This window comes from Streptomyces sp. NPDC043908 (genome assembly GCF_056435525.1).
The window spans coordinates 36,753-92,806 of the sequence record NZ_JBWKEI010000013.1 but is presented as its reverse complement, the minus strand read 5'-3'; the positions used below and the strand labels follow the sequence as shown (position 1 = coordinate 92,806).

The 56,054-nt window shown below is 73.0% G+C and carries 52 protein-coding genes and 1 riboswitch (1 of these 53 only partly in view); of the genes, 33 read left to right on the top strand and 19 right to left on the bottom strand.

Annotation, left to right across the window (positions count from 1 at the left end; translation table 11 throughout):
* Positions 1 to 1,476, top strand: the 3' portion of a protein-coding gene (gene purH / locus AC069K_RS26620; RefSeq protein WP_358833043.1) for a bifunctional phosphoribosylaminoimidazolecarboxamide formyltransferase/IMP cyclohydrolase. It extends 81 nt beyond the left edge of the window; only the last 1,476 of its 1,557 coding nucleotides appear in the window; its start codon lies beyond the left edge, outside the window; its stop codon occupies positions 1,474 to 1,476.
* Between the two features lie 113 nt (positions 1,477 to 1,589).
* Here purH and AC069K_RS26615 read toward each other — a convergent pair whose 3' ends face one another.
* Complete coding sequence (locus tag AC069K_RS26615; protein ID WP_365103800.1) at positions 1,590 to 2,219, bottom strand: hypothetical protein; 630 nt, start codon at positions 2,217 to 2,219, stop codon at positions 1,590 to 1,592.
* 206 nt (positions 2,220 to 2,425) lie between these two features.
* Here AC069K_RS26615 and AC069K_RS26610 point away from each other — a divergent pair, with 206 nt between their 5' ends.
* The 7 genes from AC069K_RS26610 (at position 2,426) to AC069K_RS26580 (ending at position 9,738) form a co-directional block, all read left to right on the top strand.
* Entirely contained in the window at positions 2,426 to 3,286 is an 861-nt protein-coding gene (locus AC069K_RS26610; protein WP_365103803.1) for a bifunctional methylenetetrahydrofolate dehydrogenase/methenyltetrahydrofolate cyclohydrolase, read from the top strand.
* An 18-nt stretch (positions 3,287 to 3,304) separates the two neighbouring features.
* Positions 3,305 to 3,811 carry a DUF3017 domain-containing protein gene (locus tag AC069K_RS26605; protein WP_478620598.1) on the top strand — a complete coding sequence of 169 codons (507 nt, stop codon included), beginning with the start codon at positions 3,305 to 3,307 and terminating at the stop codon, positions 3,809 to 3,811.
* Between the two features lie 361 nt (positions 3,812 to 4,172).
* Entirely contained in the window at positions 4,173 to 5,186 is a 1,014-nt protein-coding gene (locus AC069K_RS26600) for a helix-turn-helix domain-containing protein (protein ID WP_478620594.1), read from the top strand.
* Between the two features lie 228 nt (positions 5,187 to 5,414).
* A complete protein-coding gene (locus AC069K_RS26595; protein ID WP_365103812.1) occupies positions 5,415 to 6,404 on the top strand; it encodes a malate dehydrogenase in 990 nt (329 codons plus the stop codon).
* A 279-nt stretch (positions 6,405 to 6,683) separates the two neighbouring features.
* Positions 6,684 to 8,396, top strand: a complete 1,713-nt coding sequence (locus AC069K_RS26590; protein WP_478620591.1) for a hypothetical protein — start codon at positions 6,684 to 6,686, stop codon at positions 8,394 to 8,396.
* The gene (locus AC069K_RS26585; protein WP_478620588.1) at positions 8,383 to 8,760 is read left to right on the top strand and encodes a hypothetical protein; all 378 of its coding nucleotides are present in this window, start codon (positions 8,383 to 8,385) and stop codon (positions 8,758 to 8,760) included. Before AC069K_RS26590 ends, AC069K_RS26585 begins: the two co-directional genes overlap by 14 nt.
* A 3-nt stretch (positions 8,761 to 8,763) precedes the next feature.
* Entirely contained in the window at positions 8,764 to 9,738 is a 975-nt protein-coding gene (locus AC069K_RS26580) for a hypothetical protein (RefSeq protein WP_478620585.1), read from the top strand.
* 26 nt (positions 9,739 to 9,764) lie between these two features.
* Here AC069K_RS26580 and AC069K_RS26575 read toward each other — a convergent pair whose 3' ends face one another.
* The 3 genes from AC069K_RS26575 to AC069K_RS26565 are packed head-to-tail and all read right to left on the bottom strand — an operon-like array spanning position 9,765 to position 11,433.
* Entirely contained in the window at positions 9,765 to 10,484 is a 720-nt protein-coding gene (locus AC069K_RS26575; RefSeq protein ID WP_365103964.1) for an isocitrate lyase/PEP mutase family protein, read from the bottom strand.
* On the bottom strand, positions 10,481 to 10,930 hold the full coding sequence (locus AC069K_RS26570) for a carboxymuconolactone decarboxylase family protein (RefSeq protein WP_358836117.1): 450 nt from the start codon (positions 10,928 to 10,930) through the stop codon (positions 10,481 to 10,483). The genes AC069K_RS26575 and AC069K_RS26570 overlap by 4 nt, the downstream gene beginning before the upstream one ends.
* A complete protein-coding gene (locus tag AC069K_RS26565) occupies positions 10,927 to 11,433 on the bottom strand; it encodes a carboxymuconolactone decarboxylase family protein (protein WP_358836123.1) in 507 nt (168 codons plus the stop codon). The genes AC069K_RS26570 and AC069K_RS26565 overlap by 4 nt, the downstream gene beginning before the upstream one ends.
* Positions 11,434 to 11,522: 89 nt before the next feature.
* Here AC069K_RS26565 and pdxR point away from each other — a divergent pair, with 89 nt between their 5' ends.
* Positions 11,523 to 12,944, top strand: coding sequence for a MocR-like pyridoxine biosynthesis transcription factor PdxR (gene pdxR / locus AC069K_RS26560; protein WP_478620582.1), 1,422 nt, complete (start codon positions 11,523 to 11,525; stop codon positions 12,942 to 12,944).
* Between the two features lie 502 nt (positions 12,945 to 13,446).
* On the opposite strand, the gene AC069K_RS26555 is transcribed toward pdxR, so the two are convergent.
* Entirely contained in the window at positions 13,447 to 14,277 is an 831-nt protein-coding gene (locus AC069K_RS26555) for a DMT family protein (protein WP_478620747.1), read from the bottom strand.
* 150 nt (positions 14,278 to 14,427) lie between these two features.
* On the opposite strand from AC069K_RS26555, the gene AC069K_RS26550 reads away from it, so the two are divergent.
* Together AC069K_RS26550 and AC069K_RS26545 are read left to right on the top strand one after the other, a co-directional pair.
* Positions 14,428 to 14,757, top strand: a complete 330-nt coding sequence (locus AC069K_RS26550; protein WP_365103827.1) for a hypothetical protein — start codon at positions 14,428 to 14,430, stop codon at positions 14,755 to 14,757.
* Between the two features lie 3 nt (positions 14,758 to 14,760).
* Positions 14,761 to 15,942 (top strand): glutathionylspermidine synthase family protein, encoded by a 1,182-nt coding sequence (locus AC069K_RS26545; RefSeq protein WP_365103830.1) that lies wholly within the window; start codon positions 14,761 to 14,763, stop codon positions 15,940 to 15,942.
* Positions 15,943 to 16,028: 86 nt separating this feature from the next.
* On the opposite strand, the gene rocD is transcribed toward AC069K_RS26545, so the two are convergent.
* On the bottom strand, positions 16,029 to 17,237 hold the full coding sequence (gene rocD / locus AC069K_RS26540) for an ornithine--oxo-acid transaminase (protein WP_478620577.1): 1,209 nt from the start codon (positions 17,235 to 17,237) through the stop codon (positions 16,029 to 16,031).
* Positions 17,238 to 17,347: 110 nt separating this feature from the next.
* A riboswitch (ZMP/ZTP riboswitch) is annotated at positions 17,348 to 17,437 on the top strand.
* Between the two features lie 26 nt (positions 17,438 to 17,463).
* Between rocD and AC069K_RS26535 the strand changes: the two genes are divergently transcribed.
* The 3 genes from AC069K_RS26535 (at position 17,464) to AC069K_RS26525 (ending at position 20,679) form a co-directional block, all read left to right on the top strand.
* Positions 17,464 to 18,735: a serine hydroxymethyltransferase gene (locus tag AC069K_RS26535; RefSeq protein WP_365103836.1), complete on the top strand. Its 1,272-nt coding sequence runs from the start codon at positions 17,464 to 17,466 to the stop codon at positions 18,733 to 18,735.
* A gap of 209 nt (positions 18,736 to 18,944) precedes the next feature.
* Complete coding sequence (gene trpS, locus AC069K_RS26530) at positions 18,945 to 19,955, top strand: tryptophan--tRNA ligase (RefSeq protein ID WP_365103839.1); 1,011 nt, start codon at positions 18,945 to 18,947, stop codon at positions 19,953 to 19,955.
* 148 nt (positions 19,956 to 20,103) lie between these two features.
* Positions 20,104 to 20,679 carry a 2'-5' RNA ligase family protein gene (locus tag AC069K_RS26525; RefSeq protein ID WP_365103842.1) on the top strand — a complete coding sequence of 192 codons (576 nt, stop codon included), beginning with the start codon at positions 20,104 to 20,106 and terminating at the stop codon, positions 20,677 to 20,679.
* Positions 20,680 to 20,782: 103 nt separating this feature from the next.
* On the opposite strand, the gene AC069K_RS26520 is transcribed toward AC069K_RS26525, so the two are convergent.
* Both AC069K_RS26520 and AC069K_RS26515 read right to left on the bottom strand, forming a co-directional pair.
* A complete protein-coding gene (locus AC069K_RS26520) occupies positions 20,783 to 21,538 on the bottom strand; it encodes an SDR family NAD(P)-dependent oxidoreductase (protein WP_365103844.1) in 756 nt (251 codons plus the stop codon).
* Positions 21,539 to 21,577: 39 nt separating this feature from the next.
* Positions 21,578 to 22,933: an FAD-binding oxidoreductase gene (locus AC069K_RS26515; RefSeq protein ID WP_478620571.1), complete on the bottom strand. Its 1,356-nt coding sequence runs from the start codon at positions 22,931 to 22,933 to the stop codon at positions 21,578 to 21,580.
* Positions 22,934 to 23,120: 187 nt separating this feature from the next.
* Between AC069K_RS26515 and AC069K_RS26510 the strand changes: the two genes are divergently transcribed.
* From AC069K_RS26510 to AC069K_RS26495, 4 genes are read left to right on the top strand one after another with little or no spacing between them, the layout of a single operon-like run.
* The gene (locus AC069K_RS26510; RefSeq protein ID WP_478620568.1) at positions 23,121 to 23,675 is read left to right on the top strand and encodes a phosphatase PAP2 family protein; all 555 of its coding nucleotides are present in this window, start codon (positions 23,121 to 23,123) and stop codon (positions 23,673 to 23,675) included.
* Complete coding sequence (locus tag AC069K_RS26505) at positions 23,672 to 24,616, top strand: decaprenyl-phosphate phosphoribosyltransferase (protein ID WP_478620565.1); 945 nt, start codon at positions 23,672 to 23,674, stop codon at positions 24,614 to 24,616. The genes AC069K_RS26510 and AC069K_RS26505 overlap by 4 nt, the downstream gene beginning before the upstream one ends.
* Positions 24,613 to 25,041, top strand: coding sequence for a GtrA family protein (locus AC069K_RS26500; RefSeq protein WP_478620562.1), 429 nt, complete (start codon positions 24,613 to 24,615; stop codon positions 25,039 to 25,041). Before AC069K_RS26505 ends, AC069K_RS26500 begins: the two co-directional genes overlap by 4 nt.
* On the top strand, positions 25,029 to 25,937 hold the full coding sequence (locus tag AC069K_RS26495) for a YihY/virulence factor BrkB family protein (protein ID WP_478620559.1): 909 nt from the start codon (positions 25,029 to 25,031) through the stop codon (positions 25,935 to 25,937). The genes AC069K_RS26500 and AC069K_RS26495 overlap by 13 nt, the downstream gene beginning before the upstream one ends.
* Here the strand turns inward: AC069K_RS26495 and AC069K_RS26490 are convergent.
* Positions 25,891 to 27,180 carry a D-alanyl-D-alanine carboxypeptidase family protein gene (locus AC069K_RS26490; RefSeq protein WP_365103856.1) on the bottom strand — a complete coding sequence of 430 codons (1,290 nt, stop codon included), beginning with the start codon at positions 27,178 to 27,180 and terminating at the stop codon, positions 25,891 to 25,893. The two genes, AC069K_RS26495 and AC069K_RS26490, sit on opposite strands and share 47 nt — an antisense overlap.
* 109 nt (positions 27,181 to 27,289) lie before the next feature.
* Here AC069K_RS26490 and AC069K_RS26485 point away from each other — a divergent pair, with 109 nt between their 5' ends.
* Positions 27,290 to 27,565, top strand: coding sequence for an SCO4848 family membrane protein (locus AC069K_RS26485; protein ID WP_358831750.1), 276 nt, complete (start codon positions 27,290 to 27,292; stop codon positions 27,563 to 27,565).
* A 158-nt stretch (positions 27,566 to 27,723) separates the two neighbouring features.
* Entirely contained in the window at positions 27,724 to 29,280 is a 1,557-nt protein-coding gene (locus AC069K_RS26480) for an ABC transporter substrate-binding protein (RefSeq protein ID WP_365103859.1), read from the top strand.
* Between the two features lie 32 nt (positions 29,281 to 29,312).
* Here the strand turns inward: AC069K_RS26480 and AC069K_RS26475 are convergent, their stop codons facing one another.
* Positions 29,313 to 30,041, bottom strand: a complete 729-nt coding sequence (locus tag AC069K_RS26475) for a TetR family transcriptional regulator (RefSeq protein WP_365103971.1) — start codon at positions 30,039 to 30,041, stop codon at positions 29,313 to 29,315.
* Positions 30,042 to 30,071: 30 nt separating this feature from the next.
* Entirely contained in the window at positions 30,072 to 31,337 is a 1,266-nt protein-coding gene (locus AC069K_RS26470; RefSeq protein WP_478620554.1) for an MFS transporter, read from the bottom strand.
* Between the two features lie 91 nt (positions 31,338 to 31,428).
* Between AC069K_RS26470 and AC069K_RS26465 the strand changes: the two genes are divergently transcribed.
* Positions 31,429 to 31,944: a MarR family winged helix-turn-helix transcriptional regulator gene (locus AC069K_RS26465; protein ID WP_365103863.1), complete on the top strand. Its 516-nt coding sequence runs from the start codon at positions 31,429 to 31,431 to the stop codon at positions 31,942 to 31,944.
* A 76-nt stretch (positions 31,945 to 32,020) separates the two neighbouring features.
* Here AC069K_RS26465 and AC069K_RS26460 read toward each other — a convergent pair whose 3' ends face one another.
* The 4 genes from AC069K_RS26460 to sdhC are packed head-to-tail and all read right to left on the bottom strand — an operon-like array spanning position 32,021 to position 35,450.
* Positions 32,021 to 32,800, bottom strand: a complete 780-nt coding sequence (locus AC069K_RS26460) for a succinate dehydrogenase iron-sulfur subunit (RefSeq protein WP_358831746.1) — start codon at positions 32,798 to 32,800, stop codon at positions 32,021 to 32,023.
* Entirely contained in the window at positions 32,800 to 34,554 is a 1,755-nt protein-coding gene (sdhA, locus tag AC069K_RS26455; RefSeq protein WP_365103867.1) for a succinate dehydrogenase flavoprotein subunit, read from the bottom strand. The genes AC069K_RS26460 and sdhA overlap by 1 nt, the downstream gene beginning before the upstream one ends.
* A gap of 30 nt (positions 34,555 to 34,584) precedes the next feature.
* Entirely contained in the window at positions 34,585 to 35,061 is a 477-nt protein-coding gene (locus AC069K_RS26450; RefSeq protein WP_365103869.1) for a succinate dehydrogenase hydrophobic membrane anchor subunit, read from the bottom strand.
* 8 nt (positions 35,062 to 35,069) lie between these two features.
* Entirely contained in the window at positions 35,070 to 35,450 is a 381-nt protein-coding gene (sdhC, locus tag AC069K_RS26445) for a succinate dehydrogenase, cytochrome b556 subunit (protein ID WP_365103871.1), read from the bottom strand.
* An 826-nt stretch (positions 35,451 to 36,276) separates the two neighbouring features.
* Here sdhC and AC069K_RS26440 point away from each other — a divergent pair.
* From AC069K_RS26440 to AC069K_RS26425, 4 genes are all read left to right on the top strand, one after another.
* The gene (locus tag AC069K_RS26440) at positions 36,277 to 37,842 is read left to right on the top strand and encodes a family 20 glycosylhydrolase (RefSeq protein ID WP_478620745.1); all 1,566 of its coding nucleotides are present in this window, start codon (positions 36,277 to 36,279) and stop codon (positions 37,840 to 37,842) included.
* A gap of 54 nt (positions 37,843 to 37,896) precedes the next feature.
* Positions 37,897 to 38,487, top strand: coding sequence for an RNA polymerase sigma factor (locus AC069K_RS26435; RefSeq protein ID WP_365103874.1), 591 nt, complete (start codon positions 37,897 to 37,899; stop codon positions 38,485 to 38,487).
* A 282-nt stretch (positions 38,488 to 38,769) separates the two neighbouring features.
* Positions 38,770 to 39,411 (top strand): RNA polymerase sigma factor, encoded by a 642-nt coding sequence (locus tag AC069K_RS26430; protein WP_365103877.1) that lies wholly within the window; start codon positions 38,770 to 38,772, stop codon positions 39,409 to 39,411.
* A complete protein-coding gene (locus AC069K_RS26425) occupies positions 39,411 to 40,583 on the top strand; it encodes a hypothetical protein (protein ID WP_478620546.1) in 1,173 nt (390 codons plus the stop codon). Before AC069K_RS26430 ends, AC069K_RS26425 begins: the two co-directional genes overlap by 1 nt.
* Positions 40,584 to 40,840: 257 nt before the next feature.
* Here the strand turns inward: AC069K_RS26425 and AC069K_RS26420 are convergent, their stop codons facing one another.
* Positions 40,841 to 41,731, bottom strand: coding sequence for a L,D-transpeptidase family protein (locus AC069K_RS26420; RefSeq protein WP_365103882.1), 891 nt, complete (start codon positions 41,729 to 41,731; stop codon positions 40,841 to 40,843).
* Positions 41,732 to 41,824: 93 nt separating this feature from the next.
* Between AC069K_RS26420 and AC069K_RS26415 the strand changes: the two genes are divergently transcribed.
* Positions 41,825 to 43,423: an acyl-CoA mutase large subunit family protein gene (locus AC069K_RS26415; protein WP_365103884.1), complete on the top strand. Its 1,599-nt coding sequence runs from the start codon at positions 41,825 to 41,827 to the stop codon at positions 43,421 to 43,423.
* A gap of 385 nt (positions 43,424 to 43,808) precedes the next feature.
* On the opposite strand, the gene AC069K_RS26410 is transcribed toward AC069K_RS26415, so the two are convergent.
* Positions 43,809 to 44,453, bottom strand: coding sequence for a TetR/AcrR family transcriptional regulator C-terminal domain-containing protein (locus AC069K_RS26410; protein ID WP_358831737.1), 645 nt, complete (start codon positions 44,451 to 44,453; stop codon positions 43,809 to 43,811).
* Positions 44,454 to 44,490: 37 nt separating this feature from the next.
* On the opposite strand from AC069K_RS26410, the gene AC069K_RS26405 reads away from it, so the two are divergent.
* Complete coding sequence (locus AC069K_RS26405; protein WP_478620541.1) at positions 44,491 to 46,110, top strand: FAD-dependent monooxygenase; 1,620 nt, start codon at positions 44,491 to 44,493, stop codon at positions 46,108 to 46,110.
* Here the strand turns inward: AC069K_RS26405 and AC069K_RS26400 are convergent.
* A complete protein-coding gene (locus AC069K_RS26400; protein WP_478620538.1) occupies positions 46,040 to 47,353 on the bottom strand; it encodes an alpha-2,8-polysialyltransferase family protein in 1,314 nt (437 codons plus the stop codon). The two genes, AC069K_RS26405 and AC069K_RS26400, sit on opposite strands and share 71 nt — an antisense overlap.
* A complete protein-coding gene (locus AC069K_RS26395) occupies positions 47,353 to 48,339 on the bottom strand; it encodes a glycosyltransferase family 2 protein (protein ID WP_478620535.1) in 987 nt (328 codons plus the stop codon). The genes AC069K_RS26400 and AC069K_RS26395 overlap by 1 nt, the downstream gene beginning before the upstream one ends.
* A gap of 188 nt (positions 48,340 to 48,527) precedes the next feature.
* Between AC069K_RS26395 and AC069K_RS26390 the strand changes: the two genes are divergently transcribed.
* From AC069K_RS26390 to AC069K_RS26365, 6 genes are all read left to right on the top strand, one after another.
* Positions 48,528 to 49,850 carry a DUF6716 putative glycosyltransferase gene (locus tag AC069K_RS26390; protein ID WP_478620532.1) on the top strand — a complete coding sequence of 441 codons (1,323 nt, stop codon included), beginning with the start codon at positions 48,528 to 48,530 and terminating at the stop codon, positions 49,848 to 49,850.
* Positions 49,850 to 51,103, top strand: coding sequence for a cytidylyltransferase domain-containing protein (locus tag AC069K_RS26385; protein ID WP_478620529.1), 1,254 nt, complete (start codon positions 49,850 to 49,852; stop codon positions 51,101 to 51,103). Before AC069K_RS26390 ends, AC069K_RS26385 begins: the two co-directional genes overlap by 1 nt.
* Before the next feature lie 11 nt (positions 51,104 to 51,114).
* On the top strand, positions 51,115 to 52,044 hold the full coding sequence (locus AC069K_RS26380) for an N-acetylneuraminate synthase family protein (RefSeq protein WP_365103899.1): 930 nt from the start codon (positions 51,115 to 51,117) through the stop codon (positions 52,042 to 52,044).
* Positions 52,045 to 52,093: 49 nt separating this feature from the next.
* Positions 52,094 to 53,161 carry a hypothetical protein gene (locus AC069K_RS26375; protein ID WP_478620526.1) on the top strand — a complete coding sequence of 356 codons (1,068 nt, stop codon included), beginning with the start codon at positions 52,094 to 52,096 and terminating at the stop codon, positions 53,159 to 53,161.
* A gap of 285 nt (positions 53,162 to 53,446) precedes the next feature.
* Positions 53,447 to 54,679 carry an amidohydrolase gene (locus tag AC069K_RS26370; RefSeq protein ID WP_365103975.1) on the top strand — a complete coding sequence of 411 codons (1,233 nt, stop codon included), beginning with the start codon at positions 53,447 to 53,449 and terminating at the stop codon, positions 54,677 to 54,679.
* A 140-nt stretch (positions 54,680 to 54,819) separates the two neighbouring features.
* Positions 54,820 to 55,884 (top strand): BMP family lipoprotein, encoded by a 1,065-nt coding sequence (locus tag AC069K_RS26365; protein ID WP_478620523.1) that lies wholly within the window; start codon positions 54,820 to 54,822, stop codon positions 55,882 to 55,884.
* Positions 55,885 to 56,054 lie beyond the last annotated feature (170 nt).

Genomic DNA, 56,054 nt, shown 5'->3' with positions numbered 1-56,054 from the left:
CACGCGGCCGGGGTCGAGCTCGTCTCCACCGGCTCGACGGCCGGGCGCATCGCGGCCGCCGGAGTGCCGGTCACCAAGGTGGAGGAGCTGACCGGCTTCCCCGAGTGCCTGGACGGCCGGGTCAAGACGCTGCACCCGCGCGTCCACGCCGGCATCCTCGCCGATCTGCGCCTGGACGCGCACCGCGAGCAGCTGGCGGAGCTCGGCGTCGAGCCGTTCCAGCTCGTCGTGGTCAACCTGTACCCGTTCAAGGAGACCGTCGCCTCGGGCGCCTCCGCCGACGAGTGCGTCGAGCAGATCGACATCGGCGGGCCCTCGATGGTCCGGGCCGCAGCCAAGAACCACCCGTCGGTGGCCGTCGTCACCAGCCCCGAGCGGTACGCGGACGTGCTCGCGGCCGTCCAGAGCGGCGGCTTCGACCTGGAGGCCCGCAAGCACCTGGCCGCCGAAGCGTTTCAGCACACCGCGGCGTACGACGTGGCCGTGGCCTCCTGGATGACCAACGTGTACGCCCCCGAGGAGGGCGCGGTACTGCCCGGCTTCCTCGGCGGCACCTGGGAGCGCAAGTCCACCCTGCGCTACGGCGAGAACCCGCACCAGGCCGCCGCGCTCTACACGGACGGCCGGCCGGGCGGCATCGCCAACGCCGAGCAGCTGCACGGCAAGGAGATGTCCTTCAACAACTACGTGGACACCGAGGCGGCCCGGCGCGCGGCCTACGACCACGACGAGCCCTGCGTCGCGATCATCAAGCACGCCAACCCGTGCGGCATCGCGGTCGACGCCGACCTCGCCGCCGCCCACCGCAAGGCCCACGAGTGCGACCCGCTGTCCGCCTTCGGCGGTGTCATCGCGGTCAACCGCCCGGTGACGGTCGCCATGGCCGAGCAGGTCGCGGAGATCTTCACCGAGGTCATCGCGGCACCGGGGTACGAGGACGGGGCGCTGGAGGTCCTGGCGCGCAAGAAGAACATCCGCGTCCTCAAGGTCGACGGCACCCCCCACCAGCCCGGCGACCTCAAGCCGGTCTCGGGCGGCGCCGTGCTCCAGCAGACGGACGTCTTCCAGGCCGAGGGCGACGACCCGGCGAACTGGACGCTGGCCACCGGTGAGGCGCTCTCCGCGGACGAGCTCAAGGAACTCGCGTTCGCCTGGAAGGCCTGTCGGGCCGTCAAGTCCAACGCGATCCTGCTCGCCAAGGACGGCGCCTCGGTCGGTGTCGGCATGGGCCAGGTCAACCGGGTCGACTCCGCCAAGCTCGCGGTGGAGCGGGCGGGCGAGGAGCGGGCGCGGGGGGCGTACGCCGCCTCCGACGCGTTCTTCCCGTTCCCGGACGGGCTGGAGATCCTCACCGCCGCGGGCGTGAAGGCGGTCGTGCAGCCGGGCGGATCGGTGCGGGACGAACTCGTCGTGGAGGCCGCGAAGAAGGCGGGCGTCACGATGTACTTCACCGGGACGCGGCACTTCTTCCACTGAGCGGCGCCGGCCCCGGGCGGCCTCGTCCGGTCGGCCTCGCCCCGGGCGGCCCGGGGGCGCATACGCCGAGGGCCGCACCCCGTGTGCGGAGTGCGGCCCTCGGAGCGGGTGCGTCAGTAGCGCGGGCGGTTGAACCAGGCCGCGCCGTCGCGGGTCATCATGGCCGCCGCCATGATGCCGCCGAAGGCCAGCCACAGCAGGGCGATGACCACCGCGCTGGAGCTGCCGGCGTCGGCCGCGGTGGCCAGGATGAGGATGCCGACCAGGGCGCCCAGGATGCCGTAGACCATGGTCGTGATGCGCACGCCCTGGCCGCCGCGCGAGAGCCGTGCGCCGAGCGTGATCGACAGGGCGGCCAGGCCGAGGGCGACCAGGGCGATGAGGACCATGACGCCGGCGGCGGCGTGGCCGAAGTCCGAGGCGAAGTTGTCGCCGAAGGTGTCGTCCGTCTTGTCCGACGCGTCGTCCGCGACCGCCGCGAAGAACAGCCACGCCAGGCCGCTCAGCACCTGGACCGCGCCCACGATGAACAGGAACACCCGGGCGGTCTGCATGAGGCCCGGCATCTGCGGGGGCATCATCATGCCGCCGGGGTACCCCGGGTACGCGGGCTGCTGCGGGTAGCCGTAGGGCTGCTGCTGCGGCGGGCCCTGGGGGGCCGCCGGGTAGCCGTAGCCCGGCGGGCTCTGCGGCGGCGGCGGGGGTGCCTGGCCGTAAGGGTTGTTCGGGTCGCCGAAGCTCATGGCGGACTTCCTCCGTTGTTCCGTGCGGGGACGACGCGGCCCGAGCGGAGGAAAGATGATGTGTGAGCGGTTCGCCCCCCGGCACTGCCCGCGGTACTGCACGCATCATCGTTCTCAACGGGACATAAGTTTGTCCAGCCGGACGCTGGATGTGTTGTGCAAGTGCAACTTGGGCGATCATCACTCGCCCTGGAAGAATGGGAAACATGACCGCCCAGATTCTCGATGGCAAGGCCACCGCCGCAGCGATCAAGTCCGATCTGGCCGTCCGCGTGGCGGCCCTGAAGGAGAAGGGGATCCACCCCGGTCTCGGCACCGTCCTGGTCGGCGAGGACCCCGCCAGCCAGAAGTACGTGGCGGGCAAGCACCGCGACTGCGCCCAGGTGGGCATCGCCTCCATCCAGCGCGAACTGCCCGCCACCGCCACGCAGGAGGAGATCGAGGCGGTCGTCAGGGAGCTGAACGAGGACCCGGAGTGCACCGGCTACATCGTCCAACTCCCGCTGCCCAAGGGCATCGACGAGAACCGCGTCCTGACGCTGATGGACCCGGCCAAGGATGCGGACGGGCTGCACCCGACCAACCTCGGCCGCCTGGTGCTCAACGAGCCGGGCCCGCTGCCCTGCACGCCGTACGGGATCATCCAGCTGCTCCGCGAGCACGGGGTGGAGATCAACGGCGCCGAGGTCGTGGTGGTCGGCCGCGGGGTCACCATCGGGCGCCCGATGCCGCTGCTGCTGACCCGCCGCTCGGAGAACGCGACGGTGACGCAGTGCCACACCGGCACCCGTGACCTCGCCGCCCATCTGCGCCGCGCCGACATCATCGTGGCCGCCGCCGGGGTGCCGCACCTGGTCAGGCCCGAGGACGTCAAGCCGGGCGCGGCCGTCCTCGACGTCGGCGTCAGCCGCGACGAGAACGGCAGGATCCTCGGGGACGTGCACCCCGGGGTCACCGAGGTGGCGGGCTGGGTCTCGCCCAACCCGGGCGGCGTCGGCCCGATGACCCGCGCCCAGCTGCTGGTCAACGTCGTCGAGGCGGCGGAGCGCGGCGCGTCCGCGAGCTGACCGGAAAGGGACCGAGGCATGGACGCCGACACGAGTACGGCAGACGCCGGCTCCGGCGGGGACGACCCCGCCGAGCCGTCGGTGAGCGGCGCTCGGCCGTCCTCCGACAAGGCCGTGGCCGCCGCTCCCGCCCCCCGCCGGGCCTCCCGGCGGTTCCCCTCGGTCACGCGGTACACCGCGCGGCCCGAGGGCGGCGGACGGGCGGCCTCCGGGACCGCGCCGGCGCCCGCGCGCCAGTGGCCGCTGCTGAGCGTGCTGGGGTCGACCGGGTTCGGGCTGCTGCTCGTCTCGCTCGACCTCTTCCGGGTCGGGCTGATCATCATCGGCCTTGCCCTGCTGGCGGGCGGGGTGCTGCGCTGGCTGCTGCCCTCGGTGGGGATGCTGGCGGTGCGTTCGCGCTTCACCGACATCACCACGTACGGGGCGCTCGGCGTCCTGATCGTGCTGCTCGCCCTGGTGGCGCAGCCCAGGCCCTGGCTGGACATCCCGTTCCTGGAGGACGCGGTCCGCTTCACGGTGCGCTGACCCGCCCGGAACGTCCCGTAAGTACACGGAACATCCCGTAGGCGGACGGGACACCCGGTCAACAGAACGGCGCCCGTCCTCTCCCCCGTGGGAAGACGGGCGCCGTCTGTCCCCCGTGGACGTAAGAGTCATGGACGCGCCAAGGCGGCTACAAGGGAAGCCGGAGGCCTGTGGCGCGGAGGTGACCGTTCCGCAACTGTGTGTGCGTCGCGCAACAGCCGCCCCCGGGCGGCGGGGGCCTTGATGACGACACCCTCCGCCGATGGGAGGATGGGGGCGGAACAGGGGCCAAGGGTGTGCCGGGGGCGGCATCGGCCTCGGGGGCACATCGGGCACAAATGGGGGGACAAGGGGGAAGCACATGCCTCGCTGGAAGGCGCTGCCGGAGGAACTCGACCCGCAGGTGCGGGAGTTCGCCAGCCAGCTGCGCAGACTGGTCGACCGCAGCGGACTGAGCCTGGCGGCGGTCGCCGACCGCACCGGCTACAGCAAGACCTCGTGGGAGCGCTATCTGGGCGGCAGGCTGCTGGCACCCAAGGCCGCCGTCGTCGCGCTCGCCGAGGCCACCGGCACCAATGCCATCCATCTGACCACCATGTGGGAGCTCGCGGAGCGGGCCTGGAGCCGCGCCGAGATGCGCCACGACATGACGATGGAACAGATCCGGATATCCCAGGCCCGCGCGGCGCTCGGCGAGTTCGGCCCGCCCCCCGGCGGCGGCGGACCGCAGACCCCGGCCCCCCGGCGCACCGCCGAGCCGCTGCCCACCGCTCCCCGCCCCTCCGGCCTCGGCGCCCCCGGGGCCGAGCCGGAGGCCGGCTGGGGCGTGCCGCCCCGGGGCCCCGAGCGCGCCCCGGGCGGCGGGGACGGGCCCGGACCGGGCCGGCGCCGGCCCGCCCTGATCGCGGCCGGTGTCGTGGGCGTCCTGCTCGTCATCGCCGCGGTCGTCCTGCTCACCGGAGTGGGGAGCGGCGGCGACGACAAGGCATCCCCGGCGGCCTCGGCCACCCCCACCACCGCGGCGCCCTCGCTGCCCGCGGGAGTGAAGTGCGTCCGCGACAGCTGCACCGGACAGGACCCGGAAACGATGGGGTGCGGCGGCGCGTTCGCGAAGACGGTGGCGTCCGCGAAGATCGGCGCCGCCCTGGTCCAGGTCCGCTACAGCCCGACCTGCCAGGCCGCCTGGGCCCGTATCCAGCAGGCCGCGCCCGGCGACGAGGTGCGGATCAGCTCGGGCGCCACGGCGGGCGGGACCGGGACGGTCGACGCCGACAAGGACGCGTACACCCGGATGCTCGCGGTCGACGGGCCCGGCTCGGCCCAGGCCTGCGCGACCCTCGCCTCGGGCCGCAAGGGCTGCACCACCGCGCGGTGAACGCGCCCCGGTGGTCCGGACGGGCCACCGGGTGAGGCGTCCCACAGGGGGGCGGGGGTTCGGGAGGGCCGGGGTCGGATAGCCTGACCGCTGGATGTCTCTTCACGTCAAGATTCAGTTCGGGACACCGCGGGACGAGCCGCTCCCCGAGCCGGGCCTTGACGTGAGGAGACAGCCGGAACTAGGGGGCACAACCCCCACCACCTGCTGTTCTAAACGGAGATCGCCATGACCCGCACTCCCGTGAATGTCACCGTCACCGGCGCGGCCGGACAGATCGGCTACGCGCTGCTCTTCCGTATCGCCTCCGGTCACCTGCTCGGCGCGGACGTGCCGGTCAACCTCCGTCTGCTGGAGATCCCGCAGGGCCTGAAGGCCGCCGAGGGCACCGCCATGGAGCTCGACGACTGCGCCTTCCCGCTGCTGCGCGGCATCGAGATCACCGACGACCCGAACGTCGCGTTCGACGGCGCCAACGTGGCGCTGCTCGTCGGCGCCCGCCCGCGCACCAAGGGCATGGAGCGCGGTGACCTGCTCTCCGCCAACGGCGGCATCTTCAAGCCGCAGGGCAAGGCCATCAACGACAACGCCGCGGACGACATCAAGGTCCTCGTCGTCGGCAACCCGGCCAACACCAACGCCCTGATCGCCCAGGCGGCGGCCCCGGACGTCCCGGCCGAGCGCTTCACCGCGATGACCCGGCTGGACCACAACCGGGCCATCTCGCAGCTCGCGAAGAAGACCGGCGCGGCCGTCTCGGACATCAAGCGCCTGACCATCTGGGGCAACCACTCGGCCACCCAGTACCCGGACGTCTTCCACGCCGAGGTCGCCGGCAAGAACGCCGCCGAGCTGGTGAACGACGAGGCGTGGCTGGCCGACACCTTCATCCCGACCGTCGCCAAGCGCGGCGCCGCGATCATCGAGGCCCGTGGCGCCTCCTCGGCCGCCTCCGCCGCCAACGCCGCCATCGACCACGTGTACACGTGGGTCAACGGCACCGCCGAGGGCGACTGGACCTCCATGGGCATCCCCTCGGACGGCTCCTACGGCGTCCCCGAGGGCCTCATCTCGTCCTTCCCGGTCACCGTGAAGAACGGCACGTACGAGATCGTCCAGGGCCTGGAGATCAACGACTTCTCGCGCGCCCGCATCGACGCCTCGGTGCAGGAGCTCAAGGAAGAGCGCGACGCGGTGCGCGAGCTCGGCCTCATCTGAGCCCCTGCCCCGCCGGTCGGAGGCCGGCCGGCTGCGCGAAGCCGGTGAGGCCCCCCGGGGCCGAGCCGTGCGAGCGGAGCCGTTCAGGATCGGTGCGCGACGCGGTGCGCGAGCTCGGCCTCATCTGAGCCCCTGCCCGATCCAGCGCCACCTGAGCCCCGGCTCACCCATCACCCCCGTCGGCCCCACCGGGCCGCCGGGGGTGGTCTTTTTGGCGTACGACACGGACGGCGCCCCTCCTCTACGCTGTGACCTCTGTCACAGGCAACTCGCCTGTGGATGTGGGGAGTTCGCTCATCGGGGGGACCGTTGACGCAGACCGACCCGGCGCGCCGTCCGGGCCGTCGGGGGCCGGGGGGTCCGTCCGGCGCGAGGGCGCCCGGCACCAGCGAGGCCACCCGGCTGCTGTGCGCGGGCGCGTATCTGGACGGCACCTTCCGTGACGCCGTCATCGACGAGCTGTACGTCCACGAGGAGCGCATCGCCGCGCCCTCGCTCGGCATCGACGCGGCGCGCGTGCTGGCGCACGCCCTGCGCGCCCGGCGCCTGGAGCTCGGCTGGTCCGCCGGGATCGTGCTGCTGTGGGTCGTGGCGGTACCGCTCACCCAATGGCTGATCCTCATCTACCTCCCGGCGTTCGCGCTGTTCACGCTGGCCGGCTGGATCCGGGGGCCGCTGGAGCGGCCGCCCCTGGCCCGCCGGTTCGTCGCCTGGTACGTGCGCTGGGGCGGCTGGGGGTTCTACGGGTGGGCGCTGGTGTTCCTGCTGGAGCCCGCGCTGCGGGGCGGGGCGGCCGAGCTGCCCGCCGACCTCGCGCGCACCTCCGGCGACGCGCGCATCCAGGCCTGGTGCGCGCTGGTGCTGCCGCTGCTGCTGGCCTGGGCGGTCGCCATGCAGCGCGGCCAGTTCGCCAAGTCGCTCACCGAGGAGCTGTCCCGGTCCCGCTTCCCGACGCTCACCGCCGACCCGGCCGAGGCCGCCGAGGGCGTCCGCTTCCAGCGCCTGTCCCGCCGCATCCGCGCCGAGCAGCACGCGCCGCTGATCCTCTACCGCGTCGCCAACCCCTTCTGCGGCGCGGGCCGGCCGTACGAGCCGTGGTCGCTCTCCGTGGAACTGCGCCCGCGCGAGGGCCGCGAGCCCGAGCCGCTCGACAACAGCGCCATCCTGCGCCGGATCGTGCCGCTCCTGGAAGCGCTGCGCGTCCCCTCCCCGCACGGCTCGCCCGAGCTCGCCGACGCGGTCCGCGACCGGCTGCGGGAGCTGGAGCTCGACGAGATCGTGTTCCTGCCGGTCGTCGGTCTGCCGGCGCGCGCCGACGCCCCGTACACACCGGGCGCCTTCGAGGAGCACCGCGCGCACGCGATCGAGGAGGGCGGCGAGACCCGGCGCCACTTCCTGCGGATCCGGGTCGGCGGCTGGGGCGAGGAGATCGTCACCACCGTCTTCGTCCGGGTCCACACCCAGGGCGGGATGCTGATGCTGGAGGTCGCCCCGCACGTGCTGCGCCCGGTCCGGCAGCTGTACCAGGACGCCGACCGGGCCGCCCACCGCTACCGGCACAACAACCGGTTCGGCAAGGCCGCCTGGGCGATGGGGCACACCCCGGCCGCCGCCGGGCGCGCGGTGCTCACGCTGTGGCGCGGCGCCGTCTCGCTGTGGCGGCTGGCCACCGGCGGGCACGGCCGGGCGCTGCCGGAGGGGCCGGTGCGGGCGGTGCGCGAACTGGGCTCCGACAACGACGCCTCGCTCTTCCAGGAGATGGACGTCAGCCGCTATCTGAAGTCCATCCAGGACCGGGTGGCGAACGGGGTGCGGCTCGCGCTCCAGGAGGCGGGCTGGGAGACGGACGAGTTCGTCCAGAAGATCGTCAACGTCGCCGAGGGGGCGACGTTCATCGAGACCGCCAGGGGTGCCATCGCGATCGGCAACCGCAACACGGTGGTCAGCCGAACGGGCAGAGGCAGAACGGGAGACGGCCGTGGCGACGGATGACGGGCAGGGAAAGGCGCGGGGCGGGATCAGCATCGGCAGTGTGGTGGGCGCGATGGCCATCGGCGACCACAACACCGTCACCCACCAGCAGGGCGGCGCGCCGGTGGACCCGGCGCAGGCGGAACTTCTGCAAGCGATACGGGAGTTGCGCGCGGACCTCGCGCGCGTGGTCGCGGGCGAACGCGTCCGGGCGCTCGACGGCGCGGCGGCCGACGCGGAGGCCGAGATCGCCGCGGCGGGCGCGGCGGGCCCGGGGCGCCTGGCCCGGCTGCGCGCGGCGCTCGCCGACGCGGAGGGCCTCACGGGTGTCCTCGCCTCGGCCGCCGCCGTCGGCCGGACGCTCGCCTCGCTCCTGGGCGGCTGAGCCATGAACGCACGCGGCGGCGGAGCCTGGTGGAACGACGAGACGCAGAGCTGGGAGCAGGGCGCGCCACCGCCCGGCCGGGACGTCCCGCCGTCCCCGGGGCCTCCGGACCCGCCCGTCTTCGGGCCGCCGTACGCTCCACCGCCCCCGCCGCCCGGCCCGCCGCCCTACGCGCCGGTCCCCTACCACGAGGCGGAGACCGCGCGGGCGTACGAGCTGCCGCGCGATCCGGCGCACCCGCCCGCGTACGCGCCGGTGGACCCGGGGCGGCGTCGGCAGCGGGCGGTCGTGGCCGCCGTCGCCGTCGCCGTCCTCGCGGGCGGGGCGGCCGGGGGCTGGCTGCTGTGGGGCAGGGACGACGGCTCCGGGAGCGGGGGAGTGGCGGGGGCCTCGGCCTCGGCGCCGGTGGAGCCGCCGACGGACAGCGCGACCGACGCCCCGACGCCCACGGACACCCCCACCACCACGCCCACCGACGACACGTCCGGCACGCCGGGAGCCACGCACACCGCCACCCCCGACACCGGAACCGCCCCCGTGCCCGAGGGCTACCGCCAGGTGGACGACCCGCTCGGCTGGAGCGTCGCCGTCCCCGCCGCCTGGACCCGTACCGAGGAGCGCGGCAGCGCCCTCTACCGCTCGCCCGACGAGCGGTATCTGCTCCAGATGTTCCGGCTGACGGAACCGGGCATCACCCCGTACGAGGCGATGCGCATCACCTCCGCCAACCTCGGCAACTACCGCGGCTACGAGCAGATCTCGCTGCGCCGCATGGCAGAGGTGACCACCACGGACGCCGCCGAGCTGGTCTACGCGTACAACCGCACCGTCCAGACCGACCGCATCCAGGGCATCGCCCGCGCCTTCGTCGCCGGGAACGGGGTGCCGTACACGGTGCTGGTGTACGGCCCCGACGAGGACTGGCCCCTCCAGCGCGGGATCCTGAACAGGGTGCTGGGCACGTTCGCGCCGGAGTGAGCCCGGGGCGCGCGCCCCGGCCCGTCTCAGCCCGCGCGCAGCTGGTCCGCCGCCTCCCGTACCGCCCTCATCGCGCGGCGCTGGAGGAGCGGGCCGAACGTGATGCGCGCGGCGCCCAGTTCGCCCAGGCGGCGCGGGGTCGGCCCGTCCGCGAGCGCCACCTGGTTGACCGGGGCCGGCACGGCGGCGGCGATCTTCGGCAGATGGCCGGCGGGCGCCCCGTACGGGTAGACGCAGTCGGCGCCCGCCGCCACGTAGGCCCGCGCCCGCGCGATCGTGGCGTCCAGGTCGTCCACGCCCTCGATGTACGTGTCCACGCGCGCGTTGATGAAGAGCCGGTCCCCGGCCGCCGCGCGCACCTCCGCCAGCCAGTCGGCGTGGCGGGCCGGGTCCTTGAGGGCGCCGTCGGCGGAGTCCTCCAGGTTGCAGCCGACCGCACCGGTCTCCAGGAGGCGGTCCACCAGCTCCTCGGGGGCGAGGCCGTAGCCGCCCTCGACGTCCGCCGAGACGGGTACGGAGACGGCCCGTACGATCCGGGCGACCGCCGCGAACATCTCGTCCCCGGGCGTCGCCCCGTCCGCGTAGCCGAGCGAGGCGGCGACCCCCGCGCTCGGCGTGGCGAGCGCGGGGAAGCCCGCCTCCTCGTAGACGCGGGCGCTGGCCGCGTCCCAGGGGCCGGGCAGGATCAGGGGGTCGCCCGCCGGGCGCCCGTGGTGCAGGGCGCGGAAGGCGGCGACGGGGGTCAGCTGTGCCATTCGGTCTCTCCGGGTGCGGTGCGCCGCGCCACCATCAGCCGGTTCCAGCTGTTGATGGCGGTGATCGCGGCGATCAGATGGGCCAGTTCGGTCCCGTCGAAGTGCTGGGAGGCGCGTTCGTAGAGCTCGTCGGGAACGAATCCGTCGGTCAGGACCGTTATGCCTTCGGTGAGAGCGAGCGCCGCGCGCTCGCGCTCGCTGAAGCGGTCGCCCGCTTCGTGCCAGGCCGCGACGAGATCGAGCCGTCCCTCGGTCTCGCCGTGCTCGCGCGCGAGGTCGAGATGCATGTCCAGGCAGAACGCGCAGTGGTTGAGCTGCGAGGCGCGGACCATGACCAGCTCCGTCAGGGTCGGGTCGAGCGCCTTCTTGGCGGCCGCGCTCACCCCCGCCAGGGCCCGGTAGACCTCCTGCGGGACCTGCCAGGCCCGGGCGGTCACTTGTACATCCCGGGGGTGTAGTGGCCGGGCACCATCCGGGTGGTGACGCCGAAGCGGTTCCAGGCGTTGATCACCGTGATCGCGGCGATCAGATGGCCCAGCTCCGTCGCGTCGAACTGCGCGGCCGCCCGCGCGTACACCTCGTCCGGCACGAACCCGTCGGTGAGGACCGTGATCGCCTCGGTCAGCTCGATCGCCGCGAGCTCCCTGGCGGTGTAGAAGTGCTGGGACTCCTCCCAGGCGTTGAGCTGCACGATCCGCTCGACCGACTCGCCCGCCGCGAGGGCGTCCTTGGTGTGCATGTCGAGGCAGAAGGCGCAGTGGTTGAGCTGCGAGGCCCGGATCTTCACCAGCTCGTGGATCACCGGGTCCACCCCGCGCCCGGCCGCCGCGTCCAGCTTCACCATGGCCTTGTAGACCTCGGGGGCGGCCTTCGCCCAGTGCAGCCGGGGCGTGTGCTCGGCGGCGTAGGAGCCGGTCCCGCCCACTTCGTTCCCGCTCATGCCGTCCCCCGTGGTCCCGGTGTTCTCGTTCGTCGCCGTCATACGGATGACGGTACGCGGCACATGTCACACGGGTATGGTCCATTTTCATGGCGGAATCCTGGGCCACTTCCTCCGGAACCCTGGCCGAAGTCTTCGGTGTCGACTTCCATGTGGAGGTGGGCGCGGGCGGGTTGCGCGCGGGCCTCATGGACGCGCTGCGCGAGGCGGTGCGCGGCGGCAGGCTCGCGCCCGGCGCGCGGCTGCCCTCCTCGCGCTCGCTCGCGGCGGACCTGGGGATCGCGCGCAACACGGTGGCCGACGCGTACGCCGAACTCGTCGCCGAGGGCTGGCTCACCGCACGCCAGGGCTCGGGGACCCGGGTCGCCCAGCGGACCGCGCCGCGCCGCCCGCAGCCGTCCGGGCCCCGGCACGCGGCGCGCCGCAGCCCCGCGTACAGCCTGATCGCGGGCAGCCCCGACCTGGCGTCCTTCCCGCGCGCCGAGTGGCTGAAGGCGTCCCGGCGGGCGCTGACGGCCGCGCCGCACGAGGCCTTCGGCTACGGCGACCCGCGCGGGCGCGTCGAACTGCGCACGGTGCTCGCCGAGTACCTGGCGCGGGCGCGCGGAGTCCACGCCGCCCCCGAGCGGATCGTCGTCTGCTCGGGCTTCGTGCACGGCCTGATGCTGCTCGGACGGGTGCTGCGGGCGCGCCGGGTCCGTGAGATCGGCGTCGAGTCGTACGGGCTCGACGTCCACCGGGACCTGCTGGCGCGGGCGGGACTGCGCACCCCGCCGCTGCCGTTCGACGAAGACGGCACGATGACGGGGGAGTTGGGGACGGCGAAGGGACTGGGGGCGGTGCTGCTGACGCCCGCGCACCAGTTCCCGGTCGGGGTCGCGCTCCCGCCGGACCGGCGCGCCGCGGTCGTCGACTGGGCGCGGGCGGTGGACGGGCTGATCCTGGAGGACGACTACGACGGCGAGTTCCGCTACGACCGCCAGCCCGTCGGGGCCCTGCAGGGCCTGGACCCCGACCACGTCGTCTACCTGGGCACGGCCAGCAAGTCCCTGGCGCCCGGGCTGCGGCTGGCCTGGATGGTGCTGCCGGAGCGGCTGGCGGGGGAGGTGGCGGAGGCGAAGGGGGACGTCGACTGGGCGTGCGGCGCGCTCGACCAGCTGACGCTGGCGGAGTTCATCGCGTCCGGGGCGTACGACCGGCATGTGCGGGGGATGCGGCTGCGCTACCGGCGCCGGCGCGACCAGTTGGTGGCGGCGCTGGCGGCGCGGGCGCCGGAGGTGCGGGTGAGCGGGATCGCGGCGGGGCTGCACGCGGTGCTGGAGCTGCCGCCCGGGACCGAGCGCTCGGTGATCCAGGCCGCGGCCTGGCAGGGCCTGGCCCTCCAGGGCCTCTCGGCCTTCCGCCACCCGCGGACACCCGCGGCGCGGGACGCGCTGGTGGTGGGGTACGCGGCGCCACCGGACTGGGGCTGGACGGGGGCGCTGGACGCGCTGTGCAGGGTGTTGCCTTGAGGGGACGGGGGGTGTTGCCCGGTGCTTGTCTGCGGCCCGGTGGTGGCCTGGTTGTGCCTGGGGTTGGTCTGCGGGCCGGTGGTGGGTCGCTCGCGCAGTTCCCCGCGCCCCTGGTGGTGCCTGGGGTTTGTCTGCGGGTGGGTGGGGGCTGGTCGCGCAGTTCCCCGCGCCCCTTGGGGGCCCGGTGTTTGTCTGCGGGCCGGTGGTCGGTTGCTCGCGCAGTTCCCCGCGCCCCTTGGGTACTTCGGGGCGCCGCAGCTTCACGCCCTCGGGCGGGCGGGCGGGCGGGCGGGGTCCGGGCCGCAGGCCCAGGACTCCAGGGGCGCGGGGAACTGCGCGACCAGCCCCCACTCACCCGCAGGTGGACGCGAAGCGGGTTGTGTGGGCCGTAGGCCCGGCGTTTGAGGGGCGCGGGGAACTGCGCGGGCAACCCCCACTCACCCGCACGTCGACGTGAACCCGGCCCGCAGCCGGGGGGCGGGGCGCAGCCCCGGGGAGCCATCTACACCTCGCCCGGAGGCGCCTCCCCGAAGCGCCCCAGCACCAGCGCCCCCGCAACCCCCACCACAAACCCCACCACCGCCAACCACCCCAACCCCACCCGCGTACGGTCCCCCAGCCACCCCACCCCCACGAGCGCCGGCCCGACCGTCTCGCCCAGCACCATCCCCGCCGTCGCCGTCGTCACCGAACCCCGCTGGAGCGCCGACGTCAGGAGCAGGAACGCCGCGCCCCCGCCCAGCAGCAGCGCGTACAGCGCCGGTTCGGCGAGGTCGAAGGAGTCGATGAGCCGGACCGCCACCTCCACCACCCCGAACCCGCAGCCCGCCCCGAGGCCGAGGACCAGTGCCCGGGCCCGTCCGGGCAGGCGTCCGGCGACCGCCCCGGCCAGCAGGATCGCCGCCGCGACCGCGAGCAGCGCCCAGGGCAGCGCGGCGGGCCCGTGCTCGTGGCCCTCCTCGCCGGACGCCAGCCCCAGCATCGCGAGCCCGGCGCAGACGACCCCGACGGCCCCCCACTCCGTACCGGACAGCCGTACCGCCAGCACCCGCGCCGAGACCACCGCCGTCACCGCCAGCGACGCGGCCAGCGCCGCCCCCACCGCGTAGATCGGGACGGCCCGCAGCGCCACGATCTGGAGGACGAAGCCGAGCCCGTCCAGGGCGAGCCCGGCGAGATAGCGCCACTGCCGCACGGCCCGCAGCAGCAGCGCGGGGTCGACCCCCGCCTCCCCGGACCCGGTGGTGTCCGGCCCGGACGCCGCCCGCGCCGCGACGGCCTGGAGAACGGTCGCGGTGCCGTAGCAGACCGCCGACCCCAGCGCACAGATCATCCCAAAGAGCACAGACGGACTGTAATGGAAGGGAGTTCAGGGGGCAGGAGCAGACGGATTCCTCGTCCCGGACGGCCGGGAACTAGGGTGTGGCCGGTTCACGTCCCAGACACCAGACATACGTACGGTTCGCGAGGGGGAGATCCGCAGATGCGCAGATTCCGGTCCACCACGGTGGTGCTCGGCGGCATGGGGGTGCTCGCCGCCACGCTGACGGCGTGCTCCCACGAGCCGGACCGCCGCTGCGTCGACCCGGTCACGCACAAGGAGCTCCCCAAGTACGAGTGCAAGAGCGGCGGCCACGGCTCGTACTACTACGGCGGAAACGTCCGCAACGGCACGGTCTACGGCGGCTCCTTCCGCTCCGGATCCGGCTCGTCCGGTTCCTCCGGCTCCTCGGGGTCCTCCGCCTCCTCGGGCTCCTCCGGCGGCGTCGACCGGGGCGGTCTCGGCGGCCACTCCGGCTCGGGCGGCGGCTGACGGATGCAGCGGCACCGCATCGAACCCCGCCCCGGCTGGCAGCAGACCGTCGAGGCCCAGGGGCTGATCTACCCCCTCACCCGCTACCCGGACGGCTCGCTCCGCCCGTACTGGGACGAGAGCGCGTACTACTCCTTCACCCTCCCCGAGGTCGAGGCGCTGGAGGAGGTCGTCGAGGAGCTCCACGCGATGTGTCTGGCGGCGGCCGCGCACATCGTCGAGAAGAATCGTTTCGCTGATCTCGGCATCACCCACCCGGCGCTCGTCGCCCGGGTCGCCGAGTCCTGGCACCGCCGCGCCGAACTCCCGTCCGTATACGGGCGTTTCGACCTGCGCTACGACGGCAGCGGCCCGGCCAGGATGCTGGAGTACAACGCCGACACCCCCACCTCCCTCGTCGAGGCCGCGAGCCCGCAGTGGTTCTGGATGGAGGAGCGCTTCCCCGGCGCCGACCAGTGGAACTCGCTCCACGAACGGCTGATCGCCGCCTGGAAGCGGCAGGCCCCGCTCCTCCCGCCCGGCCCGCTCCACTTCGCCCACTCGGACGACGACGAGCTCGGCGAGGACCTGATGACGGTGGCGTATCTGCGCGAGACCGCCGAGCAGGCGGGCATCGAGACGCAGGCGCTGTCGGTGGAGCGGATCGGCTGGGACGCTCTGACCGGCCGTTTCGTCGACGACCGACTCCGCTTCATCCGCAGCTGCTTCAAGCTCTACCCGTGGGAGTGGCTGACCACGGACCGGTTCGCGCCGCACGTCCTGGAGACCCTGGACAACGGCGGCGGCACCGGCAGCACCTGCTGGATCGAGCCGGCCTGGAAGATGCTGCTCTCCAACAAGGCGCTGCTCGCGATCCTGTGGGAGCTCTACCCCGGCCACCCGAACCTGCTCCCCGCCTACCTGGACGGGCCGCGCGAGCTGGCCGCCACCGGTGGTTACGTCTCCAAGCCGCTGCTCGGCCGGGAGGGCGCCGGGGTCGAGATCCACCACCCCGGCGCGCCGGCCGCCCCGCGCTCCGAACCCGCCTGCTACCAGGCCCTCGCCCCGCTCCCCGACTTCGACGGCAACCGGGTCGTCCTGGGCGCCTGGGTCGTCGAGGACGAGGCGGCGGGCCTGGGCATCCGCGAGTCGTCGGGCCCGATCACGGACGAGTACGCGCGGTTCGTCCCCCATGTGATCCGCTAGCGGATACGGCGGGGCCGGGCGCGTCCGGCCCGGCCCCGCCGCCACCGCCCCGCCCCGCCCCGGGACCGACCCGCGTGGGCCCGGCCCTACTCCTGTCCCAGCACCGCCCTGAGCTGGTCGAGGCCCCAGTCCAGGTCCTCCTTGCTGATCACCAGCGGCGGGGCGATCCGGATCGTCGAGCCGTGCGTGTCCTTGACCAGGACGCCCCGGTCCATCAGCCGCTCCGAGATCTGCCGGCCCGTACCGAACCCCGGGTCGATGTCGACCCCCGCCCACAGGCCGCGTCCGCGCACCGCCTCGACCGCGCCGGTGCCGGCCAGCAGCCCCAGCTCGTGGTGGAGGTGCTCACCGAGCTCGGTGGCCCGCTGCTGGTACTCCCCGGTGCGCAGCATCGCGATCACTTCGAGGCCGACCGCGCACGCCAGCGGGTTGCCGCCGAACGTCGACCCGTGCTCGCCGGGCCGGAACACCCCGAGCACCTCCGCCGAGCCCACCACCGCCGAGACCGGCACCACTCCGCCGCCGAGCGCCTTGCCCAGCACGTACAGGTCGGGCACCACGCCCTCGTGCTCGCACGCGAACGTCCTCCCGGTCCGCCCGAGGCCGGACTGGATCTCGTCCGCGATGAACAGCACGTTCCGCTCGCGGGTCAGCTCCCGAACGCCCGGCAGGTATCCGGCCGGCGGCACCAGCACCCCGGCCTCGCCCTGGATCGGCTCCAGGAGCACCGCCACGGTGTTCTCCGTGACGGCCGCCGACAGCGCGGTCAGGTCCCCGTACGGCACGATCTCGAAGCCCGGGGTGTAGGGCCCGTAGTCGGCGCGGGCCTCGTGGTCCGTGGAGAAGCTGACGATCGTCGTCGTACGCCCGTGGAAGTTGTTGGACGCGACGACGATCTTCGCCGTCCCGTCCGGCACCCCCTTGACCCGGTACCCCCACTTCCGGGCCGTCTTCACCGCCGTCTCCACCGCCTCCGCCCCGGTGTTCATGGGCAGGACCATCTCCTTGCCGCACAACTGCGCGAGCTGCCCGCAGAACTCGGCGAACCGGTCGTGGTGGAACGCCCTCGACGTGAGCGTCACTCTCTCCAGCTGCGCCTTGGCCGCGTCGATCAGCCTGCGGTTGCCGTGTCCGAAGTTCAGCGCCGAGTACCCGGCGAGCATGTCGAGGAAGCGGCGCCCCTCGACATCGGTCATCCACGCGCCCTCGGCCGAGGCGACGACGACGGGCAGCGGATGGTAGTTGTGCGCACTGTGGGCCTCGGCAGAGCGGATGGCGTCCGATGTAGTCGACACGGGGTCTCCGTTTCATCGTGCGGCGTGGGACGGGGTAGGGCCCAGTTTCTCTCGTCGCTCGGATGCTGGACGGGGAAACCTTGATTCCCGGTGTGCCCGTTAGGGTGGGTGCTACGTACGGCGACTGGCGCACGGGGAAGCGACCTCGGGGAAGCCGTGCGTGCCACGCGCACGAGGTGCCGCCCGCCTGGGCACCCCGGGACCACCACGGACCCCGGAGGACGCCATGAGCCTGCCCCTTTCCCACCCGGCCCTTTCCGCCACCGACCCCGAACTCGCCGCGCTGGTCGCCGCCGAGGAGCGGCTCCAGTCGGACACCCTGCGGCTGATCCCCAGCGAGAACTACGTCTCGCGGGCCGTCCTCGAAGCCTCCGGCACGGTGCTCCAGAACAAGTACAGCGAGGGCTACGCGGGGCGCCGCTACTACGAGGGCCAGCAGAACATCGACCGGGTCGAGACGCTCGCGGTGGAGCGTGCCAAGGCGCTGTTCGGCGTCGAGCACGCCAACGTCCAGCCCTACTCCGGCTCGCCCGCCAACCTCGCCGTCTACCTCGCCTTCGCCGAGCCGGGCGACACCGTGATGGGCATGGCCCTGCCGATGGGCGGCCACCTCACCCACGGCTGGGGCGTCTCCGCGACCGGCAGGTGGTTCCGGGGCGTGCAGTACGGCGTACGCCACGACACCGGCCTGATCGACTTCGACGAGGTGCGCGAACTCGCCCTCAAGGAACGGCCGAAGATCATTTTCTGCGGCGGCACCGCCCTGCCCCGCACCATCGACTTCGCGGCCTTCGCCCAGATCGCCCGGGAGGCGGGCTCCGTGCTGGTCGCGGACGTCGCCCACATCGCGGGCCTGATCGCCGGCGGCGCCCACCCGTCCCCGGCCCCGTACGCGGACGTGATCTCCACGACCACCCACAAGACGCTGCGCGGCCCGCGCGGCGCCATGCTCATGTCCCGCGAGCAGCACGCCAAGGCCGTCGACAAGGCCGTCTTCCCCGGCCTCCAGGGCGGCCCGCACAACCAGACCACGGCCGCGATCGCCGTCGCCCTGCACGAGGCGGCCCAGCCCTCCTTCCGCGACTACGCCCGGTCCGTCGTCGCCAACGCCCGGGCGCTCGCCGAGCAGCTCCTCGCGCGCGGCTTCGACCTGGTCTCCGGCGGCACCGACAACCATCTGATCCTGATGGACCTGACCCCCAAGGACGTCCCCGGAAAGGTCGCCGCCAAGGCCCTGGACCGGGCCGGGATCGTCGTCAACTACAACACCGTCCCCTACGACCCCAGGAAGCCGTTCGACCCCTCCGGCATCCGCATCGGCACCCCCTCCCTCACCTCGCGCGGCCTGGGCACCGAGCACATGGCGGCCGTGGCCGACTGGATCGACCGGGGCGTCGGCGCGGCCCGCAGCGGCGACGAGGACGCCCTCGCGGTGATCCGGGACGAGGTGGCCGAGCTGATGGCCGCGTTCCCGGCGCCGGGTCTGCCCACGGAGTAGGCGCCACCGCGCCGGGAGCGGGCCGCGGCGGGCCCGGGAGGAGGGACGCGCTGTGTTCCTCCTCACTCCCGGCGCCGCGCGAGGGCAGGGTGGGCCGTTTCCTGTCCACAGGAGTTTCCGAGCTGTCGGCGGCACCTGAGAGAATGATGAACATGGCCTCTGATCGCCCGCCCGTCGCCCACCACCACCCTCAGGGGAATGGCTCCGCCATGCCGCATCGCCCGCGCGTGCTCTCCGGAATCCAGCCCACCGCCGGCTCGTTCCACCTCGGCAACTACCTCGGCGCGGTCCGCCAGTGGGTGGCGCTGCAGGAGTCCCACGACGCGTTCTACATGGTCGTGGACCTGCACGCGATCACCGTTCCGCAGGACCCGAAGGAGCTGCGGGCCAACACCCGGCTCGCCGCCGCCCAGCTCCTCGCCGCCGGGCTGGACCCCGAGCGCTGCACGCTCTTCGTGCAGAGCCATGTGCCCGAGCACGCCCAGCTCGCCTGGGTCATGAACTGCCTGGCGGGCTTCGGCGAGGCGTCCCGTATGACGCAGTTCAAGGACAAGTCGGCGAAGCAGGGCGCCGACCGCGCCACCGTCGGCCTCTTCACGTACCCGATCCTCCAGGTCGCGGACATCCTGCTCTACCAGGCCAACGAGGTCCCCGTCGGTGAGGACCAGCGCCAGCACGTGGAGCTCACCCGCGACCTGGCCGAGCGCTTCAACGGCCGCTTCGGGGAGACGTTCAAGATCCCCAGCCCGTACATCCTCCGGGAGACCGCGAAGATCTACGACCTCCAGGACCCGTCGATCAAGATGAGCAAGTCGGCGTCCACGCCGAAGGGCCTGATCAACCTGCTCGACGAGCCGAAGACCACGGCCAAGAAGGTCAAGAGCGCGGTCACCGACACGGACACGGTGATCAAGTACGACGCCGAGAACAAGCCGGGCGTCTCCAACCTGCTCACCATCTACTCCACCCTCACCGGCCGGACGATCCCCGAGCTGGAGACGGCGTACGAGGGCAAGATGTACGGGGCGCTGAAGACGGACCTCGCCGAGGTGATGGTGGACTTCGTCACCCCGTTCCGGGACCGGACCCAGGAATATCTGGACGACCCCGAGACGCTGGACTCTGTCCTGGCCAAGGGTGCGGAGAAGGCGCGGGCGGTCGCCGCCGAGACGCTGGCCACGGCATACGAGCGGGTGGGGTTCCTGCCCGCCAAGCACTGAGCCGCGCCCGGGCGCGGGGTGTGGGGGGCGCGCTCCGGGCCACGGGAGCGACGGCCCGGCCGAAGGCTCTGGCCAGAAGGGCCGGGCGCCCGCCACACTGCACACTGACGGACACAGACGTACCCGGACAACGACGGAGGAGAACGACGTGGGGACCGTAACGCTCGGCGTTTCGATCGCGGTCCCGGAGCCGTACGGCAGCCTGCTCCAGGAGCGGCGCGCGGGCTTCGGTGATCCCGCCGCGTACGGGATTCCCACGCATGTCACCCTCGTGCCGCCGACCGAGGTCGACGCGGCACGCCTGCCGGCGATCCGGGCGCATCTGGCCGAGGTCGCCTCGGCCGGGCGGGCCTTTCCGATGCGCCTGTCCGGGACGGGGACGTTCCGGCCGCTGTCGCCGGTGGTGTTCGTGCAGGTCGTCGAGGGCGGCGCGGACTGCGCCTGGCTCCAGCAGCGGGTGCGGGACGAGGCCGGGCCACTCGTGCGCGACCTGCACTTTCCGTACCACCCGCATGTGACGGTGGCGCACGGCATCTCCGAGGAGGGGATGGACCGGGCGTTCGAGGAGCTGGCCGGGTTCGAGGCGGAGTGGACGTGCGGCGGCTTCGCCCTGTACGAGCAGGGTGCGGACGGGGTCTGGCGGAAGCTGTACGAGTACGGGTTCGGCCTGAGCGGGGTGCCCGCGCAGGGCGGCTCGCGGGACGAGCCGTCGGTCCGGGCCTGAGCCCCAGGGGCTCCGGCCCCCGCGCCCCTGGCTACCCAGGGGCGCGGGCAACCGCGCGGGCAACCCACCACGGTCCGCAGCCGCACTCCTGGCCCGGAGGTTCCTACACCGGCAGGCGCCGGAACAGCGGCCTCGGGACGTGCCGCAGCGCGGACATCACCATCCTCAGCGTCCCCGGCACCCACACCACCTCCGCCCGTCTGCGCAGGCCCGTCTCGATGGACTCGGCCACCGCCTCGGGCGTGGTCGCCAGGGGGGCCTCCGGGAGGCCGGACGTCATCTTGGTGCGGACGAAGCCGGGCCGCACCACCATCACGTGGACGCCGGAGCCGTGGAGCGCGTCGCCCAGGCCCTGGGTGAAGGCGTCCAGGCCCGCCTTGCTGGAGCCGTAGATGAAGTTGGCGCGGCGGGCGCGTTCGCCCGCCACCGAGGAGAGCACCACCAGGGAGCCGTGGCCCTGGCTCTGGAGGGCCTTGGCGCAGATCAGGGAGGCGGAGACCGCGCCGGTGTAGTTGGTCTGCGCGACCCGTACCGCCGCCAGGGGCGATCCCTCGTCCCGCACCTGGTCGCCCAGGATGCCGAACGCCAGCAGGACCATGTCGATGTCGCCCTGGGCGAAGACCCTGCCCAGGGCCTGCTCGTGCGACTCCGCGTCCAGCGCGTCGAAGGCGAGCGTGTGCACGTCCGCGCCGAGCTCGCGCAGCTCCGCCGCCGCCGCGTCCAGCGCGGGCGAGGGCCGGGCGGCCAGCCAGACCGTGCGGGTGCGGCGGGCCACCAGGCGGCGGGCGGTGGCCAGGCCGATCTCGGAGGTGCCGCCCAGGATCAGCAGGGACTGGGGGGTGCCGAACGCGTCCTTCATCTCATGACTCCTCGTAACTCCGGGGAAGCGGGCGGTCCTTCAGAGGTGCAGACGGCGGGAGAGGTCGGAGACGAAGACCCCGTCCGGGTCCAGTTCGCGGCGCAGGGCGCGGAACGCGGCCAGGCGCGGGTACATGGCTTCCAGGACCTCCGGGCGTACCCGGGAGTCCTTCGCCAGGTAGATCCGGCCGCCCGCGCCCGCCACCTCCTCGTCCAGTTCGTCCAGGAACCCGGCCAGGCCCGGCAGACCGGCCGGGATGTCCAGGGCCAGGGTCCAGCCGGGGACCGGGAAGGAGAGCCAGCCCGGGTCGGCCTCGCCGAAGCGCTTGAGTACCGCCAGGAAGGACGGGCAGCCCCGGCGCGCGATCCGGCGCACCACCCGGCGCAGGGTCTCCTCCTGGCCGTGGCCGACCACGAACTGGTACTGGACGAAGCCGGCCCTGCCGTAGATCCGGTTCCAGTGCGGGACGCCGTCCAGGGGGTGGAAGAACGTGGCGATCGACTGGAGCTCCCCGGTGCGGTGGCGCGGCGCCCTGCGGTACCAGAGCGCGTTGAACGCGGACACCGAGGCGCGGGTCAGCAGACCCCCGGGGAGGTGGCGCGGGGCGGGCGGGAGCCGGGGCGGGGCGAAGTGCAGGGGCGCTCTGCTCGCGCGGCCCCGCAGCGCCTCAAGGGGCGCGTGGTCGCCGCGCGTCAGGACCGCCCGGCCCGTCCGCGCGCCCCTGGCGAGCAGGTCGATCCAGGCCACCGAGTAGCGGTAGCGGTGGTCGGTCGCGGTCAGCCTCGCCATCAGGTCGTCCAGGTCCGCCGCCCGTTCGGTGTCCACCGACATCAGGGACGTCCTGACGGGGTGCAGGCGCAGTTCGACGGCGAGGATCAGCCCCGTCAGGCCCATGCCGCCCGCCGTCGCGTGGAACAGCTCGTCCGCGGGGGTGAGCCTGCGGACGGTGCCGTCCGCCGTGAGGAGGTCGAGGGCGCGGACGTGGCGGGAGAAGGAGCCCGAGCCGTGGTGGTTCTTGCCGTGGATGTCCGCGCCGATCGCGCCGCCGACCGTGACGTACCGGGTCCCGGGCGTCACCGGCACGAACCAGCCCAGCGGCAGCAGGACCTCCATCAGGCGGTGCAGGCTGACCCCCGCCTCGCAGACCACCACGCCCGCCTCGGCGTCGATGGTGCGGACGCGGTCGAGGCCGGTCATGTCCAGGACGGCGCCCCCCGCGTTCTGCGCGGCGTCGCCGTAGGCCCGGCCCAGGCCCCGGGCGATGGATCCGCGTGCCCCGCCCGCGAGGACGGCGGCCACCGCCTCCTCGTACGTACGGGGGCGGACCAGCCGGGCGGCCGTGGGGGCGGTGCGGCCCCAGCCGGTCACGGGCGTCGGGGCGGTGGCGGCAGGCATGACAGCGACCGTAGCGGGGCTGCTCCGAGGAACGTGGCGTTATGCCCTTTTTGGTGTGGTGCTCACCGAAATGGGTGATTGAGTGAGTGTCAAGCGGCATTGACGCGCATCCGGCGCCGCCGCCGGGGAGAGTCGCGTACGGCCGACGGCCGATCGGCGGGGCTGTCTCACGGGATTGGGGTGGCAGATGCGGTACTCCGACGCGGATCACCGGCTGCTGGCGGCGCTGCGGGACTGCGGCGCCGAGCCACGGGTGGCCGCGGCCGCCCGCGCGTTCTCGTTCGCCGGGGAGCACGCGGCGGTGTGGCTGGCTGGCGGGGCGCTGGCCGCCGCCCTGGACCGGGAGCGGCGTACGGGCTGGCTGCGCGGGGCCGCGCTGGTCGTGGGCGCGCACCTGGCCAGCATCGGCGTGAAGCGGGTGGTGCGCCGGCCCCGGCCGCTCCTGCCCGCGCGCGAGCCGCTGGTGCGCACCGCCGGGCGGCACTCCTTCCCCAGCTCGCACGCCGCCTCGGCCGCGGCGGCGGCCGTCGCCTACGGCGCGCTGCGGCCCGCCGGGGCGCGCCTGGTGCCGCCGCTCGCCGCCGCGATGTGCGTGTCCCGGCTGGTCGCGGGCGTCCACTACCCCTCCGACGTGCTGGCCGGAGCGCTCATGGGCGGGGCCGCGGCACGGCTGGGGACACGGTGGCTGGGCCGGACGCGGCCACCCGCCCGGCCGCGGCCCGCAGCGGGAGCCGCCGCGTGAGCCGCCCCGGCCTCGCCGTCCTCGACGAGCCGGCCGCCCGGCACCCGGGGCGGCGCGCGCTCGGTGTGCCCGCCGGCGTGCTCAGGACCGCGCGCCCCCGGCAGTGGATCAAGAACGTGCTGGTGGCCGCCGCGCCCGCCGCCGCCGGGCAGCTCGACTCGCGGGACACCCTGCGCCAACTCGTGGTGGTCTTCGTCCTGTTCACGGCCGCCGCCTCCGCCGTCTACCTCGTCAACGACGCGCGCGACGCCGACGCCGACCGCGCGCACCCGCACAAACGCCACCGCCCGGTGGCCACCGGCCAGGTGCCGGTGCCCGTCGCGTACGCCACCGGGGGGCTGCTCGCGCTGCTCGCCCCGCTCGGCGCGGCCCTCACCTGCAACGCCATGACGGCGACCCTGCTCACCGGGTACGTGCTGATGCAGCTCGCCTACTGCGTCAAGCTCAAGCACGTCCTCGTCGTCGACCTCGTCGTGGTCACCGCCGGGTTCCTGATGCGGGCCATGATCGGCGGGGTGGCGCTCGCCATCCCGCTCTCGCGCTGGTTCCTGATCACCGCCGGGTTCGGCGCGCTGTTCATGGTCGCGGCCAAGCGGTACTCGGAAGCCGTCCAGATGGAGGGGCGCGGCGGCGCCACCCGCGCGCTCCTGGACGCGTACACCACCGGCTATCTGCGGTTCGTCTGGCAGCTCGCGGCCGGGGTCGCGGTCCTCGCGTACTGCATGTGGGCGCTGGAGAGCGGCGGCATGACCGGCGGCTCGCTGCTGCCGTGGCGGCAGCTGTCGATGGTCCCGTTCATCGGCGGGATCCTGCGGTACGCCGTCTTCGCCGACCGGGGGAGCGCGGGCGCCCCCGAGGACGTGGTGCTGCGCGACCGGGCGCTGGTGGTCATCGCCCTGGTGTGGATCGCGCTGTACGGGCTGGCGGTGTCGGATCTGTGAGGGGCGTGCGCCGGGCCGAGCTGGTCGGCTTCGCACTCGCCGGGAGCCTCGCGTACGCCGTCGACCTCGGCCTGTTCGTGTGGCTGCGGTCGTCGCTCGCCTGGGACCCGCTGGCCGCCAAGTGCCTGTCCTTCGTGGCCGGGTGCACCGTCGCGTACCTCGGCAACGCCTTCGGGACCTACCGGGGCAGCCGGGCCGGGGGACGCCAGTACGCCGTGTTCTTCGCGGTCAACATCGCGGGCGCGCTGGTGCAGCTGCTCTGTCTGGCCGTCACCCACTACGGCCTCGGCCTCACCTCGCCGCGCGCCGACACGCTCTCGGGCGGGGTGTTCGGCATGGCACTCGCCACCTGCCTGCGCTTCTGGGGGACGCGGACGCTTGTCTTCCGGGGTGAGGAGGGTACTCGCACGTCATGGACTGGCTGAAGAATCTTCCCGTCGTCGGGCCGTGGGCCGCCCGGCTGATGCGGACGCACGCGTGGCGGTCGTACGAGCGGCTCGACCGGGTGCGCTGGTCCCGGCTCGCGGCCGCGATCACCTTCATCAGCTTTCTCGCGCTCTTCCCGCTGCTCACGGTGAGCGCGGCCGTGGCCGCCGCCGTGCTGACCCCGGGCCGGGTGGAGAAGCTCCAGAACACCCTCGCCGAGCAGGTCCCCGGCATCTCCGACCAGCTCGACCTTGAGGACCTGACCCGCAACGCGGGCACGGTCGGGGTCGTCGCGGGCGCCCTGCTGCTGTTCACCGGCATCGGCTGGATCGGCCAGATGCGCGGCTGTCTGCGGGTGGTGTGGGACCGGGACGACGAGGAGGAGAACCCGTTCCTGCGCAAACTGAAGGACGGCGGGGTGCTGGTCGGTCTCGGCGGCGCGGGGCTCGCCTCGTTCGCCGCGTCCTCGATCGGCTCGACGGCCGTGGGCTGGGCCGCCGCCCAGCTCGGTCTCGAGCACAACGGCGTCGGCCGGGTGTTCGTGGCGATCGTGGCGATCGCGGTGGCGGCCGCCGCCGACTTCCTGGTCCTGATGTACGTCCTGACCCTGCTGCCCGGGGTCTCCCCGCCGCGCCGCCATCTGCTGACCGCCGGGGCGATCGGCGCGGTGGGGTTCGAACTGCTGAAGGTGCTGCTCGGCGGCTATATGCAGGGGGTCGCGGCCAAGAGCATGTACGGGGCGTTCGGGGTGCCCATCGCGCTGCTGCTGTGGATCAACTTCACGGCGAAGCTGCTGCTGTTCTGCGCCGCCTGGACGGCCACCCCCGCCAAGAAGGACGACCCCTCCCTCACCGCTTTCGACGCACCAGCTCCGGAAGAGGCCAGCGCCGGTTGAGCAGGAACACCCCGGCGGCGACCACCAGGAGGGCGCCCGCCGCGATGCCGAGCGCGGTGGCGACACCACCGGAGCCGGGCCCCTTGCGCGTGGTGACCGCCGCCTTCGCGGGGTCCTGGGCTCCGGCGCTCGACGGCGGCTGCGAGCCGGGCGGGGTGTTCGCCGGAAGGGCCGACCTGGGCGGTACGAGCTCGCCCACCGGGGTCACCTTGCCGACCGCCGAGAAGCCCCAGTCCAGCAGACGGGCGGCCTCCTTGTAGACGGCCTGGCCCTCGGAGGAGTCCGGGTTCATCACGGTGACGAGCAGCACCCGGCCGCCCCGCTCGGCGACCCCGGTGAAGGTGGCGCCCGCGTTGGTGGTGTTGCCGTTCTTGACGCCCGCGATGCCCTTGTAGGGGTCCAGGCCCCGCTCGCCGACGAGCAGCCGGTTGGTGTTCTGGATCTCGAAGTAGTCGCGCTCGTGGTTCTTGCCCTCGGCGCCGGGGAACTTGGCGGAGGCTGTGGAGCAGTAGTCGCGGAAGTCCTTCTTCTGGAGTCCCGAGCGGGCGAACAGGGTGAGGTCGTAGGCGCTGGATACCTGCCGCGGGGCGTCGTAGCCGTCCGGCGAGACCACATGGGTGTCGAGCGCCTGGAGGTCCTCGGCGTGCGCCTGCATGTCCTGGACGGTCTTGGGCACACCGCCGTTCATCGACGACAGCACGTGCACGGCGTCGTTGCCGGAGCGCAGGAAGACGCCGAGCCACAGGTCGTGCACGGTGTACGGCAGGTTGGTGTGGATGGGGACGATGCTGCTGCCCTCGCCGACGCCCTCCAGGTCGGCGGGGGTGACGGTGTGCACGTCGGTGCGGGGGAACTTGGGCAGCACCGTGTCCGCGAAGAGCATCTTCAGGGTGGAGGCGGGAGGCAGCCGCCAGTGCGCGTTGTGCGCGGCGAGCACCTGGCCGTTCTCCGCGTCCGCGACGATCCAGGAGCGGCCCGTGAGGTCCATCGGCAGCACCGGCGCGCCGGGGCCGAGCTTCACCTGGGTGCCGGGCTGCCCGAGCAGCGCGCCGCCGACGGTCGACATGCCGGCGGGCGGCGGGTCGGCGTCCCCGCGGGTCCTGCCGGGCTTGCCGGACTGGCCCTGCGTGCCCGGTTTGTCGTCGTGGGGCAGCGCCGAGGCGGGCGCGGCGGCGAGCGCGGGCAGCAGCGCGGCGACCGCGACCGCCAGGGCGATCCGGGCAGGCTTCTTCACAGCAGACACGGACGAGAACGTACAGGCCCAAGGTGTCGATCCGTACACCGGAGGGGTGACCCGCCGGGAGCCGCCACCCGCCCGGCTGCGCCCGCTTCGCCCCGGTGATACTGATTCCATGAAGCTCAGCAGCCGCGTCTCCTGGTTCCTGCTCGCGTTCGGAGTGTGGAGCTGGATCATCTGGATCACTTTCGTCAAGAACCTGTGGAAGGACGGCAGCGGGCTGGCCTTCGACGACGCGGGAGACCCGACGGCGTACTTCTGGGTGCACCTCACCCTCGCCGTCGTGTCCTTTCTCCTGGGGACGGGTGTGGGCCTCATCGGGTTCCGTTCCGTACGCCTTCTGCGCGCGGGGACCGCTCCCACGGCCGGGTCACGGACCGCTAACGACTAGCTCCGCCCCCCTTGTCTCGCGCGGCTAACGAGTAGCTGTGTAGTGAAGATTTCCTCTTCCGAATGTGAAACCCGTGTGATTGGGTGAGCGCCATCACAGGGGTGCGCGAGGGGGTTCGGCACGCCTGAAGGGTGGGGCGTTGCGAGGAGAGCACGGCGATGCGGTCGATCCGTATGCGGATTCTGGCGATTTGTGCGGTACTGGTGGTCGTCGGGGTGGGGGGATGGCAGCTTCTGCCGTCCGACGGGAAGAAGAAGGACCCGATCGCGGTCGGGACGACGGACGCGATCACGTCCCTGGACCCGGCCGGCGCCTATGACGCCGGTTCCTGGGCGCTCTACAGCAACGTCTACCAGACCCTGCTGACCTTCAAGCCCGGCTCCGCGGTGCCGGTTCCGGACGCGGCGCGCGGCTGCCGATTCATCGGGCTGAAGCTGATGACGTACCAGTGCGAGCTGCGCGAGGGGCTGACCTTCTCGTCCGGGCGCAGGATGACCGCTGCGGACGTCAAGTTCTCCTTCGACCGGGTGATGAGGATCAGAAGCGATGTCGGGCCGGCCTCGCTGCTCTCGTCCCTCGGCTCGGTCAAGGCCGACGGCGACACCGTCACCTTCAACCTGAAGACCAAGGACGCCACCTTCCCGTCCAAGCTCGCGACCGGCGCCGGGTCGATCGTCGACAGCCAGGCGTACCCGGCGGCGTCGCTGCGCAAGGGCGACGGCGTGGTCGGCTCCGGCCCGTACCTGCTGAAGTCGTACAAGCAGGGCCACAGCGCGAGCCTGGAGCCCAACCCCGACTACCGGGGGGCGGTCGGCAAGAAGGGCCTGCCGATCGAGGTGCGCTACTACGCCGAGTCCGACCAGCTCAACTCGGCGTGGAAGGGCGGCCAGGTCGAGGTCGCGCACCGGCAGATGCCGCCGAAGGTGCTCGCCAAGCTCTCGCCCGGCGACCCGGACATCCGCATCAGCGAGACGCCCGGGGCCGAGACCCGCAACCTGAACATCAACGTCCGGCCCGGCCATCCACTGGCCCACACCAAGGTCCGCCAGGCGCTGGCCGCGCTGATCGACCGGCCGGGGCTCGCCACCGCGGTCTACGACGGCACGGTCGAGCCGCTGTTCTCGCTGATCCCGCAGGGCTTCACCGGCCACAGCACGGCCTTCTTCGACGCCTACCCCAAGGTGGACGTGGGCAGGGCGAGGTCGCTGCTGAAGTCGGCGGACGTGCGCACGCCCGTGAAGTTCACCCTCGCCTACCGCAAGCTCGGGGCCAACGGCGCCGAGGCGGAGCTGCTCAAGGCGCAGCTGGAGAAGGGCGGTCTGTTCGAGGTCGACCTGCTGGCCGAGGCCGACTGGACGAAGATGCAGAAGAACTACGCGGCCGGGGTCTACGACGCGTACACCGCGGGCTGGGTCGCGGACTTCCCCGACCCGGACAACTTCAGCCAGCCGCTGGTCGGCACCGGGAACAGCCTGCACACCGGGTACTCGGACAAGGACGTCGACGGCATCATCCAGCGCACCCAGCAGTACAGCGACCGGGGCCGCACCGCCGACGACTTCAAGGCGCTCCAGGACAAGGTCGCCGAGGACGTGCCGCTGATCCCGCTCTGGCAGGGCAAGGACTACGTGGTCAGCAGCCGCAGCGTCAGCGGCCTGCAGTACCTGTCCGACGGGACCGGTGTGTGGCGGCTGTGGGAGCTGAACTGGATCTGAGGGACTGGATCTGAGGGACCGTGCCCCTCGGGTCAGGACTTCTTGCGGGCCGGCGCCGCCTGGGCCATGCCGGGCAGGAAGTCCGTGAAGAGCTCGTGGACCTCGTGGACGAGGGGGCGCAGCACCCGGAAGCGGGCGAGCGCGACGCCGCGCGTGGTGAGCCTGGCGCCGCGCGCGGCGAGCCGGTAGCTGCGCTCGCGGCCCTCGGAGCGGTCGAACACCCAGTACAGCACCAGTCCCATCTGGGACAGCCACATCAACTCCGGCAGGACGTCGGCGAGTTCGGCGGGGACCTTCGAGCGGGCCCCCGCCAGCACCTCGCGGTGCACGTCGATCGCGGCCTCGCGGGCGTGCGCGGACTCCGGTGAGAACGGGCTGAGCGGGCTGTCCGGGTCCGCCGCGTTCTTGAAGAACTGCGCGGCGAACTCGTGGTACGGGGCCGCGATGTCCAGCCAGGCGCTCAGCACCCCGGCCAGCCGCGCCTCCAGATCGGTCTCGCGGTCCAGCACGTCCCGGACCGCCGCCTGGTGTTCGGCGGCGATCCGGTCGTAGAACCCCTGGATCAGGTGCTCCTTGCCGGCGAAGTAGTAGTACGCGTTGCCGACGGAGACCCCGGCCTCCCTGGCGATGGCCCGCATCGTCGTCCTGTCGTACCCGAGCTCCTGGAAGAGCCGCATGGCGGTCTCCAGGATCAGGGTGCGGGTCTGCTCGCCCTTGGCGGGCTCGGACCTGCTCGGGCGGAGCTCGGACTCGGCGGGCACGCGCGCGTTCTCTGCTGGCACGGCACGAGCCTAATCGGCCACGGGGGCGCCGTCGGCGCGGGCCGGCAGGTCCGGTACGGGCACGGCCGGGGCGGGCTGCCCGAACCGCCGCACGCCGGGCACCGCCGCCGTCGCCAGACAGGCCCCGCCCACCACCGCGGCCGCCACCAGCAGCGGCACCCCGGTCCCCCAGGCGTCGGCGGCCAGCGGCGCGAGCGCGTACCCCAGGGGCATCGCCGCGAGCGAGAGCAGCCAGTCGTAGGAGGTGACCCGGGCCAGGGCGTGGGCCGGAACGGCCGACTGCACGGCCGTCTCCCACACCGGCGAGAGGAAGCCGAGCCCCGCCTGGGCGATGCCGTACGCGGCGATGACCAGCGGCGCCGGGGCGGAGAGCGCGAGCAGGGTGAGCGGGAGGGCGTAGGTGGCCAGGCCCAGGTTGGCGGTGAGGACGGGCCGCCTCGGCCGGGCGCGTCCGGCGGCCAGCGAGCCGATCAGCAGGCCCACCGCGCCCGTCTGGAGGAAGGCCAGCCAGAACGTCCTGCCGTCGAACTCCTCGAAGGCGATGGCCGGGCCGAGCGTCATCAGGACGGCGGCGGCGCCGTTCCACGCGGAGTGGGCGAACAGGCTGGTCCAGTACCAGTCCCGCGAGCGCACCTCGCTCCAGCCCTCCTTGAGGTCGGCGGTCAGCGAGCTGCGGGCGAGCGGCACGTGCCGCACCCGGATCGCGCTCAGCAGGGCGGCGCTGACGGCGAAGGACGCCGAGTCCAGGACGAAGGCCCAGCCGGGGCCGATGGTGAGGATGAGCGCGCCCGCGAGCGCCGGACCGCCCACCCGGGTGGCGCTGGAGACCACCCCGAGGAGCGCGTTGGCGCGGCCCCGGTTCGCCTCCTCGACCGTCCCGGTGATCAGCGGCGCCTGGACGGGCATCGCGAACGCGGAGGCGGCGCCGCCGATCGCCTCGGCGAGCGCGATCTGCCACAGCCGGGGGTCGCCGCCGAGCAGTTCGACCCCGACGAAGAGCTGGGTGGCGCAGCGCACGAGGTCGGCGGCGAGCGCGACGGTCCGGGCGTTCAGCCGGTCGCCGATCACACCGCCGACCGGCAGGAGCAGTAGCCGGGGGACCATCGAGCAGCCGAGCACGAGCGCGAGGTCGGCGGTGGAGCCGGTCGCCAGGTAGACGGCGAGGGCGAGCGAGGCGGGGATCACGGCGTCGCCCAGCAGGGACAGGGAGCGGCCGATGAAGAACAGCCGGAACGCGCGCGTGCGCAGGGGATGGGGCAGCGGTGGCAGGGGCATGCCGAGAATGTATTTCGGAACCGAATAATTCGTCAACGAAATATATGGAACCGAAGGAGCTGGGATCCGGACGCCTACGTACGATCAGGGCATGGAGCACGCAGACGACGGGGCCGAGGGGAAGCGCGACTGGACCGACGGGCACGTGGAGCGGTGGCTGCCCGTGCTGCCGGGACTCGACCCGGTGGTCGAGGGCGCGGTGACCCGGATGAAGATGCTCTCCGGCCACCTCCGCCGGGTACGGGAGCGGTCCCTGGCCGACTTCGCGCTCGACCGGCCGGAGTTCGACACGCTCCACAAGCTGGCGGGGCGCGGCGGGACGGCGACGCCCTCGCAGCTCGCCACGGACCTCGACCTCGCGCCCGCGTCCGTCACCGGGCGCATCGACGCGCTGGAGCGGCGCGGCTTCGTCCGCCGCACGCCCTCCACCACGGACCGGCGCCGGGTCCACGTCGAGCTGACCGACTCCGGCCGCGCGGTGTGGCGGGGCGCGATGGACATGCTGGGGGACGAGGAGTCCCGGGTGCTGGGGGCGCTGTCGCCCGCCGAGCGGGAGCTGCTCAACGACATGCTGCGACGGATCATGGTGGTCGCCGAGGGGCGCTGAGCGCGGCGCCCGGCACGGCCGAGGCCCCGCCTCCCGGAACGGGAAGCGGGGCCTCGGTCGCGTACTGCCCGGGCGATCAGAAGCGACGCGTGATCAGCGCGCGCTTCACTTCCTGGATCGCCTTCGTGACCTCGATGCCTCGCGGGCACGCGTCCGTGCAGTTGAACGTGGTGCGGCAGCGCCACACGCCGTCCTTGTCGTTCAGGATCTCCAGGCGCTGCTCCCCGGCCTCGTCACGCGAGTCGAAGATGAAGCGGTGCGCGTTGACGATCGCCGCCGGGCCGAAGTACTGGCCGTCGTTCCAGAACACCGGGCACGAGGACGTGCACGCGGCGCACAGGATGCACTTCGTCGTGTCGTCGAAGCGCTCGCGGTCCTCGGCCGACTGAAGGCGCTCGCGCGTCGGCTCGTTGGTGTCCTTCGTGATGAGGAAGGGCATCACGTCGCGGTACGCCTGGAAGAACGGGTCCATGTCCACGACCAGGTCCTTCAGGACCGTCAGGCCCTTGATGGGCTCGACCGTGATCGGCTTCTCCGGGTTGATGTCCTTGATCAGCGTCTTGCACGCGAGGCGGTTCTTGCCGTTGATCCGCATCGCGTCGGAGCCGCAGATGCCGTGGGCGCAGGAGCGGCGGAAGGTGAGCGAGCCGTCCAGATCCCACTTGATCTTGTGGAGACCGTCGAGCACGCGCTCCTTCGGGTCGATCTCCAGCTGGAAGTCCTGCCACGTCGCCTCGGCCGAGACCTCCGGGTTGAACCGGCGGACCCGGAAGGTGACCGTGATGTACGGCGAGTCGGCGAAACCGGGCTCCGGCGCGCCGGCCTTGTCCGCCTTGTCGAGAGTGGGGGTGGCCATCAGTACTTACGCTCCATCGGCTGGTAGCGGGTCTGGACGACGGGCTTGTAGTCGAGTCGGATCGAGTCCTTGCCGCCGTCCGCGACCTCGCGGTACGCCATGGTGTGGCGCATGAAGTTGACGTCGTCGCGGTTGGGGTAGTCCTCGCGGTAGTGACCGCCGCGGGACTCCTTGCGCGCCAGGGCGGAGACGGCCATGACCTCGGCCAGGTCGAGCAGGTTGCCCAGCTCGATGGCCTCCAGCAGGTCGGTGTTGAACCGCTTGCCCTTGTCCTGGACCGAGACGTTCTTGTAGCGCTCGCGGAGCTCCGCGATCTTCTCCACGGCCGTCTTGATCGTCTGCTCGGTGCGGAAGACCATGACGTTGGCGTCCATGGTCTCCTGGAGCTCCTTGCGGATCACCGACACCCGCTCGGTGCCGGTCGACGACAGCAGGTTCTTGACCTGGGTCTCCACCAGCTCCGCCGGGTTGGCCGGCAGCTCGGCGAAGTCGGCCTTCGCCGAGTACTCCGCCGCCGCGATGCCCGCGCGCTTGCCGAAGACGTTGATGTCCAGGAGCGAGTTGGTGCCCAGGCGGTTGGCGCCGTGCACCGACACACAGGCGACCTCGCCGGCCGCGTACAGACCCGGGACGACGGTGGTGTTGTCCGCCAGGACCTCACCCTCGACGTTGGTCGGGATGCCGCCCATGGCGTAGTGCGCGGTGGGCTGGATCGGGATCGGGTCCGTGTACGGCTCGATACCGAGGTACGTCCGGGCGAACTCCGTGATGTCGGGCAGCTTGGCGTCCAGCTGCTCCGGCGGGAGGTGCGTGAGGTCGAGGTAGACGTGGTCGCCCTCGGGACCGCAGCCGCGGCCCTCACGGATCTCGGTGTAGATGGAGCGCGAGACGACGTCACGGGACGCGAGGTCCTTCATGACCGGCGCGTACTTCTCCATGAAGCGCTCGCCGTCCTTGTTGCGGAGGATGCCGCCCTCACCGCGGGCGCCCTCCGTCAGCAGGATGCCCATGCGCCAGATGCCCGTCGGGTGGAACTGGAAGAACTCCATGTCCTCCAGCGGGATGCCCCGGCGGTAGCAGGCGGCCTGGCCGTCACCGGTCAGGGTGTGCGCGTTGGAGGTCACCTTGAAGAACTTGCCGGTGCCGCCGGACGCGTAGATCACGGACTTCGCCTGGAAGACGTGGATCTCGCCGGTCGCGAGCTCGTACGCCACCACACCGGCGGACGTCTTGACGCCGTCGACCTCGGTGATGAGCTGGTCGAGCACGTAGAACTCGTTGAAGAACTCCACGCCCTCCTTGACGCAGTTCTGGTACAGCGTCTGGAGGATCATGTGGCCGGTGCGGTCCGCGGCGTAGCAGGACCGGCGCACCGGGGCCTCGCCGTGGTTGCGCGAGTGGCCGCCGAAGCGGCGCTGGTCGATGGTGCCGTCCGGGGTGCGGTTGAACGGCAGGCCCATCTTCTCCAGGTCGAGGACGGCGTCGATGGCCTCCTTCGCCAGGATCTCGGCGGCGTCCTGGTCGACCAGGTAGTCACCGCCCTTGACCGTGTCGAAGGTGTGCCACTCCCAGTTGTCCTCCTCCACGTTGGCGAGCGCGGCGGCCATGCCGCCCTGCGCCGCGCCCGTGTGGGAGCGGGTGGGGTAGAGCTTCGTCAGCACCGCGGTGCGGCTGCGCTTCGTCGCCTCGATGGCGGCGCGCATACCGGCGCCGCCGGCGCCGACGATGACGGTGTCGTACTTGTGGATCTTCATCAGAAATTCCTCAGTCCCTCAGCCCGTGGCCTAGCGGATGTTCGGGTCGAAGGTGAAGATCACCAGCGTGCCCAGCAGGACGGTGAACACCGTGGCGGTGTAGAGCAGCATCTTCAGCCAGAAGCGGGTGTTGTCCCGCTGCGCGTAGTCGTTGATGACCGTGCGCAGGCCGTTGGCGCCGTGCAGCATCGCCAGCCACAGCATGGCCAGGTCCCAGACCTGCCAGAACGGGTTGGCCCAGCGGCCCGCCACGAAGGCGAAGCCGATCTTGGAGACGCCGCCGTCGAGCACCAGCTGGATGCACAGGTGGGTGACGACGAGGACCACCAGGACGATGCCGGACAGCCGCATGAACAGCCAGCCGTACAGCTCGAAGTTGGTGCGGGTCGACTTCGGCGTCTTCTTGGTCCGCTTGCGCGGGGCCTCGATGAGCGGCGCGGGGTTGTCGGCGTCGTACGGGCCGGTGGCCTCGACCTCGCCGATCGCGGAAGTGGTTTCGGCAGACATGTCAGTCCTCAGCTCCCGAACAGTTCACGGGCGGCGTGGCCGAGCACCGGGTACAGCGCGCCGACCATCAGAACGAGCCAGATGGCCACCACGGACCACAGCATCTGCTTCTGGTAGCGGGGGCCCTTGGCCCAGAAGTCGACCGCGATGATGCGGAGACCGTTGAGCGCGTGGAAGAGGATGGCGGCGACGAGGCCGTACTCCAGAAGCGCCACGATCGGCGTCTTGTAGGTAGCGACGACCTTGTCGTAGTCCTCGGGGGAGACACGCACGAGAGCGGTGTCGAGGACATGGACGAACAGGAAGAAGAAAATGAGGACACCGGTGACTCGATGAGCCACCCACGACCACATACCTTCCCGGCCGCGGTACAGCGTTCCAGCCGGCACGGAAAAACCCTCCGGGAGCGGGGACTAGGGCCGGCCGGCTTGACTGTCGGTCTGACCCGGCCGGGTACGGTCCACCGGCCCCGGTCATCGTAGCGACGAGATGTCGGTTCGTTCGCGCGGGGTCCTCAGGTGTGATCAAACAGGCAATCAATCAGCCACGGACGGGCTAGGGAGCGGGCCGGACGGGCCGTCACGGGGCCGGTGGTGGGGGCGGGTTCGACGGGACGCGCCCACGGTGTCCGGATACGGGTGGTTGCTCAGGATATGGGTGATTCGCGTGCGGGCGAGTCGGCGCAGCTCGTCGGCGGCGACGGCCCGCTCCTCGTCCGGGTCCGCCGGGTCCGGAATGTGGGGGTTGGCGGGGACAAGCGGTGGTTCGGCCGGGCGGTCCGGGGCGCGGGGAGTGTGATGGAGTGGCGGCGGTCGCTTCCGGGGGCCGGCGGGGGATTCGCCGGCCGGCGTGGGGCTCCTCGGAACGGACGCCGAACGCGGCCGGCCGGGGCTTCGGACGCGCGCCGGTGGGAGACGGCGGGCCCAGGGGCAGACGGGGACAAGCGGAGACATGCGGAGAGGTGGGAGGTGAAGGAGGGGTGGGAGTGCCGCCACGCTATCGACGCGGAGTGGAGGGTGCCCGGCGGTCGCGCGGATTTCACCCGGACGTGAGGGGTGGAGTGCGCATAGTGGACGACTCCCGGGTTTCCCGCCTCGCCTTCGCCGTGGTTGTTCCCGTATGGGAGGATTCTGAGTGATGTCGCAGTCCAGGAGTGCCGGTGGCGCCGACGGCGCCCGGGGTGAGCGGACGGCCCGGATCAGCCGGGGCGCCCTGATGGCGCGTGTCGCCGTGGCGGCCGTGGCCGCCCTCGTGCTCACCGTGCTGGTCTGGCCGGAGGACGACACCCACGGCGGCCACGGCGGCCGGGTCGACCCCAAGCCCGGCGCCTCCCCCTCGCCCGCCCAGATCTACCCGATCTCCTCGCCGCCCCGCACGATCCCCTCCGTACGCCAGCACGAGCCCGCCCGGGGCCCCGGCTTCCGGCCCGTCGCCGCCACCCGGGTCGTCGTGCCCGCGGGCAGCGAGTCGCTGGCGGACGAGGCCCAGCTGCTCGCGGAGGAGCTCGGCAGGCAGTACGCGCAGGGGGCCGCGCCCCGGGCCGGGGACATCGAGCTGGCGCTCGCCCCCAAGGCCGGGGCCACCCCCGAGTCGTACGCGCTGACCGTCCGCGAGCGGACCGTGCGCATCACCGGCCCCGACGAGGCCGGAGTCTTCTACGGCACCCGCACGCTGAAGCAGGCGCTGAGCGACGGCGGGGTGATGCCCGAGGGCGTCGTCGAGGACTGGCCCGACCGGCCGCAGCGCGGGCTCAACCTCGACATCGCCCGCAAGCCCTTCACGGCGGGCTGGATCGAGAGCCGGCTGCGGGAGATGGCCGACCTCAAGCTCAACCAGCTCGGTCTGCACTTCTCCGACGACCAGGGCTTCCGCATCGAGTCCGCCTCGCACCCCGAGGTCGTCTCGCGCGACCACCTCAGCAAGCGCGAGGTCGAGCGGATCGTCGCGCTCGCCCGCCGGCTGCACATCGAGGTGGTCCCGGAGATCGACTCGCCGGGGCACCTGGGCGCGGTGATCGCGGCGCACCCGGCGCTCGCGCTGCGCGGCGCGAACGGGCGCCCGGTCCAGGGCGCGGTCGACATAGCGAACCCGGACGCCGCCCGGATCGTCGACGACCTGCTGCGCGAGTACGCGGACCTGTTCCCCGGCGCGTACTGGCACCTCGGCGGCGACGAGTACCTGGCGCTGACGGCCAAGGACCCGGCGGCCTCCTACCCGGCGCTCGCCGAGGCCGCGCGCGCCAAGTACGGATCCAGGGCCGGCATCGCGGACCTGGCGACCGGCTGGCTCAACGACCGGGCGGCGGCGCTGCGCCCCTACGGCAAGAAGTTCAAGGCCTGGAACGACGGCTACTTCAAGGACACCTCCGTCGCCCCCGACCCGGCCCGCGAGGTCGAGTACTGGACCGGCAAGGAGCTGGGCGCCCGCGCGCCCGAGGAGTACCTGGCCGAGGGGCGCAGGACGGTCAACCTCAACGACGAGTACCTGTACTACGTCCTCGGCGAGCCCAACGCCTTCAAGTACCCCACCGGCCGGCGCATCTACCAGGAGTGGACGCCGCTGGTGCTGCGCGGCACCAAGCCCGTCCCCGACCGCTACTCCGGGCAGGTGCTCGGCGCCCGGTTCGCCGTCTGGTGCGACTACGCCGACGCCCAGACCCAGGACCAGGTGGCCCGGGGCATCCGGATGCCGCTGCGGGCCACCGCCCAGAAGCTGTGGGACCCGCGCACCCCGGCCCTGGAGTGGGAGGACTTCAAGGAGCTCGCCGACAAGCTGGGGTGAGCCCGGCGCGGGCCCGGCTGTGACACTTCCGGCCGCCCGCGCGCAGAACAGACCATGGGGGGCGGGGGCCGGCGCCGTGGCCGGACACGGAGCGACGACGCGGAGCTCGGGGCGGCCGTCGCGGGCGCTCAGGGCGGCGACGAGCGGGCCTTCGCCGTCGTCTACCGGCTGGTCCACCCCGGCCTGCTCGCCCAGACGCGGTCGCTGGTGGGCACCGAGGCCGAGGACGTGGCCTCCGAGGCGTGGCTGGAGATCGCCCGTGACCTGGGGCGGTTCCACGGCGACGGGGCGGGCTTCCGCGGCTGGGCCGCGACCATCGCGCGCCACCGCGCCCTGGACCATCTGCGCCGGCAGAAGCGGAGGCCGAGGACGGTCGGGCTCGACCAGGAGGCGCTCGAACTGCCGGGTGGCCAGGACACGGCCGAGGCGGCCCTGGAGTTCCTCTCCACCCGCCGGGCGCTCCAGCTGATCGCCACGCTGCCGCGCGAACAGGCGGAGGCGGTGCTGCTGCGGGTGGTGGCCGGGCTCGACGGGGCGGCGGCCGGGCGGGTCCTCGGCAAACGCCCCGGGTCCGTGCGCACCTCCGCGCACCGGGGGCTGCGGCGGCTCGCGCGGGGTATGGAGGGGGAGCGGGACCGGTCGTGACGGGCGCGCGCCCGCGTCGGAGGGCGGCGCGTGCGCGGAAGGACGGCCGGGGCCGCCACCCCCCACAGGAGAGGCCCCGGCCGTCTTCCGTCGGGGCCGTGTGGCGACCCCGTACTCCTCTCAGCGCCATGACTGCGTTTTCTGTCACACCGCGCTCTGTCAGTGAATTGTTGCGAGTTGTACAAGTAATGGACTTAACCGCCGCCGAGGCCGTAGCGTGCTCCTTCGCGCCGGTCGGCGCGGCAGCCAGACCAGCTGCGACACCAGAGCAAGGTGCGGGGAGTGCAGGGGGAAGACGCGGAGCTGACCGCCGCGATACTCGCGGCACAGGGCGGCGACGAGAGCGCGTTCCGTGCTGTGTACCGCGCGGTGCATCCACGGCTGCTCGGCTACACCCGCTCGCTCGTCGGCGAGTTCGACGCGGAGGACGTGACGTCCGAGGCGTGGCTCCAGATAGCCCGGGACATCGAGCGCTTCAGCGGCGACGCCGACCGCTTCCGCGGCTGGGCCGCGACCATCGCCCGCAACCGGGCCCTCGACCACATCCGTATGCGCGGCAGGCGCCCCGCCGTGGGCGGCGACGAGACCGAGCTGACCGGCCGCCCCGCCGACTCCGACACCGCGGGCGAGGCGATGGAGGCCCTCTCCACCGGACGTACGATGGCGCTCATCGCCCAGCTCCCGCAGGACCAGGCCGAGGCCGTGGTGCTGCGGGTGGTCGTCGGCCTCGACGCCAAGAGCGCGGCCGAGACCCTGGGCAAGCGGCCCGGCGCGGTGCGCACGGCCGCCCACCGCGGCCTCAAGCGGCTGGCCGAACTGCTGGGCACGGAGAACGGCCCGGCGGATCTCGGCGGAGTGCCGCCGCAACGGAACCGGTCGTGCGGTGTGACGCAATCGGGCGCGCCGACGCAGAAGGACATGTGATGGCCGACGAGCGCCACGAATGGCTGGACGAGGACGCCGCGGAGCGGTTGCTCCGCGGCGAGGACGTCGTTCCCGCCGACGACCGCGCCCGCGAGCAGGCCGAACGGCTCACCGCCGTCCTGCGCGCGCTGGCCGGCCCCGACGTACGCCAGGCCATGGACGCCCCGGCCGCCCGCGAGCTGCCGGGCGAGGCCGCCGCGCTGGCCGCGTTCCGCCGCGCCCGCGCCGAGGCGGACGCCCCCGCGGTCGCGCCGGCCGACACCGTCGTACGGGTCGGGCGCGAGCCGCGCGGCACCCGCGCGCCCCGGCGCCGGCTGCGCCCGGTCCGCTTCGGCCTGGCCGCGGCGATCGCCGGATGCGCCCTGGGCGGGGTGGCCATGGCCGCCGGGACCGGAGTGCTGCCGGGCCTCGGCACCGCCGACCCCGAGCCCGTGTCGTCCGTGTCGGCCGCCGCGACCCCGTCACCCATCGCCTCCGGCCCGGCGTCCGGGCGCACCGGCACCCCCGTCGGCCCGCGCTCCCCGGCCCCGGGCCGCACCGCCCCGGGGCAGCCCGCCACCCCGGGCGCGACCACGCCGGGCACCTCCCCGAATCCGAGGACGACGCCGGACCCGGCCCCCAAGGACGGGGGCAAGCAGGACGACTGGGCTGCCCAGAAGGTCGAGTACTGCCGCGACTACCGCTCCGGGCGCCTCGACCAGAACCGCCGCCACCGGCTGGAAATCGCCGCTCTGGGTGCGGCCAAGGTGAAGCAGTTCTGCGACAGCGTGATCGAGCAGGCCGAGCGGGGCGGCACCGGGGGCAAGGGCGGCTCGGGCGGCAAGGGCGGTTCCGGCGGCTCGGGCGGCAAAGGCGGCTCCGGCGACGACAAGGACGACAAGGGGGACGGCCACGGGGGCCACGGCGGTGTCTCCGGCGGCCGGGGCGGCCGCGACGGCTCCGTCCTGAAGCTGCCGACCGTGAGCTGGTCCACCCCGCCCGCGCAGGGCTCGCCCGGCCTCCCCGGGCTGCCGGCCCTGCCCGAGATGCGCGCCCCGGCCCTGCCGCCCGCCGCGCCGGACGTCCCGCCGACCTCCCGCGTACGCCGGGCGCAGGGCCCGCTCACGCCGGTGGACTCCGCCCTCCAGGGCGCCGACCGGGCGCTCGTTCACCGGGCCGAACAGCGGGTGTGACACTTTTCGGGCCGCCGACGCAGTAGGAAGTGAGCCGACTGGTCATCGGCGGCGCACAGAGCCGGGGTTCCCCCCGTACCCAAGGCTCGGCGCGAACGGCGCGGGCGGGGCACGTTCCCCCGGTCCCGCCCGCGCCCTCCCTCTTCCGGCCGGACAGCGGCCGGACAGCGAACGGCCCGGCGACCCGGTCACGAGGACCGGTCCACCGGGCCGGACCGCCCGCCCACCGGCGGACGGCGTTCACCGCCGGACGGCACTCACCAGTAGACGACGACCTTGTCGTTCACCTTCACCTGGTCGAAGAGCCTGGCGAGCTTGGCCTTGTCGCGTACGTTCACACAGCCGTGCGAGGCGCCCGCGTACCCGCGCTTGGCGAAGTCCGACGAGTAGTGCACGGCCTGGCCGCCGCTGAAGAACATCGCGTACGGCATGGGCGTGTGGTAGATCGACGAGACGTGGTTCTTGCTCTTCAGGAAGACCTTGAAGACGCCCTCGCGGGTCGGCGTGTACTGCGAGCCGAACCGGACGTCCATCGAGGACTGCACCTTGCCGTTGACCACCCAGTTGAGCGTGCGGGTGGTCTTGCTGATGCACAGCACGCGGCCGGTCATACAGCGCTTGTCCAGCTTGGTCTTCGGCTTGTTGACGGCCTTCCCGTCGAGCTCCTGGCGGGTCGGCTTGGTGGTCATGACGCCCAGCCGCTGCCAGGTGGCGGCGTCGGCCGAGCCGGTGGCGGGCAGGCCGCGCTTGCTCTGGAAGCCCTTGACGGCGGCGGTGGTGACGCTGCCGTACGTCCCCGTCGGCGTGTCGTCGAACCAGCCGACCTGGGCGAGCCGGGCCTGGAGCTCCTTGACCTGCGCGCCCCGCGAACCGGCCGCCATCAGGACCTTCGGCTGGGCCCTGGCGGCGGTGGTGGCCGCGCGGTCCGTGGTGACCGGCGCGTCCGCCAGGCCGGCGGTCTCGGGCTGGTGGTCATTGGCGGTGGTGTCCGCCGCGGGCGCCGCCGAGGGCGCCTGCGCTGCGGGCTTCTGGTCGGCGGTGGTCCCCGACGCCTTGTCGGTCTGGGCACCGCACGCGGCGGTCACGGTCAGGACCGTGGCCGCGGCGAGCGTTCTGGCTATGACAGTGGTGAGATGGATCCGGCGCATCGTCGCCCCCCTGATATTCCCTCTGGTGATCCCAGAGACTGTTTCCCGGGCCGAACGGTTGCAACAACCCGTCGAGGAAGCGAGGCGGAACCCATGGCGCGCGAGTCGGACGGTGCCCGGCGCACCGAGAGCGGTCTGCCTCTCGACCCGGTCTACGGGCCGGAAGCCCTCGACGGGTGGGACCCGGCCCGGCAGCTGGGTGAGCCGGGCGGGTATCCGTTCACCCGGGGTGTCTACCCGACGATGTACGCGGCACGCCCCTGGACCATGCGCCAGTACGCCGGCTTCGGCACGGCGGCCGAGTCCAACGCCCGCTACCGGCAGCTCATCGCCCACGGCACCACCGGCCTCTCGGTCGCCTTCGACCTGCCCACGCAGATGGGGCACGACAGCGACGCGCCGCTCGCGCACGGCGAGGTCGGCAAGGTCGGGGTGGCCGTCGACTCCGTCGAGGACATGCGGATCCTGTTCGACGGCATCCCGCTGGGCGAGGTCTCGACCTCGATGACGATCAACGCGCCGGCCGCGCTGCTGCTCCTGATGTACCAGCTGGTCGCCGAGGAGCAGGGCGTCCCGGCGCACGCGCTGACGGGCACGGTCCAGAACGACGTGCTCAAGGAGTACATCGCCCGCGGCACCTACATCTTCCCGCCGAAGCCGTCGCTGCGGCTGGTCGCGGACGTCTTCCGGTACTGCCGGGCCGAGCTGCCCAGGTGGAACACGATCTCGATCTCCGGCTACCACATGGCCGAGGCGGGGGCCTCGCCCGCGCAGGAGATCGCGTTCACCCTGGCCGACGGCATCGCGTACGTGCGGACGGCGGTCGCGGCCGGGATGGACGTGGACGACTTCGCCCCGCGCCTGTCGTTCTTCTTCGTCGCGCGCACCACGCTCCTGGAGGAGGTCGCCAAGTTCCGCGCGGCCCGCCGGATCTGGGCGCGGGTGATGCGGGAGGACTTCGGCGCGAAGGACCCCAAGTCGTGGATGCTGCGCTTCCACACCCAGACCGCCGGGGTGCAGCTGACCGCCCAGCAGCCCGAGGTGAACCTGGTCCGGGTCGCCGTGCAGGGCCTGGCGGCGGTGCTGGGCGGCACCCAGTCGCTGCACACCAACTCCTTCGACGAGGCGATCGCGCTGCCCACCGACAAGAGCGCGCGCCTGGCCCTGCGTACGCAGCAGGTCCTCGCGTACGAGACGGACGTGACGGCGACCGTCGACCCCTTCGCCGGTTCGTACGTCGTCGAGTCCATGACGGACGACGTGGAGGCGGCGGCGCTGGCGCTGATGGAGCGGGTCGAGGAGCTGGGCGGGGCGGTGAGCGCGATCGAGCACGGCTTCCAGAAGGGCGAGATCGAGCGCACGGCGTACCGGATCGCGCGGGAGACGGACAGCGGGGAGCGGGTGGTGGTCGGGGTGAACCGCTTCCGCCTCGACGAGGAGGAGCCGTACGAGCCGCTGCGGGTGGACCCGGCGATCGAGGCCCGCCAGGCGTCCCGCCTTGCGTCGCTGCGCGCGGACCGCGACGGACCGGCGGTCACCGCGGCCCTGGAGGAACTGCGCCGGACGGCCGAGGGCTCGGAGAACGTCCTGTACCCCATGAAGAGGGCACTGGCGGCACGGGCGACGGTCGGGGAGGTGTGCGGGGCGCTGCGCGAGGTGTGGGGCACGTACGAACCCCACGAGGCGTTCTGACTCCGCAGCCCGGCACGGTCCGCGGACGGAGGGGGCTTTTAGGGGCGCGGGGAACGACGCGAGCAGCTTGGCACGGTCTGCGGACGGAGGGCGTTTTGAGGGGCGCGGGGAACTGCGCGAGCAACCCAGCACGGTCCGCAGACGAAAGGGGCTCCAGGGGCGCGGGGAACTGCGCGAGTAACCCGGCACGGCCCGCAGACGAAAGGGGGTCTCAGGGGCGCGGGGAACTGCGCGAGCAACCCGGCACCACCCGCAGACGAAAGGGGGTCCCAGGGGCGCGGGGAACTGTGCGAGCAACCCGGCACCACCCGCAGACGAAAGGGGGTCCCAGGGGCGCGGGGAACTGCGCGACCGGCCCCCACGCGCCCGCAGCCGAAACACGGCCTCAGGCACCACCCCGCCCCCCACGCACCACCTCCACCCCCGCGATCACCATCCGCAGCCCCGCCTCGAACCGCTCCTCGTACCCCTCGAAGAGATCCGGCCCCACCGCCGCCGCCAGCGGGTACTCCGCCAGCCGTGCCGCCCGCGCCCCCACGTCGAACGGCTCGGCCCCCATCCCCTGCTCCTCCGCCACGAAGCCCATCGTGTACGCGTACGCCGTCGTCCCGGCCAGGGCCGCCTCGCTCGGGCCGAAGCCCGCCGCGCCCATCGCGGACAGCAGCGCCTCCAGCGCCCCGGCATGGTCGGTACCGGTGAAGCGGGCGCCCCCGTACACCTTCGCCCCGTCCCGGTAGCTCAGCAGCATGGCCCGCAACGCCCGGTTGAACCCGGCCAGTTGCTCCTGCCAGGGCGCGTCGGGGGAGACGCCGGGGACGCCGGGCGCGTCCTGGGCCATCCGCCGGTACATCACCGTCGCCATCTCGTCGAGCAGCGCCTGCTTGTTCTTGAAGTGCCAGTAGAGCGCGGGCGCCTGGACCTTCAGCTCCTTGGCGATGGCCCGCAGGGTGAGCCCGTCGAGGCCCACCTCGTTCAGGAGCCGCAGCGCGGTGTCGGCGACCAGCGCCCGGTCGATTCTCGTCGTAGCCACCTTGACAATTTAACACCGTTAAGCACATGCTCCCGGCATGGAACTTAACAACGTTAAGGAAAGCGTGGACGGGAACACGGCCGGGGACGGGGACACGGCCGTGGACGGGCAGACGGCCGTGGACACGGACGTACTCATCTGCGGCGCCGGCCCCACCGGCCTCGTCCTCGCCATCGACCTCGCCCGCCGCGGCGTCCCCGCCCTGCTCGTCGAGAAGGCCGACCACCTCTTCCCCGGCTCGCGCGGCAAGGGCCTCCAGCCGCGCACCCAGGAGGTGCTGCACGACCTCGGCATCCTGGAGACGGTCCGCGCGGCCGGGCGCGAGTACCCCCGGATGCTCTCCTGGGAGGGTCCGGACGGCACCACCCGCGGGCGCGAGTGGGACATGATGGAGCGCTCGGAGCCCACCGAGCAGACCCCGTACGCGAACGGCCTGCTCATCGGCCAGGCGCACCTCCAGGCGCTGCTCCACGACCAGCTGCGCGCCCTCGGCGGCGAGGTCGTCTTCGGTGCCGGGCTGACCGGGCTCGACCAGGACCAGCACGGGGTCACGGCCCGCTTCGCGGACGGCCGCGAGGTCCGCGCCCGCCATCTGGTGGCGGCCGACGGCGGCCGGTCCACCGTGCGCAGGCTGCTCGGCGTCGCCATGCGCGGCGAGTCGGTCGACCCCAAGCCGATGCTGGTGGCGGACGTGGTCGTCGCGCCGGACGCGTTCGTGGACGAGGACCACTGGCACGTGTGGACGGGCGGGGACGGCGGCGCCCTGGTGCTCTGCCCGCTGCCGGGCGCCCCCCGGCTGTTCCAGATGGTCGCCCAGTACGACGACGTGGACACGGTGGCGGACACCAGCCCCGAGGGCGTACGGAAGCTGATCGCCGCCCGTACGCCGGTCAGCGCCGACGAGATCACCGAGGTCGTCTGGGCCTCGGACTTCCGGCCCCGGGCCGCGCTCGCCGAGCGGTTCCGGGTGGGCCGGGTCTTCCTCGCCGGGGACGCCGCCCACGTGCACTCACCGGCCGGCGCCCAGGGCCTGAACACCAGCGTCCAGGACGCCTACAACCTGGGCTGGAAGCTCGGCCAGGTACTGCGGCACGGCGCTCCGGCCGACCTGCTCGACACCTACGAGGCGGAGCGCCGGCCGGTCGCCGCCGACGTCCTGGGCATCAGCACCCGCCTGCACCGCAAGGCCCTGCTCGGCGGGGACAGTCAGCGCGGCAACGAGGTCAAGCAGCTCGGCATCGGCTACCGGGGCGGCCCGCTCTCGGTGGGCCGGGCGGGCTCCCTGGAGGCCGGCGACCGCGCCCCCGACGGCGTCCTGCCCGAGGGCCGCCTCTTCGACCTGTACAGCGGCCCCCACTTCACCCTGCTCGCCATCGGCGCCGAGGCCCCGGCGCTGGAGAGCGAACTGGTCCACGTCCACACCCTGACGGCGTACGAGCCGTACGGACGCGGACTCTTCCTCATCCGCCCGGACGGATACGTGGGCTGGGCAGGCGAAACCCCGGAGGGCCTCACCGGGTACCTGGCGCGGGTCGGCGCGACCGCCGGCCCACCCGCCTCGGCCGCCGGCCCATCCGCCGCGGCCGTCAGCGCACCCGGCGTCTCACGGCCCGTGCCCGGCGGGCCAGTCGTCGGACCGTCGCATTGCGGGGGATGAAGGCGAGCTGGGTGGGGAGGGCGCCGGGGAGGGCCAGGGTGGTCAGGCGGCGGCGTTTGAAGTAGCGCCAGGTGTGCGGGGTTAGCTGGTGGGTGAGGTACTGCTCGGCGGCGGGGCGCAGGTCGGGGCGGATCTCGGACTGCATCGCGTAGCCGACCGCCGCCAGCAGCGCCGCCGGGTCGTGCGGCGGCGGCGGTGCCCCGCCCTCCAGGGGCGGCAGCAGCGCGTCCACCAGCGTCACCGGCACCCGGTTGCTGTTCTGGTACGGGGTGAGGCGGTCCAGGAGGAGTTCCGTGCCGGTGCGGGCGACCGGGAGGCCGTAGAACGCGGACGCGGTCATCAGCGCCGTGGAGAAGCAGCCGACCACCAGCGCGGGGGCGAGGCGCTCGTACAGCACCTCGGCCGGCAGGGCGCTCTCCAGGACGGTCAGTTCCACGCCCAGCGCCCCGGCCTCGGTGCGCAGCGCCTCGGTCCAGGCGGGCGGCGCCGAGGGGTGCGGCTTGAAGACGATCCGGCGGTGGCCGCGCGCGGCGGCGCCCCGCACCATGGCGAGGTGCAGCCGCTCCTCCTCGTCCTCGGTGAGGATCGAGAGCGCGGCCAGGTACTGGCCGAGCAGCAGGGCCGCGCCCTCGGGCACGTCGAGGCCGGCGCCCTCGGCGGACAGTTCGCCCACCACCTTGGTGAAGGCCGCCGTCGGGATCACCTCCGCGCCCACCCCGAACTCGCCGAGCAGCAGCGGCTCCAGGCCCGGCACCAGGTCCAGGTGCAGCACCCGCCGCACCCGCGAACCCACCAGCGGGTCCAGCTTGTTGCGGGTGGGGCCGTAGCTCATCAGCCCGTCCGCGTACACGTGCAGGGGCGCGTCCGGGAAGAGCTGGGCGACCGCGCCCGCCGGGTTGACCTGGATGGACTCCACGGCCAGCTCGATCCGGTCGTCGCCGAGGTCCCAGGCGCGCCGCAACTGCCGCTCCCACAGCGGCACGTCGTCCGCGCGCGGCGCCCAGCCGGCCGGATGCATCGGCGCGATGGTGTCGTTCCACGACAGCACCCCGTCGAAGCGCCCGCGCAGGGAAGCGAAGCCCGGCATGGTGCCGAGGGAGGGCGCGGTCTCCGGGATGGGCGCGTTGTTGCTGATGAGGAGCAGGCGCCGGTCGGCGGGGCCGAAGCACCCGCTGTCGATCGCGGCGGCCAGCGTCGCCGTCCCGTACACCGTCGTGGCGAGGAAGATCTGCGTCGTACGCATCAGGCCGCGGCTCCCGCCGACGTGAGGGAGCGGGTACGGCCGCGCAGCCGCCGCAGCCGGGAGGCGCGGGCCGAGTCCATCGAGTCGAGCGCCTCGTTGAGGATGTCCTGCGGCATTCTTCTCAACGCTTCCGCACTCCTGCTCCGCAGTTCGCGCGCCACGGCCGGTTCGAATCGCTCCCTATTTCCCAGGTGGTGGGAGATAATGGCGCAGTACGTCCGTACCGCCTTCGGCAGCAGTTCCGCGGCACGGGAATCCCGGGCCGTTTCCTCGACCACCTGGTCGAAAGCCCGCAGGAAATCCAGCTGGCGTACATCGCCTATCTGCGTGAGCGAGGTGGCGACTCCACGCCGGTAGTACACCCCGAGCAGACCCAGCACCGCGAAGGATTCCGCCTCCCGGTGCAGCCGCCAGATCCACGGCCGGTCCTCGGCCGTGCGCAGCCCGTCCGTGAAGTGCAGCAGACCCCGCTCCACCAGCCGCCGGTGGTAGATCCCGGCCCAGGCGAACGCGTAGTCCACCGAGGTGGAGCGGCTGGTCGGCAGGATCGCCGCGCGCGGGTCCAGCACCTCGCCGCGCCGCCCGTGCGGCACCCGCTGCACCGAGCGCCGGGTGCCGGTGCACTGGACGTGGTCGGTGCGCACGAAGTCGCAGCCCAACTCCTCGATGGCGGCGACGAGTTGGCCGTAGTAGCCGGGCGCCAGCCAGTCGTCGCCGTCGAGGAAGGTGACGTACTCGCCGCGCGCCGCGTCGATGCCGGTGTTGCGCGCGGTGGCGAGACCGCCGTTCTTCTCGTGGGTGAGGACCACCGCCCCCGGCAGCTCGCGCCCGGCGCGGGCGAGGAGCGCGGCCGTACCGTCCGAGGAGCAGTCGTCGACCAGCAGGAACTCGAAGTCCTCGCGCGCGTTGTCGCGCAGACTTCTCAGGGTGTCGGGGGCATAGGCGCGCACGTTGTAGAACGGCACGACCACGGAGAGCTTGACCACCCGGGTGACGCTAAAGCGGCGCCGCGTCATGTGCCCCGTCCGTGCGAGGGATGGTGGGTGAACAGTGGGCGACCGGGCTGTTAACCCGTAAGCCCCACGGGCCCTTTCCCCTTGCGTAGACGCGCTGTTAACCATCTGTTGCGGCCCAGTTGGGCCGCCAAACGGAATGGATTCCTAGCTTCTTCGACGTGCCGTCCGTTACGAATCCCCATACCACCGCGCCCCGGATCGCCGTCGTCGCCGATTCCGACACGCGGTGGAAATGGGGTGCCCTCACCGCCCGCCGCATCGCCGAGCACCCGCCGGAGCTCAGCGGCTTCCTGCTGCGCGGCCGGGCCACCCCCACCCCGCGCCAGCTCGCCGAGGTCGGCGTCGGCGCCGACGCGCTGCGCGAGGTGACGATGGCCGGCTTCCTGCACGCTGTCGAGCGCGAGCCGTACGACGTGGTGGTCCTCGCGCTGGTCGGCGGCGCCGCCCAGGCCGCCCTGCACGGCCTCGCCCGGCTGTGGCCGGCCGGGACCCGCAGGCCCGTCCTGGTCACCGGCTACGTCGGCGTCGTCTACGAGAAGCTCACCGACGGCCTGCTGCTGCGCCACGGCGCCGACGTCGTCCTCGCCAACTCCCGCCACGACGCCGCGCGGTTCCGGGCGGTGTACGAGGGCGTGGGCGCCGACGCCTCGGCGGTCACCGAGGCCGCCCTGCCGTTCCTCGCAGGCGCGCCCCACCGCCCCGAACCGGGCCGCGACACGCTCGTCTTCGCCGCCCAGCCCTCGGTGCCCGAGAGCCGCGCCGACCGGCTCTACCTGCTGCGCCGCCTGATCGGCCACGCCCGCCGCCACCCCGGCCGCGAGGTGCTGCTCAAGCTGCGCTCCCGGCCCGGCGAGCACACCACGCACATCGAGGAGCAGCCCTACCAGAAGCTCGTCCGCTCCCTCGAAGTGCCGCCCAACTTCCGTCTGGTGTACGGGAACATGGGCGAGGTCCTGGACCGCACCGACCTGCTCGTCACGGTCTCCTCGACGGCGGCCCTGGAATCCCTGCACCGCTCGGTGCCCACCGCCGTCCTCACCGACCTCGGGGTACGCGAGGGCCTGGGCAACCACCACTTCGTCGGATCCGGTTGCCTCGCCTCCTGGGACGAGCTGGACGCCGGCCACCGCCCGGTCCCCGACGCCGGCTGGCTCGCCGCGCAGGGCGTCGCCCCGGGCGACGCGTACGCCACCGCCTTCGACGCGGCCCGCGCGCGCATCGCCGATCTGGTGGCCCGCCCCGGACTGCCTCCCGTGCGCCCGTACTACACGCCCACCACCGCGCCCGGCTATCTGCCCGGCATCCTCGCCCGCCACCACCTCGCCCCCGACGGCACCCCGCTGCCGGGCGCCGCACCCGAGGCGGAGGCCACCGGCGTACGCCGCCTGGTGCGCGACGCCGTACGGGACGCGGCCCGCGGGGCCTACCGCCACGGAGTGCAGCGCGTGGCCCCGGTCATCCGCCGGATGGGAGAACTCTGATGAACGACCGGTCCACCCGCCCCCGGCCCACCGCGGACGCCCGCCCCAGGAAGGTCCTGGCCGTCATCCCGGCCCGGGGCGGCTCCAAGGGCGTCCCCGGCAAGAACCTCGCCGCGGTCGGCGGCGTCCCGCTGGTCGTCCGGGCGGTACAGGCCTGCCTCGCCGCGCGCCACGTCACCGACGTCGCCGTCTCCACCGACGACCCGGCGATCGCCTCCGCCGCCGCCGCGGCCGGCGCCCACGTCGTCGTACGCCCCGCCGCGATCGCCGGGGACACCGCGACCAGCGAGGCCGCCGTGCTGCACGCCCTGGAGAGCGGCGCCGCCTGCGCCAGGGACGCCGACGTGGTGCTGCTCGTGCAGTGCACCAGTCCGTTCCTGAGCCACGAGGACGTGGACGGGGTCGCCGCGGCCGTCGTGGTGGACGGCGCCGACACGGCCGTCACCGTCGCCCCCTTCCACGGCTTCGTCTGGCGCGAGTCGCCGGACGGCGGCGAGGGCCTGGGCCACGACAAGTCCTTCCGCCCGCGCCGCCAGGACCGCCCCCAGGACTTCCTGGAGACCGGCGCCGCCTACGCCATGGACGCCGAGGGCTTCCGCACCCACCGGCACCGCTTCTTCGGCCGCACCGCGCTGGTGCGCACCGACCCGGCCCGGGTCCTGGAGATCGACGACCCGCACGACCTGGCCCGCGCCCGCGCGCTCGCGCCCCTGCTCGACCCGGCCCGTGTCCCGGCCCGCGACGAGGTGGACGCGGTCGTCCTCGACTTCGACGGCACCCAGACCGACGACCGGGTCCTCATCGACGCCGAGGGCCGCGAACTGGTCGCCGTGCACCGGGGCGACGGGCTCGGCGTCGCGGCCCTGCGCCGCTCCGGCCTGAAGCTGCTGATCCTCTCCACCGAGCGGAACCCGGTGGTCGCCGCCCGCGCCCGCAAGCTGCGGATCCCCGTCCTGCACGGCGTCGACCGCAAGGACCTCGCCCTCAAGCAGTGGTGCGAGGAGAACGCCGTCGACCCGGCACGGGTGCTCTACGCGGGCAACGACGTCAACGACCTGCCCTGCTTCTCCCTCGTCGGCTGGCCGGTCGCGGTCGCCGACGCCCACGACTCCGTGCGCGCCGCCGCGCGCACGGTCACCGCCACCCCCGGCGGCGAGGGCGCGATCCGCGAGATCGCCGCCTGGCTCCTCGGACCCGAGCTCCACCACACCCCTGTGCCGAACCCCCCGCTCCCCACCGCCACCGCCCAGTAAGGACACCCCTCATGAGCAACCGTCTGCGCACCTTCGGCAGCCGCACCGCCGGACCGGGTCGGCCGGTGTACGTCACCGGTGAGATCGGCATCAACCACAACGGGGACCTGGGCAACGCCCTCGCCCTGATCGACGCCGCCGCCGACGCCGGCTGCGACGCCGTCAAGTTCCAGAAGCGCACCCCGGAGATATGCACCCCGCACGACCAGTGGGACATCGAGCGCGACACCCCGTGGGGCCGGATGACCTACATCGACTACCGCCACCGGGTGGAGTTCGGCGAGTCGGAGTACCGCGCCATCGACGAGCACTGCGGCAAGCGCGGGATCGACTGGTTCGCCTCCCCGTGGGACACCGAGGCCGTCGCCTTCCTGGAGAAGTTCGACCTGCCCGCCCACAAGGTCGCCTCCGCCTCGCTCACCGACGACGAGCTGCTGCGCGCCCTGCGCGCCACCGGCCGCACCGTCATCCTCTCCACCGGCATGTCCACCCCCCGGCAGATCCGGCACGCCGTCGAGGTCCTCGGCAGCGACAACATCCTGCTCTGCCACGCCACCTCCACGTACCCGGCCAAGGCGGAGGAGCTCAACCTGCGGGTGATCAACAGCCTGATGGCCGAGTACCCCAACGTGCCCATCGGCTACAGCGGCCACGAGACGGGCCTCCAGACGACCCTCGCCGCCGTCGCCCTCGGCGCCACCTTCGTCGAGCGCCACATCACCCTGGACCGCGCCATGTGGGGCTCCGACCAGGCCGCCTCCGTCGAGCCGGGCGGCCTGGCGCGCCTGGTCCGCGACATCCGCACCATCGAGGCCGCGCTCGGCGACGGCGTCAAGAAGGTCTACGAATCGGAGCTCGCCCCGATGAAGAAGCTGCGCCGGGTCCCCGGGGTCGTCGCCGAGGCCGACGCCGGCGCCGACCGCGCGCCGGTCTCGGTCTGAGCCGGGGCCGGCCGCCGTGCCTCGGGACACCTCCGCCACGATCGCCTTCGTGGAGAGCCCGGTCCAGCTGCTCAACGTGCTGGAGTGGGCCCACTCCACGCGCCCGCTCCTGAACGGCGTACCGGCCCAGCGGTGCGGCCCGCAGGGCGCGGCGGTCGGCCACGACGACCTCACCGTCGTCGTCCTCTCGCCCACCGACCCGATGTCCCGCGGCCAGCTGCGCCGGATGGCGGAGCTGGCCCGCGAGGAGGGCATGCGGGTGCGCTGGGAGGAGGCCCGCGGCGGGCCGAGCGCCCCCCTGCGCACCATCGGCGGCCTCTCCTCGCTGCTGCGCCGCGCGGAGCGGATCGTCATCGGCGACCCGTTCTCGCGCTACGTCCAGCTGCTCCTCACCGTGGCGCGCGCCCGTGACCTGGTCGTCGTCGACGACGGCACCGCCACCATGGAGTTCGTCGCCCAGCTCGGCAGCGGCGAGCGGCTGGTGCGCTGGCACCGGCGCGGCAGCCGGGCAGGGGCGCGCGATCTGGTGTTCGCCCCCTTCGCCGCCTCGGCGCGCCGTCGCCTCACTCCGGCGCCGGGCCGTACGGTCGAGGTGTTCAGCGCCATGCCCGTCCAGGCGCCGGAGGCGGTCACGGTCACCCCGAACACCTTCGGCTGGACCCGGGCCCGGTTCGGTCCCCCGCGCATCACCAAGGGCGCCGACATGGTGGGCACCTCGCTGGTGGAGACGGGTGTGGTCGACCCCGACCGCTATCAGGAGGCGGTCGCGGCCCTGGCCCGCACCCACGGCGCCACCCGGTACTTCGCCCACCGCCGCGAGTCCCCGGACAAGCTGCGCGCCCTGCACCTGCGGACCGGCCTCGAAATCGTCCGGCCGGACCTGCCGCTGGAGCTCATCGCCCGCCGGGGGCCCGTCGGGCGGACGATCCTCAGCTTTCCCTCGACCGTCGTCCACACCCTGCCGCCGGCGCTCGCGGGCACCGGGGTGCGGCTGCTGGTCTGCGACATCGACCCCGGCTGGCTCACCGAGAAGGCCTCGCCGCGCGCCCAGGGCTTCCTCGCGGACGTCACCGGCTCGGCCCGGACCGCCCACGGGCTGCGCATGGTCGCGGCCTGAGCGGGCATCCGCCCCCCGGGACGCCGTCCGGTCGCGGCAGAAGCCCGGCCGGGCATCGTCACGCCCCGGCCCGGGGCGGTGCGCCGAGACGGCGCTGAGATCCCTCTGAGAGGGCGCTGGGAAACCGCTGCGACACACCTGAGAAGCGGGCGGCGAGTTTACCCAGCCAGGAAGGGGGACAACCGCCGGAAGGACAGATTTCTTTCCCCTATCGGGCTGAACTTTTGTTGATCGACGGTTAGTTGGCCCTTGAAGGGGCCTACTCTTCAACAGGTGAACCAGTTGATGTCGCGCGCCTCCGACGAACCCGACGCCGAGCTGCCCGGGGAAGCCCCGCTGCCCGGGTTGCTCCCCGAGCCCCTGCGCGCCGAACTCATCGGCTTCCGCCGGGACTTGCACATGCACCCCGAGCTGGGAAACCAGGAGTTCCGCACCACCGCGGCGATCAAGAAGCGCCTGGAGGCGGCCGGGCTGAAGCCCCGGGTCCTCGACAGCGGTACCGGACTCCTGTGCGATGTCGGCACCTGGAAGGGGGGACGGCCCATGCTGGCGATCAGGGCGGACATCGACGCCCTGCCGATCCCGGACGCCAAGGTCAACACGCCGTACCGCTCCACGGTCCCCGATCGGGCGCACGCCTGCGGACACGACGTCCACACCACCACCGTGCTCGGCGCCGGTCTCGTCCTCGCCGACCTCGAACGGCAGGGCCTGCTGCCCAACCCGGTCCGGCTGGTCTTCCAGCCCGCCGAGGAGGTGCTGCCGGGCGGCGCCACCGACGCGATCCGCTCCGGCGCGCTCGACGGCGTGGGCAGGATCATCGCGGTGCACTGCGACCCGCGCGTGGACGCGGGCCGGATCGGGCTGCGGACCGGGGCGATCACCTCCGCCTGCGACCGGCTGGAGATCACCCTGGACGGGCCCGGCGGCCACACCGCCCGCCCGCACCTGACCACCGACCTGGTGACCGCCGCCGCCCGGGTCGTCACCGACGTGCCCGCGCTGCTCGCCCGCCGCGTCGACGCCCGGGCGGGGCTCGCCGTCACCTGGGGCCGGATCGACTCCGGGCACGCCTGCAACGTCATCCCGATGCGCGCGGAGCTGGCCGGAACCGTGCGCTGCCTGGACCTGGAGGCGTGGCGGGAGGCGCCCGACAAGGTGCACGCCGCGATCTACGAGGTCGCCACTCTGCACGGGGCGAAGCCCGAGATCAACTATGTCCCCGGCGTGCCGCCGGTGGTCAACGATCCGGCCGTTGCCGAACTCCTGCGCGACGCTCAGACGGCGCGCCGAGGGCCCTATTCGATCGAGGACACCGAGCAGAGTCTGGGTGGCGAGGACTTTTCGTGGTACCTGGAGCGCGTGCCGGGCGCGATGGCCCGTCTCGGCGTCCGCACCCCGGGGTCCAACGCCCGTCTTGACCTGCATCGGGGTGATTTCGACGCCGATGAGGCGGCCATCAAGGTGGGAGTGGAGCTCTTCACTGCCGCTGCGCTGCTGGAAGGACACCGTTCGTAACCGGACACTTCATCGTCTGTTCGCGGCGATTCGATAACGGCTTCCGAACAGGTCTTTACGCGACATCTACGCGCGTTACGATCCGACGCGAAACCAGCGCCGGTAGGGGCGCTCTCGGTTCGTTTTGAAGGGACCTCCTCGTGCGCCGGGTATCCAAGATCGCTGCGGCCGGTATCGCCACCGCCGCCCTCGCTCTTTCCGCCACCGCGTGTGGCAGCACGTCCTCCGAGAAGGACAACGACTCCTCCGCGTCGTCCAGCGCGGGCGGCAAGGGCGTCAAGGTCGGTGTCGCGTACGACGTCGGCGGCCGTGGCGACCACTCGTTCAACGACTCCGCCGCGCGCGGCATCGACAAGGCCAAGGGCGAGTTCGGCGGTGAGATCAAGGAGCTGACGGCCAAGACGACCGACACCGAGGCCGACCGCGTCGAGCGCCTCACCCAGCTCGCCCAGGCGGGCTACAGCCCGGTCATCGGCATCGGCTACGCCTACGCCAACTCGATGAAGCAGGTCGCCGCCAAGTTCCCGAAGACCAGCTTCGGCATCGTCGACTCGGTCGTCGAGGGCGCCAAGAACGTCGACAACATCGTCTTCACCGAGGAGCAGGGCTCCTACCTGGCCGGTGTCGCCGCCGCCCTGAAGACGAAGACCGACCACGTCGGCTTCATCGGCGGTGTGGACGTTCCGCTCATCAAGAAGTTCGAGGCGGGCTTCGTCCAGGGCGTCAAGGACACCAAGCCGGGCGTCAAGGTCGACCCGCAGTACCTGTCGCACGGTTCGGACACCTCCGGCTTCGCCAGCCCCGACAAGGGCAAGGCCGCCGCGCAGGGCATGCTCGACAACGGCGCCGACGTCGTCTACACGGCCGCCGGCTCCTCCGGCAACGGTGCCATCGAGGCCGTCGCGGGCAAGAAGGGCGCCTGGGCGATCGGTGTCGACTCCGACCAGTACAACCAGGCCTCGCTGGCCAAGTACAAGTCCTCGATCCTGACCTCGGTCGTCAAGAACGTCGACATCGGCGTCTACGACCTGGTCAAGTCGGTCAAGGACGGCAAGCCGCTGACCGGCACCAACAGCTACCCGCTGGCCAAGGACGGCGTCTCCCTCGCCACCAGCGGCGGCTTCATCGACGACATCAAGGCCAAGCTCGACGAGGCCAAGAAGAAGATCGTCGACGGCCAGATCAAGGTCAAGACGACCCCGTGATCCGGGCCGTGACCCGGCCCCCTCGCGGGGGCCGGACCGCGTCACGGCACTGAAGCAGTGACGGGCTCGGGGGGGGGGGGGGGGGGGAGACCCCCCCCCCCCCCCCCCCCCCCCCCCCCCCCCCCCCCCCCCCCTGAGTTCTTTCGTCTCTTTCCCCCCCCCCTCCCCCC

Excerpts from the sequence above, each read along its gene's own strand:
- AC069K_RS26615 (WP_365103800.1), bottom strand. The coding sequence starts at position 2,219 with ATGAGCTTCGGCGACCCGAACAACCCTTACGGCCAGGCACCCCCGCCG.
- AC069K_RS26610 (WP_365103803.1), top strand. The coding sequence starts at position 2,426 with ATGACCGCCCAGATTCTCGATGGCAAGGCCACCGCCGCAGCGATCAAG.
- AC069K_RS26605 (WP_478620598.1), top strand. The coding sequence starts at position 3,305 with ATGGACGCCGACACGAGTACGGCAGACGCCGGCTCCGGCGGGGACGAC.
- AC069K_RS26600 (WP_478620594.1), top strand. The coding sequence starts at position 4,173 with ATGCCTCGCTGGAAGGCGCTGCCGGAGGAACTCGACCCGCAGGTGCGG.
- AC069K_RS26595 (WP_365103812.1), top strand. The coding sequence starts at position 5,415 with ATGACCCGCACTCCCGTGAATGTCACCGTCACCGGCGCGGCCGGACAG.
- AC069K_RS26590 (WP_478620591.1), top strand. The coding sequence starts at position 6,684 with ATGTGGGGAGTTCGCTCATCGGGGGGACCGTTGACGCAGACCGACCCG.
- AC069K_RS26580 (WP_478620585.1), top strand. The coding sequence starts at position 8,764 with ATGAACGCACGCGGCGGCGGAGCCTGGTGGAACGACGAGACGCAGAGC.
- AC069K_RS26565 (WP_358836123.1), bottom strand. The coding sequence starts at position 11,433 with ATGAGCGGGAACGAAGTGGGCGGGACCGGCTCCTACGCCGCCGAGCAC.
- pdxR (WP_478620582.1), top strand. The coding sequence starts at position 11,523 with ATGGCGGAATCCTGGGCCACTTCCTCCGGAACCCTGGCCGAAGTCTTC.
- AC069K_RS26555 (WP_478620747.1), bottom strand. The coding sequence starts at position 14,277 with ATGATCTGTGCGCTGGGGTCGGCGGTCTGCTACGGCACCGCGACCGTT.
- AC069K_RS26550 (WP_365103827.1), top strand. The coding sequence starts at position 14,428 with ATGCGCAGATTCCGGTCCACCACGGTGGTGCTCGGCGGCATGGGGGTG.
- AC069K_RS26545 (WP_365103830.1), top strand. The coding sequence starts at position 14,761 with ATGCAGCGGCACCGCATCGAACCCCGCCCCGGCTGGCAGCAGACCGTC.
- AC069K_RS26535 (WP_365103836.1), top strand. The coding sequence starts at position 17,464 with ATGAGCCTGCCCCTTTCCCACCCGGCCCTTTCCGCCACCGACCCCGAA.
- trpS (WP_365103839.1), top strand. The coding sequence starts at position 18,945 with ATGCCGCATCGCCCGCGCGTGCTCTCCGGAATCCAGCCCACCGCCGGC.
- AC069K_RS26520 (WP_365103844.1), bottom strand. The coding sequence starts at position 21,538 with ATGAAGGACGCGTTCGGCACCCCCCAGTCCCTGCTGATCCTGGGCGGC.
- AC069K_RS26515 (WP_478620571.1), bottom strand. The coding sequence starts at position 22,933 with ATGCCTGCCGCCACCGCCCCGACGCCCGTGACCGGCTGGGGCCGCACC.
- AC069K_RS26510 (WP_478620568.1), top strand. The coding sequence starts at position 23,121 with ATGCGGTACTCCGACGCGGATCACCGGCTGCTGGCGGCGCTGCGGGAC.
- AC069K_RS26495 (WP_478620559.1), top strand. The coding sequence starts at position 25,029 with ATGGACTGGCTGAAGAATCTTCCCGTCGTCGGGCCGTGGGCCGCCCGG.
- AC069K_RS26485 (WP_358831750.1), top strand. The coding sequence starts at position 27,290 with ATGAAGCTCAGCAGCCGCGTCTCCTGGTTCCTGCTCGCGTTCGGAGTG.
- AC069K_RS26480 (WP_365103859.1), top strand. The coding sequence starts at position 27,724 with ATGCGGTCGATCCGTATGCGGATTCTGGCGATTTGTGCGGTACTGGTG.
- AC069K_RS26470 (WP_478620554.1), bottom strand. The coding sequence starts at position 31,337 with ATGCCCCTGCCACCGCTGCCCCATCCCCTGCGCACGCGCGCGTTCCGG.
- AC069K_RS26465 (WP_365103863.1), top strand. The coding sequence starts at position 31,429 with ATGGAGCACGCAGACGACGGGGCCGAGGGGAAGCGCGACTGGACCGAC.
- AC069K_RS26460 (WP_358831746.1), bottom strand. The coding sequence starts at position 32,800 with ATGGCCACCCCCACTCTCGACAAGGCGGACAAGGCCGGCGCGCCGGAG.
- sdhA (WP_365103867.1), bottom strand. The coding sequence starts at position 34,554 with ATGAAGATCCACAAGTACGACACCGTCATCGTCGGCGCCGGCGGCGCC.
- AC069K_RS26450 (WP_365103869.1), bottom strand. The coding sequence starts at position 35,061 with ATGTCTGCCGAAACCACTTCCGCGATCGGCGAGGTCGAGGCCACCGGC.
- AC069K_RS26440 (WP_478620745.1), top strand. The coding sequence starts at position 36,277 with ATGGCGCGTGTCGCCGTGGCGGCCGTGGCCGCCCTCGTGCTCACCGTG.
- AC069K_RS26435 (WP_365103874.1), top strand. The coding sequence starts at position 37,897 with ATGGGGGGCGGGGGCCGGCGCCGTGGCCGGACACGGAGCGACGACGCG.
- AC069K_RS26425 (WP_478620546.1), top strand. The coding sequence starts at position 39,411 with ATGGCCGACGAGCGCCACGAATGGCTGGACGAGGACGCCGCGGAGCGG.
- AC069K_RS26420 (WP_365103882.1), bottom strand. The coding sequence starts at position 41,731 with ATGCGCCGGATCCATCTCACCACTGTCATAGCCAGAACGCTCGCCGCG.
- AC069K_RS26415 (WP_365103884.1), top strand. The coding sequence starts at position 41,825 with ATGGCGCGCGAGTCGGACGGTGCCCGGCGCACCGAGAGCGGTCTGCCT.
- AC069K_RS26405 (WP_478620541.1), top strand. The coding sequence starts at position 44,491 with ATGGAACTTAACAACGTTAAGGAAAGCGTGGACGGGAACACGGCCGGG.
- AC069K_RS26400 (WP_478620538.1), bottom strand. The coding sequence starts at position 47,353 with ATGCGTACGACGCAGATCTTCCTCGCCACGACGGTGTACGGGACGGCG.
- AC069K_RS26385 (WP_478620529.1), top strand. The coding sequence starts at position 49,850 with ATGAACGACCGGTCCACCCGCCCCCGGCCCACCGCGGACGCCCGCCCC.
- AC069K_RS26380 (WP_365103899.1), top strand. The coding sequence starts at position 51,115 with ATGAGCAACCGTCTGCGCACCTTCGGCAGCCGCACCGCCGGACCGGGT.
- AC069K_RS26370 (WP_365103975.1), top strand. The coding sequence starts at position 53,447 with ATGTCGCGCGCCTCCGACGAACCCGACGCCGAGCTGCCCGGGGAAGCC.